The organism is Desulfomicrobium macestii, from assembly GCF_014873765.1.
Lineage (GTDB): Bacteria > Desulfobacterota > Desulfovibrionia > Desulfovibrionales > Desulfomicrobiaceae > Desulfomicrobium > Desulfomicrobium macestii.
The window spans coordinates 1-43,571 of record NZ_JADBGG010000035.1; the positions used below are offsets into that span (position 1 = coordinate 1).

Annotated in this window: 37 protein-coding genes and 2 tRNA genes; 25 read left to right on the forward strand and 14 right to left on the reverse strand. The window is 61.2% G+C overall.

Annotated features, from left to right (window positions below; genetic code table 11):
• The coding region (locus tag H4684_RS20725; protein ID WP_225940520.1) for a hypothetical protein at positions 1–217 on the forward strand (217 nt) is incomplete at its 5' end.
• Positions 218–397: 180 nt separating this feature from the next.
• Here H4684_RS20725 and H4684_RS17240 read toward each other — a convergent pair.
• The 6 genes from H4684_RS17240 to H4684_RS17265 all read right to left on the reverse strand — a co-directional run bounded on the left by H4684_RS17240 (position 398) and on the right by H4684_RS17265 (position 6,187).
• A tRNA-Ala gene (locus tag H4684_RS17240) sits at positions 398–473 on the reverse strand.
• Between the two features lie 72 nt (positions 474–545).
• The gene (locus H4684_RS17245; RefSeq protein WP_192624701.1) at positions 546–1,631 is read right to left on the reverse strand and encodes an aminotransferase class IV; all 1,086 of its coding nucleotides are present in this window, start codon (positions 1,629–1,631) and stop codon (positions 546–548) included.
• An 83-nt stretch (positions 1,632–1,714) separates the two neighbouring features.
• Positions 1,715–3,190: a glucose-6-phosphate dehydrogenase gene (zwf, locus tag H4684_RS17250; protein WP_192624702.1), complete on the reverse strand. Its 1,476-nt coding sequence runs from the start codon at positions 3,188–3,190 to the stop codon at positions 1,715–1,717.
• 107 nt (positions 3,191–3,297) lie between these two features.
• Positions 3,298–4,197 (reverse strand): DMT family transporter, encoded by a 900-nt coding sequence (locus H4684_RS21180; RefSeq protein WP_092193547.1) that lies wholly within the window; start codon positions 4,195–4,197, stop codon positions 3,298–3,300.
• Positions 4,194–4,523, reverse strand: a complete 330-nt coding sequence (locus tag H4684_RS17260; RefSeq protein WP_092193546.1) for a hypothetical protein — start codon at positions 4,521–4,523, stop codon at positions 4,194–4,196. Before H4684_RS17260 ends, H4684_RS21180 begins: the two co-directional genes overlap by 4 nt.
• A 2-nt stretch (positions 4,524–4,525) precedes the next feature.
• Positions 4,526–6,187: a hydantoinase/oxoprolinase family protein gene (locus H4684_RS17265; protein WP_192624703.1), complete on the reverse strand. Its 1,662-nt coding sequence runs from the start codon at positions 6,185–6,187 to the stop codon at positions 4,526–4,528.
• 198 nt (positions 6,188–6,385) lie between these two features.
• On the opposite strand from H4684_RS17265, the gene H4684_RS17270 reads away from it, so the two are divergent.
• The 15 genes from H4684_RS17270 to lon all read left to right on the forward strand — a co-directional run bounded on the left by H4684_RS17270 (position 6,386) and on the right by lon (position 24,247).
• On the forward strand, positions 6,386–8,137 hold the full coding sequence (locus tag H4684_RS17270) for a 2-oxoacid:acceptor oxidoreductase subunit alpha (RefSeq protein ID WP_225940521.1): 1,752 nt from the start codon (positions 6,386–6,388) through the stop codon (positions 8,135–8,137).
• Positions 8,134–8,979, forward strand: a complete 846-nt coding sequence (locus H4684_RS17275; protein WP_192624704.1) for a thiamine pyrophosphate-dependent enzyme — start codon at positions 8,134–8,136, stop codon at positions 8,977–8,979. The genes H4684_RS17270 and H4684_RS17275 overlap by 4 nt, the downstream gene beginning before the upstream one ends.
• 68 nt (positions 8,980–9,047) lie before the next feature.
• Complete coding sequence (locus H4684_RS17280) at positions 9,048–9,329, forward strand: peptidylprolyl isomerase (RefSeq protein ID WP_092193543.1); 282 nt, start codon at positions 9,048–9,050, stop codon at positions 9,327–9,329.
• A 183-nt stretch (positions 9,330–9,512) separates the two neighbouring features.
• Positions 9,513–10,559 (forward strand): S-methyl-5-thioribose-1-phosphate isomerase, encoded by a 1,047-nt coding sequence (gene mtnA / locus H4684_RS17285; protein ID WP_192624705.1) that lies wholly within the window; start codon positions 9,513–9,515, stop codon positions 10,557–10,559.
• The gene (gene der / locus H4684_RS17290) at positions 10,556–11,899 is read left to right on the forward strand and encodes a ribosome biogenesis GTPase Der (RefSeq protein WP_192624706.1); all 1,344 of its coding nucleotides are present in this window, start codon (positions 10,556–10,558) and stop codon (positions 11,897–11,899) included. Before mtnA ends, der begins: the two co-directional genes overlap by 4 nt.
• Before the next feature lie 103 nt (positions 11,900–12,002).
• Positions 12,003–12,926: a branched-chain amino acid transaminase gene (locus H4684_RS17295; protein ID WP_092193540.1), complete on the forward strand. Its 924-nt coding sequence runs from the start codon at positions 12,003–12,005 to the stop codon at positions 12,924–12,926.
• 84 nt (positions 12,927–13,010) lie between these two features.
• Entirely contained in the window at positions 13,011–14,924 is a 1,914-nt protein-coding gene (dnaX, locus tag H4684_RS17300; protein WP_192624707.1) for a DNA polymerase III subunit gamma/tau, read from the forward strand.
• Positions 14,921–15,217 carry a YbaB/EbfC family nucleoid-associated protein gene (locus H4684_RS17305; protein ID WP_092193538.1) on the forward strand — a complete coding sequence of 99 codons (297 nt, stop codon included), beginning with the start codon at positions 14,921–14,923 and terminating at the stop codon, positions 15,215–15,217. Before dnaX ends, H4684_RS17305 begins: the two co-directional genes overlap by 4 nt.
• Positions 15,218–15,226: 9 nt before the next feature.
• On the forward strand, positions 15,227–15,832 hold the full coding sequence (gene recR, locus H4684_RS17310; RefSeq protein ID WP_092193537.1) for a recombination mediator RecR: 606 nt from the start codon (positions 15,227–15,229) through the stop codon (positions 15,830–15,832).
• Between the two features lie 4 nt (positions 15,833–15,836).
• Positions 15,837–18,011: an SF1B family DNA helicase RecD2 gene (recD2, locus tag H4684_RS17315; RefSeq protein ID WP_092193536.1), complete on the forward strand. Its 2,175-nt coding sequence runs from the start codon at positions 15,837–15,839 to the stop codon at positions 18,009–18,011.
• Positions 18,012–18,120: 109 nt separating this feature from the next.
• Positions 18,121–18,203 (forward strand) — tRNA-Leu (locus H4684_RS17320).
• A gap of 182 nt (positions 18,204–18,385) precedes the next feature.
• Entirely contained in the window at positions 18,386–19,693 is a 1,308-nt protein-coding gene (gene tig, locus H4684_RS17325; protein WP_192624708.1) for a trigger factor, read from the forward strand.
• A 191-nt stretch (positions 19,694–19,884) separates the two neighbouring features.
• Positions 19,885–20,481, forward strand: coding sequence for an ATP-dependent Clp endopeptidase proteolytic subunit ClpP (clpP, locus tag H4684_RS17330; RefSeq protein ID WP_092193534.1), 597 nt, complete (start codon positions 19,885–19,887; stop codon positions 20,479–20,481).
• 32 nt (positions 20,482–20,513) lie between these two features.
• Positions 20,514–21,764, forward strand: coding sequence for an ATP-dependent Clp protease ATP-binding subunit ClpX (clpX, locus tag H4684_RS17335; protein WP_092193533.1), 1,251 nt, complete (start codon positions 20,514–20,516; stop codon positions 21,762–21,764).
• A gap of 35 nt (positions 21,765–21,799) precedes the next feature.
• Complete coding sequence (gene lon / locus H4684_RS17340; RefSeq protein WP_092193532.1) at positions 21,800–24,247, forward strand: endopeptidase La; 2,448 nt, start codon at positions 21,800–21,802, stop codon at positions 24,245–24,247.
• Between the two features lie 85 nt (positions 24,248–24,332).
• Here the strand turns inward: lon and H4684_RS17345 are convergent, their stop codons facing one another.
• The gene (locus H4684_RS17345) at positions 24,333–25,121 is read right to left on the reverse strand and encodes a class I SAM-dependent methyltransferase (RefSeq protein ID WP_192624709.1); all 789 of its coding nucleotides are present in this window, start codon (positions 25,119–25,121) and stop codon (positions 24,333–24,335) included.
• A gap of 135 nt (positions 25,122–25,256) precedes the next feature.
• Here H4684_RS17345 and H4684_RS17350 point away from each other — a divergent pair, with 135 nt between their 5' ends.
• A complete protein-coding gene (locus tag H4684_RS17350; protein WP_192624710.1) occupies positions 25,257–25,898 on the forward strand; it encodes a YqaA family protein in 642 nt (213 codons plus the stop codon).
• A 44-nt stretch (positions 25,899–25,942) separates the two neighbouring features.
• Here the strand turns inward: H4684_RS17350 and H4684_RS17355 are convergent, their stop codons facing one another.
• Both H4684_RS17355 and H4684_RS20740 read right to left on the reverse strand, forming a co-directional pair.
• Positions 25,943–26,242: a putative quinol monooxygenase gene (locus tag H4684_RS17355; protein WP_092193529.1), complete on the reverse strand. Its 300-nt coding sequence runs from the start codon at positions 26,240–26,242 to the stop codon at positions 25,943–25,945.
• A 25-nt stretch (positions 26,243–26,267) separates the two neighbouring features.
• A complete protein-coding gene (locus tag H4684_RS20740; RefSeq protein WP_225940522.1) occupies positions 26,268–26,405 on the reverse strand; it encodes a hypothetical protein in 138 nt (45 codons plus the stop codon).
• A gap of 523 nt (positions 26,406–26,928) precedes the next feature.
• On the opposite strand from H4684_RS20740, the gene H4684_RS17365 reads away from it, so the two are divergent.
• The 4 genes from H4684_RS17365 (at position 26,929) to H4684_RS17380 (ending at position 29,182) form a co-directional block, all read left to right on the forward strand.
• Complete coding sequence (locus H4684_RS17365) at positions 26,929–27,132, forward strand: hypothetical protein (protein WP_092193527.1); 204 nt, start codon at positions 26,929–26,931, stop codon at positions 27,130–27,132.
• Positions 27,133–27,161: 29 nt separating this feature from the next.
• Complete coding sequence (locus H4684_RS17370) at positions 27,162–27,389, forward strand: hypothetical protein (protein WP_192624712.1); 228 nt, start codon at positions 27,162–27,164, stop codon at positions 27,387–27,389.
• On the forward strand, positions 27,383–28,423 hold the full coding sequence (locus tag H4684_RS17375; protein WP_192624713.1) for a GGDEF domain-containing protein: 1,041 nt from the start codon (positions 27,383–27,385) through the stop codon (positions 28,421–28,423). The genes H4684_RS17370 and H4684_RS17375 overlap by 7 nt, the downstream gene beginning before the upstream one ends.
• Positions 28,424–28,567: 144 nt before the next feature.
• A complete protein-coding gene (locus H4684_RS17380; protein WP_318779656.1) occupies positions 28,568–29,182 on the forward strand; it encodes an HD-GYP domain-containing protein in 615 nt (204 codons plus the stop codon).
• A 136-nt stretch (positions 29,183–29,318) separates the two neighbouring features.
• Here H4684_RS17380 and H4684_RS17385 read toward each other — a convergent pair whose 3' ends face one another.
• The 5 genes from H4684_RS17385 to ppsA form a co-directional block, all read right to left on the reverse strand.
• Positions 29,319–30,647, reverse strand: coding sequence for an HD-GYP domain-containing protein (locus H4684_RS17385; protein WP_192624715.1), 1,329 nt, complete (start codon positions 30,645–30,647; stop codon positions 29,319–29,321).
• Positions 30,648–30,825: 178 nt separating this feature from the next.
• Positions 30,826–31,713, reverse strand: a complete 888-nt coding sequence (locus H4684_RS17390; protein WP_092193523.1) for a YitT family protein — start codon at positions 31,711–31,713, stop codon at positions 30,826–30,828.
• Positions 31,670–32,527 carry a putative beta-lysine N-acetyltransferase gene (gene ablB / locus H4684_RS17395; RefSeq protein ID WP_192624716.1) on the reverse strand — a complete coding sequence of 286 codons (858 nt, stop codon included), beginning with the start codon at positions 32,525–32,527 and terminating at the stop codon, positions 31,670–31,672. Before ablB ends, H4684_RS17390 begins: the two co-directional genes overlap by 44 nt.
• A complete protein-coding gene (gene kamA / locus H4684_RS17400) occupies positions 32,517–33,830 on the reverse strand; it encodes a lysine 2,3-aminomutase (protein ID WP_192624717.1) in 1,314 nt (437 codons plus the stop codon). The genes ablB and kamA overlap by 11 nt, the downstream gene beginning before the upstream one ends.
• Positions 33,831–34,210: 380 nt before the next feature.
• Complete coding sequence (gene ppsA / locus H4684_RS17405) at positions 34,211–36,622, reverse strand: phosphoenolpyruvate synthase (RefSeq protein WP_192624718.1); 2,412 nt, start codon at positions 36,620–36,622, stop codon at positions 34,211–34,213.
• A gap of 316 nt (positions 36,623–36,938) precedes the next feature.
• On the opposite strand from ppsA, the gene H4684_RS17410 reads away from it, so the two are divergent.
• The 4 genes from H4684_RS17410 (at position 36,939) to H4684_RS17425 (ending at position 43,499) form a co-directional block, all read left to right on the forward strand.
• The gene (locus H4684_RS17410; RefSeq protein ID WP_092193519.1) at positions 36,939–38,612 is read left to right on the forward strand and encodes a Na/Pi cotransporter family protein; all 1,674 of its coding nucleotides are present in this window, start codon (positions 36,939–36,941) and stop codon (positions 38,610–38,612) included.
• Between the two features lie 137 nt (positions 38,613–38,749).
• Positions 38,750–40,723: a sensor histidine kinase gene (locus tag H4684_RS17415; RefSeq protein WP_092193518.1), complete on the forward strand. Its 1,974-nt coding sequence runs from the start codon at positions 38,750–38,752 to the stop codon at positions 40,721–40,723.
• Positions 40,720–42,348: a DUF3369 domain-containing protein gene (locus H4684_RS17420; RefSeq protein WP_192624719.1), complete on the forward strand. Its 1,629-nt coding sequence runs from the start codon at positions 40,720–40,722 to the stop codon at positions 42,346–42,348. Before H4684_RS17415 ends, H4684_RS17420 begins: the two co-directional genes overlap by 4 nt.
• A 428-nt stretch (positions 42,349–42,776) precedes the next feature.
• Positions 42,777–43,499 carry a nuclease-related domain-containing protein gene (locus H4684_RS17425; protein WP_192624720.1) on the forward strand — a complete coding sequence of 241 codons (723 nt, stop codon included), beginning with the start codon at positions 42,777–42,779 and terminating at the stop codon, positions 43,497–43,499.
• The last annotated feature ends 72 nt before the right edge of the window (positions 43,500–43,571 follow it).

The following is a 43,571-nucleotide window of genomic DNA, read 5'->3' on the forward strand; positions in this document are numbered from 1 at the left end:
CCTGACCATGGCAGATTCCTCCGGGAGTTGTGGTTTGGTGGTACAACCCACATATGCCATGGTCTTTCTTTTTGCTGAAGATCCCGCACACTACCAGTATATGGATTTGGTTGGAATGTTGGACGCTGTGGCAGCCCGGGAAACCGGGCTTTTTTGCGCTTGGTGGTCCGACAGGAGTTTCAACAAACCATCCTGGTCCGCCTTTTTTCCTTCATGATTCCGCGCGCTCGCTTACACGAAAGGCGCAGGATTTTTCAGGCCGAGGGGTGCAGAAAAAAAAGAAATTTTCGACCAACAAGTGGTGCAAAGCTGATCCCCGTGCGGGGAATGGTGCCGGGAAGGATATTTTGGAAAAGAAAAAGGGTCTGGATTGTTATATCCAAACCCTTGATTTCTTTGGTGGAGATGAGGAGGATCGAACTCCTGGCCTCTGCATTGCGAACGCAGCGCTCTCCCAGCTGAGCTACATCCCCTGACGTGGGAAGCCTGATATGGGGTCCGGGGCCTGTTGTCAACAGGGCTGGCGGACTTGGTTCTGAAATGTCCTAAATCAGGTAGCTTTGCAGGACCATTCCCTGTGGCACCGGGGCCTTGTCCTGGTAGATATCCCAGTATGTCTGCCGGGCGCGGCCCAAGGCCTGATACAGGGGGTGGTCCGTCTGGGCGCGCATTTGGGCGCAGGGCGCGTTGTTTTCATCGACCATGACCAGCCGCTCGGCGCGGTTCAGGATGCCCGCCGTGCCGATGGAGGCGATGGCCGCGATTTCCCCGGCTTCGGCCCGGGCCATGAGTTCGCCGTAGGTCATGTCACGCTCGTCGACCGTAATCCCGGATTCGCGCAGGATGGCGCAGATGCCCTGGATGGTGACCGAGGGCAGGATGAGCGGGCTTTCGGGAATCTTGACCACGGAACCATTGGTCAGCGCGATGAGGCAGCACGAGGAGTCCCACTCAGTGACGCGGCGGTCGCGCAGGGGCAGGTCCAGCCGGTCGTCCAGAAACAGGGCCGAGGTTGCTTCGGGCAGGATGGTTCGAGCTTCGTCCACGGCCTTGACGCTCAGGAGATAATTGACTCCGAGCTTCAGGTTGCCCGTGCCGTTGGCGCCTACTGCACGCACCAGTCCCGGCACGACCACGCCGCTGAAGGGTTCGCCCATGTAGCGGTCGTAGGTGCAGGTGACCATGCGGATGGAAGGGCTTTCGGGAAAGGTTACGCCGATGGACTGGGACTCGTCCACGGTGAAGGGGCGCAGATAGCCCTGCCCGCCGGATTCGCCCATGTAGTGGATGAACTCGGCCAGTTCCGGGCTGCGCAGGTAGTGCAGGATCATGGCCTCCAGTTCCTCTTCCGAGGGCACCAGGACCTGCTGGGCCGCGCCCAGGTTGAAGGAGATGGAGCGGCGAAAACGCTGCAGGTTCTTATGCAGGTTCAGAAACTGGACATGCAGGCTGCCGTCCTCGGCCGGGCCGATGAAGTAGCGGATGCCCTCGAAGGCCAGGCAGAGCCCGTAATGAATGGAGCGGGACACCGCCGGGACCTTGTCCGCCATGGGGAGCATGGCGAGGGACTTGCCCTGGAGCAGGTAGCGTGACTGGAAATCAGCCCATTTGGTGCCTTCAAAACCGGCCATGGGTCCTCCCGTGGGATGGTGAATGGTTTATTGTTGAGCCCGCGGGGACGTGCGCCCAGGGACTTGTGCCAGACTTGGGCCGGTCATGATCCGACCCTTTGCGCGGCCTTGGGGCCGGGGCCGCCCGCGACGTAGGTGTGCAGGGGAAGTTCGCTGTCCGGGCAGTCGCAGCGGTCCAGGATGGGGGTCAGAAACCCCCAGCACAGCTCCACGGCGTCCTGCCGCCAGAAAAGAGTCTGGTCGCCGGTGATGCAATCCATCAGCACCTTGGCGTAATCGTCCAGACGGCCAAGGCCCGAGCCCGCGCCGTAGGAGAACTCCATGGACTGACCTTGCAGGCAGAGCGTTGATCCCTGACCCTTGGTCTGCACCTCCAGCCGGACCACTTCATCCGGATGGATGCCGATGACCAGACGGTTGGGAGGGATGATTTCATCCTTGGACTTGCGAAACATGGAGACGGGCACGCTCTTGAACTGCACCGTGATCTCGGTGTGTTTGGCCTCGAGCCGTTTGCCCGAGCAGAGGTGGAACGGCACGCCCTGCCAGCGCCAGTTGTCCAGATAGACCTTGAGCCAGGCAAAGGTCGGTGTGGTCGAGTCCGGCCGCACGCCCGGTTCCTGCAAGTATCCCGGCACGGCCTCGCCGCCCGACATGCCCGGCCCGTATTGCCCCAGGATCAGTTGTTCATCCAGACGCTCCAGATCGAGCGGGCGCAGGGCCCGGAAGACCTTGGAGCGCTCGTCGCGGACCAGTTCGGCCTCGAATATGGACGGCGGCTCCATGGCGCACAGCGACAGGAGCATCATCATGTGGTTCTGGAACATGTCCCTGAGCACCCCGGCCTGCTCGTAGAAACCGGCGCGGTGGCCGATGCCGAGGGTTTCGGCGGCGGTGATGCGGATGTGGTCGATGTAGCGGCGGTTCCAGACCGGCTCGAAGAGGGCGTTGGCGAAGCGCAGCAGCAGGACGTTCTGCACGGTCTCCTTGGCCATGTAGTGATCGATGCGGAAGATCTGGCGCTCGCTGAAATAGCGGTGCAGCACCGTGTCCAGCTCCCTGGCCGTGGGCAGGTCGCGGCCGAAGGGTTTTTCCACGACGATGCGCACGCTCGTGTCCTCGCTCTCCCGTCCAAGGTCCGCCTCGCCGAGCATGGTGGCCAGGGGGATGTAGGCGTTCGGGGGAACGGCCAGGTAGAAGAGCCGGTTTTTCGGCGTCTCGCGGTCAAGGTCGCCGAGGGCCATGCTCAGGGTGTAGCCCGATTCGGGCTCGTCGGGGTCCAGGCGCAGGTAGCGGACCCGGGGCACGAGGTCGGCCAGGCAGGACGGGGGAATGGCATGGGCGAGTTTTTCGCCGATCAGGTTCGAGTACTCATCCGCGCTCAAATCCGTGCGTCCCACGGCCAGGATGCGCGTGTCGTGGCTGAGCAGCCCGTTCTGGCAGAGGGAGGCCAGGGCCGGGAAGATCTTGCGCATGGCCAGGTCTCCGGTGGCGCCGAAGATGACCAGATTGACCGGAGCGGCCTGGGACGCGGTGGGACATGAAGATGTGGCGGTCATGAGGCTCCCGGGGCGGTGAGAAGGTTTGCAGCGATCAGAAATATCAGGACGAAGCCAAAAGGCAAGCCCCTGTTCCCTTGCCGCCTGAGCCCGCCCCGGGCTTTTTTTCAGCGGAAAAAGAGGGCAACGCCGGCCAGGGTGACCAGGGCGCCGACGAGGCTGCGCCGGGAGACCTTGTGTCCGGTCACGACCGCAAGCCCAAGAGCGAAAAGGGGGCTGACCGAGATGAGGGTCTGGGCGATGGCCGCGTCGGTCAGCTTGAGGGCGGCCTGTTGCAGCCAGATGCCAAGGAACGTGCCCAGAAAGACGGCCAGGGTGAAGAACGCCCATCCGTTTCGGGCCGTGCCGATGGAGCGCCAGCATTCACGGCGCAGGACTATCTCGGGTTTCAGGATCGGGAGCAGGGTCCACAGCACCAGGCTGGCCGCGGCCAGACGGATCAGGGCGGCCCAGAGGGGGGTGATGTCGGTTGCGACCATGACCTGCCGGGACATGACCATGCCGGTGGCCTGACACAGGGCGGCCAGGGTGGCGAAGCCCAGGCCCGGCAGGTTCAGGCTCTTCTGCTGGGGTTGATGTTCCGTGACCACCCAGAGGATGCCGCTCATGGTCAGGAAGATTCCCGCCCAGGCCCAGAATCCGATGGCCTCGTGCAGGAAGCAGAGGGCCAGGACGCCGGTCAGCGGCGGAGCCAGGGATTCGATCAGGAGGGTCTGGCTGGGGCCGACGCGCTTTATGGCCGAAAAATAGGCGCTGTCGCCGATGCTGATGCCGACGATTCCGCTGCCCGCCAGCCACAGCCACTGCGACGTCGAGAGGGTGGGGGGCGCATCGCCAAGGACGACAATGGTCACGGTCAGCATGGCCACGGCGATGCTGCCCTTGATCAGGTTCAGGAACAGCGCCGGGGCCTTGTTGCCGGTGCGGGCGTAGATGATGGTGGCCACGGCCCAGATGAAAGCGGCCGAAAGGGCCGCGACCTCGCCTGCAAACGGGATGGTCGTCACGCCTGGGGGAGAAACGAGGTCTGGTTGGCGAAGAAGAATTTTGTGTCGAAGGGGCCAAAGCTGCCCGTTTCGGCCATGAGGGTGAAGTACTCGACCCGGCCGTAGCGGCGGGTCAGGTGCGGTCGCACGCCCATGCGCTCATAGTAGTCGGCCTTGGCGATCGGGCGTTCGCTCTCCGTCAGGTCATAGACCGCGTCCTCGACTTCGGCCCAGGCGTGGACCACATATCCCGCATCGCCGGGGATCCAGGCGTGGACAACCTCGGCCAGTTCGCTTTCGCTGCAGATTTCCATGGCCGCCGCAAAAGATTGTTCCTTGAAATGCATGTTCACTCCTTGGTGATAGTGTCCATGAGGGCCGCGCCCAGGGCGTTGCCGACCTCGTAATGTTCTGGAAAGACTGCTTCGGTGCCAAGGCGCGCGGCCACTTCCGGCAAGAGGAACGGTGCTGCCGCGCCGATGCCGATGATCCGGGGGCGAACCCTGATCGTGATGTCCAGGAGCGCGCTTTGCTCGGGCTGTTCAAAAAAATGGGCCAGGGCCGGTCCGACTTCCCGGTTGCCGAGGGCGCACAGGATGGTGGTGGCGATGGTTGCGTGGGCCTTTTCGAGCACCTGATCGCAGAACGCTTCCGGCGAGAGGTTCAGCAGCGCGGCCAGCACGCCTGCCCCTTCCATGGCGGGCCTTGGGTCGCCAAGGTCCAGGCGTCCGAGCACATGCAGGGCGTCCGTGGGCGTGAATCCGCAGGTGATGACCCGCCTTGCGGCCTGGAGTCTGGCGATGGCCTTCTCCAGGCTCGATTCGGCCAGCGCCAGCTCCCGGCGCAGGCGCATGGGCGTGGCCGGGCCATGTTCGGCGAGCCAGCGCAGGATCTGGTCGTCCCCGGGTTCGATGCCCGGAGCTAGCTGCACGCACTGGGCGCAGAGGTCCGCGCCGAGCCAGGCTTCGGGGTGCGTGACGGATGCCAGGGCCGGCCCGTCGAGATGCAGGTGGATCTGGGACAGCGGCACGACCCGGGCCGGGCCAAGGCTCAGGCGGCCATTTTCGACGCGCGTCAGGCTGTCGCCGCCAAGGCCCACGGTGTACATCTCCACGGCCCGCACGTGCGTGCGCCAGGAACCGATGGTCATGCCTTCCTCGCGGACCACGGGGCGGCCTTCCCTGATGAGGGTGATGTCCGTCGTGGTGCCGCCCACGTCCACGATGAGCGCCGTCTCGCCCGCCGCGGCGTGGCCGCCGAACAGGGCGGTGGCCGCCGGACCGCTGGCCACAGTGGCCGAGGAGTTGCGTACGGCATCGGGCAGGTCCATGCTCTGGCAGTCCCCGCGCACGATGCGCACCGGGCAGGACAGCCCGAGGCGCTCCATGGACCGGGCGATGCCGCGCAGGAAGTCCTGCATGACGGGCAGCAGCCTGGCGTTGAGGACGGCCGTGGCCGCGCGTTCCTCCATGCCCGGGCGGGTGCTGGCCTGGTGGGAGCAGAACACGGGCCTTTGGTCCATGAGTTCGATGGCCTTGGCCGCGACCAGTTCGTGGGTCGGGTCCTCGAAGGCGAGCATGGCGCAGACGGCGTAGGCGTCAACGCGGCCCTTCATGGCGGCGATGCCCTGGATCAGAAAATCCATGCCCAAGGGTTCGGCTTCGACCCCCCGGGCCTTGTGGCCGCCGGGGATGAAGCGCATGTCCGCCGCCGGGATGTGCAGTCGTTTGTCGTGCCCGATGACGAAGAGTCCGACCTCCGCGCCCTTGTCTTCCACCAGGGCGTTGGTGGCCAGGGTCGTGGACACGGTCACGAGTTCGATTGTTTCCGGATTTGCGCCCGAGGCCAGGAGCACCTTCTCCAGGCTCCGGCCGATGGCCAGGGCCGGGTCGTGGGGGGTGGTCGGGGTCTTCACGCCGGCCAGAACCCGGCCGGACGAGCGGTCGAGAACTACCGCATCCGTGTAGGTGCCGCCGGTGTCGATGCCGATGACGCAGGCTGGTGGGGACATGGGAATTTCCTTTCTCCGGGGATGATCCTTCAGACGCGATTGCCTTAAGTATTTCCGGCGGTCCCGTCCAGTGGAACGGGGCGGCCGCCGGATGATGCGCGTCATGTCACGGGGGCGCATGTTGCGGGGAGCAGCGGTTTTTTTGTCACGTTCAGCCGCTTATGGTTGTATCCTCCCGCAAAATATGCCAGCAGGAGGATGGTCAAGATTCATGTCGCGGAATCGCCGCGCTCATGGGAAACCAAGGAGATATTCGTGCACGAAGAACTGCATTTGATCATGGGAGGGGAGGCCGGTCAGGGTCTGGATACCGTGTCCGGGCTGCTCGTGAAGGCCGTGGTCCGCTCGGGCAGACATCTGCTCGGGGCCCAGCATGTCATGTCCCGGGTGCGGGGCGGTCACAACAATTTTCGCCTGCGCATCGGTTCGCGTCCCGTACAGGGACCGCCGGACACCTTTCACCTGCTGGCGGCCATGAGCCAGGAAAGCGTGGATCTGCACAAGGACAAGCTCAAGGACCCGGGCATCATCCTGGTCGACGCGGCTTGGGAACTGCCTGCCGGTCCCGGCATGGTGCCCATCCCCTTTGCGGAGCTCGCGTCGCGTCCCGTGTTCCGCAACGTGGCCTTGCTTGGCGTGATCGGTGCCATGCTTGGCCTTGAGGCGTCCCTGTTCGAGGAACAGCTGAAGGAAGAGTTCAGTGCCAAGGGGGACAAGATCGTCTCCAGCAATCTGGACGTGCTGGCGTCTTCCATGAAGTGGGCCGCCGAAAACGCACCGAGCCTGCCCCTGCCCAAGGCCGATGACGCGATCAAGATGCTCAGCATGGATGGCAACCAGGCCATCGTCCTTGGCGCGCTGGCCGCCGGCGTGCGGTTTTGCGGATATTACCCCATGTCCCCGGCGACTTCCATCGCCGAAGGTCTGGTGCATGCCGCCGTCGAGATGGGTGTCGTGGTGGAGCAGGCCGAGGACGAGATCGCGGCCGCGAACATGGCGCTCGGCGCATCCTATGCAGGAGCGCGGAGCATCGTGCCCACCTCGGGCGGCGGGTTCGCCCTCATGACCGAGGCGGTGAGCCTGGCCGGAGTCTCGGAGACACCCGTGGTATTTGCCGTGATCCAGCGCCCCGGCCCGGCCACGGGCCTGGCCACGCGCACGGAGCAGGCTGACCTGGATCTGGTGCTCTACGCCGGTCACGGCGAATTTCCGCGCGCCATCCTGGCTCCGGCCACGCTGGAGGATTGCTTTTATCTGACCCACAAGGCCTTCGATCTGGCCGAAAAGAGCCAGGGGCCGGTGTTCGTACTCTCGGATCAGTATCTGGCCAGTGCCGCGCGCTCGGTCGCCCCCTTCGATCTGGATGGACTTGCGCCTATCGCGACTCCCGACCTCGGTGACACCGACCCCGGGAACTACCGCCGCTACAACTGGGACGGGCCCATCTCCCCCCGGCGCATTCCCGGGCATGGAGAGAGCCTGGTCCTGGCCGACTCCCACGAGCACAACGAGACCGGGAACATCATCGAGGACGGGGGCATCCGCGTGCGCATGCAGGACAAGCGCCAGGCCAAGATGGCCACGCTTCTTGCCGAAGTGCTGCCGCCTGAATTTTCCGGCGACGAGGACCCGGATCTCCTGCTGGTCGGCTGGGGATCCTCCTGCGAGGTGCTGCGCGAAGTGACCGCGAAACTGCGCGACGACGGGACCAGGGCCGCCTGCCTGTGTTTCACCCAGGTCTGGCCGCTGCTCCCGGATACCTTCATGCCGCGCCTTGAGGCGGCAGGAACCGTCGTGGCCGTGGAAGGCAACAGTACCGCCCAGTTCGCGGGCCTGCTGCGCAAGACCACGGGTTTTCACATTCAAGACACCGTTCTGCGCTATGACGGCCGGACCCTGACGGCCGGGTTCGTCATGGAGCGGCTGCGGCCCATCCTGGAGGCTTTATGATCGACACCAAGACCTACGGCGAATTCAAGACCAGCTGGTGCCCCGGCTGCGGCAACCACGACGTGCTCGTGGCCGTCAAGGAAGCCCTGGCCGGTCAGGGCATTCTGCCGCATCAGTTCGTGATGGTCTCCGGCATCGGTCAGGCGGCCAAGATCGTGCACTATCTCAAGTGCAACGGTTTCAACGGGCTGCACGGCCGTGCACTGTCCCCGGCCCAGGCCGTGAAACTGGTCAACCCGGAAATGACCGTGCTGGTGGAGTCGGGCGACGGCTGCACCTACGGCGAGGGCGGCAATCATTTTCTGGCCGCCATCCGGCGCAACGTGAACATCACGCTGATCGTCCATGACAATCAGATCTACGGCCTGACCAAGGGCCAGTCGAGCCCCACGACCATGACCGGGCACGTGACCAAGAACAATCCTCTGGGCGTTTTCGATCAGCCCTTCAACCCCGTGGCCGTGGCCGTGGCCATGCGCGCGGGCTTCGTGGCCAGGACCTTCTCCGGCTTTCACGAGCACGCCGTGCAGACCATCGTGCAGGCCATGCGGCATCCGGGCTTCGCCTTGGTGGACATGCACTCGCCCTGCATATCCTTCAACAAGGTCAACACCTTTGCCTGGTACAAGGCCAGGTGCAAGGAAGTCAGCCACGATCCCGGGGACTGGGCCTCCGCCATGACCGTGGCCGCGACGTTCGGCGAGGAGATCCCCATCGGCGTGCTCTTTCGCGAGGAGCGGCCCTCCAAGGACGCGCAGCTTCCGCAGTGTGCAGACGGGGCCCTGTATCGCAAGACCGTGGACATGGAGGCCGTGAAGCGGCGCATGTTCGCCCACGCCTGACCCGCAGGGGCGTCTTGCCAAGTGACGGGCATACGGGTAGGGCCACAAAAAAAACGAAGGAGAATTCCATGGCCAAAGCACGTGCCCGTCACATTCTGGTGGCAACCGAAGAGGTTTGCCAGGCTCTGAAAACGAAAATCACGGAAGAGGGCGGAGATTTCGCCGAGATCGCCCGCAATTATTCACAGTGCCCGTCCGGCAAGCGCGGCGGCGATCTGGGCTCGTTCGGTCCCGGCCAGATGGTTCCGGAATTCGACCAGGTTTGCTTCAACGAGGCCGTCGGCGTCGTGCACGGACCGGTCAAGACCCAGTTCGGCTTTCACCTGGTGGAAGTGACCGAGCGCTCCTGAAGGGACAGGGCGCCAAGCCTGTCTGTGAAAACCGGGCTGCTTGGTGGTCCGGTTTTTTTTGAGGAAGCGAATGGGAGAATGGGACCTATGGGACCTATGGGACACATGGGACGTATGGGTTCTTTCTTCAAACATAGGTCCCATACGTCCCATACGACCCATTCTTTTTTTAAGAGGAACTCCATGGAAGACCATATCCGCTTTGACGCCGAGGCCTGCACCCTGCTGCTTCTCGACCAGCGCAAGCTGCCTCTGATCGAGGAAACCTTTGCCTGCCGCACTGTCGAGGACGTCGTCTTCGCGCTGCAGACCATGGTCGTGCGCGGGGCGCCCGCCATCGGCGTCAGCGCCGCCTACGGGTGCCGCATTGCGCTCAGGCAGGCCATGGCCGCCGGAGCCTATTGGCGCAATGAGCTTGAGCGACTGCTCTCGATGCTGGCCCAGGCGCGGCCCACGGCGGTCAATCTGGCCTGGGCCGTCGGCGTCATGCGCGAGGCCGGAGCCGGCATCCAGGATCCGCGCGAGCTTGGCGAGGTCTGGTTGGCCCTGGCCATGAAGATCCACGCCGAGGACATCGCCATGAACAAGGCCATGGGCCGATTCGGCGGAGCCCTGCTTGCCGACGGCGACACGGTCATGACCCACTGCAACGCCGGAGCGCTGGCCACGGCGGGTTACGGCACCGCCCTTGGCGTGATTCGCGGCGCGGTGGACATGGGCAAGAAGATTTCCGTCATCGCCAACGAGACCCGGCCCTTCCTGCAGGGCGCCAGGCTGACCGCCTACGAACTGCACAAGGACGGCATCCCGGTCACCGTGGCCTGCGACAACGCCTGCTCGCTGCTCATGAAGCGCGGGCTGGTGGACAAGGTCGTGGTCGGCGCGGACCGCATCGTGGCCAATGGCGACGTGGCCAACAAGATCGGGACCTCCGGCGTGGCCATTCTGGCCCGCCACTACGGTATCCCCTTCTACGTGGCCGCGCCCAGCTCCACCTTCGATCTGGGCACGCCGGACGGCAGCCTCATCCCCATCGAGGACCGCACGCCGCTGGAAGTGACCCACGTCGGCGACACCCGGATCACGCCCGAAGGGGTCCCGGTTTTCAATTACGCTTTTGATGTCACCGATCATTCCCTGATCACGGGCATCATCACTGAACGCGGGGTTCTTTCCCCGCCCTACACATCGAGCATCGCCGAGATCATCGGCCAGGAACGCAGACCATGAACCAGTTTCTTCCCATGGTGGCCCTCATCGGGCGTCCCAACGTGGGCAAATCCACTCTTTTCAACCGTCTCATCAAGAGGCGGGTCTCCATCACCCACGACATGGCCGGAGTGACCCGGGACAGCATTTTCAGCGAGGTGCGCGGAGAAACGCGTTCGTACATGCTGGTCGACACCGGTGGCCTGGTCCCCGATTCCAGCGACGAGATCGAGATCAGCATCTTCGAGCAGGCCCGGGAGGCCATGGCCGGGGCGGACCTCATACTGTTCATTGTCGACGGCCGGACCGGGCTGCATCCCCAGGACGAACAGGTCGGGCAGTATCTGCGCCAGAGCGGCAAGGAAGTGCGCGTCATCGTCAACAAGGTCGATGGTCCCGAGCAGGAAGAGACCATGGCGGCCGATTTCTATGGTCTGGGCTTCCCGCTGGACTGCGTGTCCGCGTCCCATGGTTTCGGCATGGGCGACCTGCGGGAGATGATCGAGGAAGTCCTGCCCAAGGCCGACGCGCAGGAGCTGGAAGGCGGACACGCCCAGGGCGGGCTCAAGGTCGCTCTCTTGGGCCGTCCCAATGCGGGCAAGTCCTCGACCATCAACGCGCTTCTCGGTCAGAAGCGGCTCATGGTCAGCGCCGAGGCCGGCACCACCCGCGACTGCGTGGACGTGACCGTGCAGCGCGGCGGCAAGACGTACACGTTTGTCGACACCGCAGGGGTGCGCCGCAAGTCCAAGGTCACGGATTCCCTGGAATATTTCAGCGTCGTGCATTCCATGCAAGCCGCCAAGCAGGCCGATGTGGTGGTCCTGGTGCTCGACATCATGGACGGCGTGGTCGGTCAGGACAAGCGCCTTCTGTCCTTTCTGGACACGGAGAAGATCCCCTTCGTCATCGTCGTCAACAAGATCGACCTTCTGACCAAGGACCAGCTGGCCAAGACCAAGAAGGACCTGGTGGACGAGTTCGCTTTCTGCGCCCATGTGCCGGTGCTGTATTCCTCGTCCGTCTCCATGGCCGGGCTGGGCGGTCTTTTGCCCCTGATCGAGAAGCTCTGGGAGCAGTGCGGCCAGCGCGTGACCACGGGCGAACTCAACCGGCTGGTCAAGATGGTCACCGAGCGGCATCAGCCACCGGTCATGGGCGGCCGCCGGGGCAAGATCTACTACATGACCCAGGCCGACTCCCGTCCTCCTACCTTCGTGTTTTTCGTCAACGACGCGAAGCTCTTTCACGGCAGCTACGTACGCTACCTGGAAAATCAGCTGCGCAAGGTCTTCCGCATGGACAAGACGCCCATCCGCATGGTTTTCCGCTCCAGCCACGACAACGAAAAAGGCAAGTAGGACAGGGCTCTCTTGACCGGGCTTTGGCCATGTCCTAGTGTCCCCCCACGCCTTGGAGCTCGCGTTCCGGGCCCAAAAAAGACGCCCATATCGAGGAGGATGTATGGTACAGAAAGCTGACAAGATCTGGTTCGACGGAAAGCTCGTGCCCTGGGACGAGGCACAGGTTCACGTCCTGACGCACACTCTGCACTACGGTGTGGGCGTGTTCGAGGGTATCCGCTGCTACGTCTGCTCCGACGGGAGTTCGGCCGTATTTCGTCTGCAGGAACACGTCGAAAGGCTTTTTTTGTCGGCCAAGATCAATGAGATGGTCATCCCCTTCACCCAGGAGCAGATTTTCGATGCCATCATCGAGACCCTGAAGGCCAACCGTCAGCCCGAGGGTTACGTTCGGCCCCTGTGCTTCATCGGTGCTGGCGCCATGGGCGTCTTCCCCGGCGACAATCCGATCCAGACCATCATCGCCACCTGGCCGTGGGGCGCGTATCTTGGGGCCGAAGCCCTGGAGAAGGGCATCCGCATCAAGACCTCGACCTTCACCAGGCATCACGTCAACGTCATGATGACCAAGGCCAAGACCTGCGGCAACTACGTCAATTCCGTGCTGGCCAAGCGCGAGGCTCTGGCCGACGGCTACCACGAGGCCCTCATGCTCGATGCTGAAGGCTACGTGTCCGAGGCCACCGGAGAGAACATCTTCATGGTCAGAAACGGCGTGATCAAGACTCCGCCGCTGGGTTCCATCCTGGCCGGCATCACCCGTGAGACGCTCATGATCCTGGCCGAAGACCTCGGCTATACCGTCGTCGAGGACCGTTTCACCCGTGACGAATTGTACTGCGCCGACGAAGCCTTCTTCACCGGCACGGCGGCCGAGGTCACGCCCATCCGCGAGATCGACCGCCGGACCATCGGCGAGGGCAGTCGCGGCCCGGTTACGGCGGCCTTGCAGGACGCCTATTTCAAGCTGCTGCGCGGCGACAATCCGAAGTACGGAAAGTGGCTGGCCCGTTACACGATCTAGGCTTTTTCCGATCCTTGAGCGCATGCCGGGTTCCGCCCTGCGGGACCCGGCGTTCCATGAACTTTTGCACCCCCACCACGCACCATGAGTCAGGAAAGCCTTACCGCCCGTTACCGCCCTCAGAGTTTTGCAGAAGTGGCCGGCCAGGACGCTGTCAAGCGCATCCTCTCCCGGGCTGCGTCCACCGGACGGGTCGCGCCGGCCTATCTGTTCAGCGGGACGCGCGGGGTGGGCAAGACCACCCTGGCCCGCATTTTCGCCAAGGCCCTGAACTGCCTGAACGGCCCCGCCCTTGAGCCCTGCAACCAGTGCCCGATCTGCCGCCAGATCACCCTGGGTTCGGCCGTGGACGTGGTCGAGATCGACGGTGCTTCCAACACCGGCGTCGACAATGTCCGCCGCCTCAAGGAAGACGTGGGCTACGCGCCGCTCGAGTGCCGCTACAAGGTCATCATCATCGACGAAGCGCACATGCTCTCCAAGCAGGCCTTTAATGCGCTCCTTAAAACCCTTGAAGAGCCTCCGGGCCATGTGACCTTTATCATGGCCACCACGGAGCCGGAAAAATTTCCCCAGACCATCATCAGCCGTTGCCAGCATTTCGTCTTCAAGCGTCTGCCCCAGGCCGAACTGGTGCGGCATCTGGACGGCGTGCTCACCCGTGAATCCATGCCTGCCGAGCCTTCCGCCGTGACCCTCATCGCCCGGCGCGGGGCCGGATCGGTCCGAGACGGCATGTCGCTTTTGGGCCAGGTCATGGCCCTGGGTTCCGATTCTCTGACCCTGGACGACGTGCGCGAGGTGCTGGGCCTGGCCGGTGGCGAGGTTTTCGTGCGCCTGATCGAATGCGTGCAGTCCCGCGATTTGCAGGGCCTGCACGCCCTGCTGACCCAGATCCTGGATCAGGGCGTGGACCTGGGCTTTTTCCTGCGCGAGCTGGCCGGTTGCTGGCGCAATCTTTTCCTGCTGCATCAGATGGGCGACGCCGCGCGGAGCATCATCGACCTTCCGGCCGAGGAAGTGGACATCTGGGCCTCCGTCGCGCCCGGATTTTCCCTCGGGCATTTGCATGCGGCCTGGCAGATGACCATGGACAGCCAGCGCAAGGTGCTGACCAGCATGGAGCCTGCCCTGGCCCTGGAGCTTTTGCTGCTCAATCTGGCGTGCCTGCCGGACCTGTTGGCCATGGGCGCCGGAGAAGCCCGGCCCGGCGGCGATTCCGGTCGCGGAGCGGCCCCCGGCCGTCCCGCCCCGCCCCGGCCCGTGACCCCGACTGCCGCGCCCCGTGCGCCAGGCAACGCCGCGCCCCGGCCGGTTTCGGCATCTGCCGCCCCAACCCAGGCCGCGCCTGCCGCCCAGGCCGCGCCTGCCGCCCAGCCAGCGCCCGTCGCACCGGCCGGACCTGCGCGAACGGGTTCGCAGTCTTTCGAATCGTCCAGGGCTATGTCACGGCCCGCGGCGTCCGGGGCGTTTGCCCCGGCTTCAGGGCCGGACATGTCGTTGCGGGAAGCGCAGGCGGATTTCAAGAGCCGGGCCGATGGCCCGGGCGCGGTTCCGCCCATGTCCTCGACGCAGGCTCCGTCTGTCGCAAAGGCCGCGCCTGCCGCACAGGCCGCGCCTGTCGGGCCCAAGAGCTGGGATGGCTTCGTGGCCTTTTGCTCCAAACGCGCGGAGGGGGCAAAGCCTCTGCCGGGGCTCGACAAGGCGCAAGGGGAGCTTCGGGGATCGGAGCTGGTGATGACGAGCCGGCACATCTTTCTGTGCGACCGTCTCAAGGCCAGCATGCCCTTGCTGACGGAAGCGGCGCGCGCCTACTTCGGTCCGGGAGTGACGCTGCGGGTTGATGCTCCGGCGGAGTCGGTGCGCAAGACCCGCACGGAGCTGCGCGAGATGGCGCTGGTCGATCCCGTTGTGCGGGAGGCTCAGGAAAAATTTCAGGCCCGGATCGTCGAGGTCCGGCCCCTATCAAACGGAAATTCCAAGGAGAGCGAGATATGAACGAACTTATCAGACAGGCGCAGATGATGCAGAAGAAAATGCTGCGCACTCAGGAAGAGATAGGCAAGAAGGAAGTGGAGACCAGCGTGGGCGGCGGCATGGTCACGGTCAAGGCGACCTGTGCCGGCGAGATTCTGTCCGTGGTCATCGACCCGGCCGTGCTCGAGGACGTGGACATGCTTCAGGACATGGTCCTGTCGGCCGTCAACGAAGTCCTGAAGAAGGGCAAGGACCTGATGCAGGGCGAGATGGCCCAGATCACCGGCGGGATGAAGATTCCCGGTCTTTTCTAGGGAGCCCGGGTGCAGCGTCTTCCTTCCCCTTTGCAAAAGATCGTCGATCAGTTTTCGGCCCTGCCCGGTGTGGGGCCCAAAAGTGCCTTGCGCATGGCCCTGACTCTGCTCAAATGGCCCGAGGAGTCCGTGCGCTCCTTCGGCCGTGACATCGAGGGCCTGCGCAGCGCCCTGCACATCTGCTCTCGCTGTCATGGGCTGGCCGACAGCGACCCCTGCCATCTCTGCACGGACCCCGCGAGGACGCCGGAGCAGCTCTGCCTGGTTTCGGAGTGGGACAGCCTCATGGTCATGGAGGAATCGGGCATATTCAAGGGCCGCTATCTGATCCTGGGCGGCCTGTTGTCCCCGCTGGACGGGATCGATGCCAGGGCCCTCGAACTGGACAGCCTTGAATCCATCCTGCGTGAAGGGCAGGTGCGCGAAGTCATTCTGGCCCTGGGTTCGACCATGGAGGCCGAAGCCACGGGCTCCTACGTGCACAACCTGCTGACGCGCGGCTTTCCGAACGTGTCCGTGACCCGTCTGGCCCAGGGCATCCCGCTGGGTTCGGAACTCAAGTACGTGGACCGCGAAACCCTGAAACAGTCCCTCAAGCACAGGCAGTCCCTGTAGCCCCATGAGCACCATTTCGGGCGAAGTCGTCACCGTCGTCTACCACAATCCTGAAAACGGCTACGTCATCGCGCGCGTGGATTCTCCGTCCGAACCCGGCCAGATCAACGTGGTCGGGCTTCTGGGCGACGTGGCTCCGGGCGAATCCCTGCGCATGTCGGGCGAGTGGGTCGAGCACCCCAAGTTCGGGCGGCAGTTCAAGGCCGATACCTGCGAACATCTTCTGCCCGCGTCCATAAACGGCATTCGCCGCTTTCTGGGCTCCGGGGCGATCAAGGGCATCGGCGAGAAGACCGCCGACCGCATGATCAGCCGTTTCGGCAGCCAGATTCTCGACATCATGGATTCGGATCCCGAGCAGCTTCTTGAAGTGGAGGGCATCGGCCCGGCCAAGCTCAGGACCATCATTTCATCCTGGCAGGAGAAGCGCGAGGTGCGCGGGCTCATGCTTTTCCTGCAGACTCACGGAGTGGCCACGACCTTCGCCCACCGGATTTTCCGCCATTACGGGGTGAACGCCGTGCAGCGTCTGCGCGCCAATCCATACGATCTGGCCTATGACATCCATGGCATCGGTTTTCGCACCGCCGACGAGGTGGCGCTCAAACTCGGCTTTGCCGAGGACGCGCCGCAGCGTCTGGAGGCCGGGGTGGAGTATTGCCTGCGTCAGGTGGCCGACGGGGCCGGGCACATGTTCCTGCCGCGTCCGGTCCTGGCGGAGGAGGCGGCCAAGCTGCTGGGCTGTCATGATCTGGAGCTCATCGAGGAACAGATCGACGCTCTGGCCGAACGCAAGCGCCTGGTCATCGAGCCCCTGCCGGAGAAGGGCGTGGCCGAGGCCGTTTTCCTGACCTATTTCTACCGGACCGAGCGCGAGATTTCGTCGCGCCTGCAGGGGCTGCTCGATCACGTCAGCCGCATCGCCCCGGAGAAGATTTCAAGGGCCGTGGAGCACGAGGAGCAGCGTCAGTCCCTGACCCTGTCGGAAGAGCAGCGGGCCGCGGTGGAGTCGGCCTGCGGGCACAAGGTTTCGATCATCACGGGCGGGCCGGGCACGGGCAAAACGACGATCACGCGTGTCGTGGTGCGGGCCTTGAAGGCCCTGGGGCTGAAGATTTCCCTGGCCGCACCCACGGGCCGGGCCGCCAAGCGCCTGGCCGAGGCCACCGGATTCACGGCCACGACCCTGCACCGGTTGCTGCGCTATCAGCCGGCCACGGGGTTTGAATTCAACGAGGAGAAGAAGCTTTCCGCCGACGTCATGGTCGTGGACGAGGTCTCCATGCTCGACTGCGGTCTGTGCCTGTCGCTTCTGCGGGCGCTGCCCCTGACCTGCCGCCTGGTTTTCGTCGGCGACGAGAATCAGCTGCCTTCGGTGGGCGCGGGCAATGTGCTCGGAGACATGATCGAGAGCGGCGTGATTCCGGCCGTGCGGCTGACGCACATCTACCGCCAGGCGCGGGAGAGCATGATCGTGGTCAACGCGCACCGCATCAATGAAGGCGAATTTCCCCTGGGCAGCCCGCATGCTCCGCCCAAGGCCGATTTTTTCTGGGTCGAAAAGGAGAACCTGCTCGAATTGCAGGCCCTGGTCCTGCGTATGGTCTGCGAGCGCATCCCCGAAGCGTACGGGCTTGATCCCATGACCGACGTGCAGGTGCTGACGCCCATGCACAAGGGCGAGGTGGGGACCATCGCCTTGAACCGCCTCCTGCAGGAGCGCCTCAATCCGCAGGGGCGGGAACTTTTGCGCGGGCAGCGGGCCTACCGGGTCGGGGATCGCATCCTGCAGCTCAGGAACAACTACGACAAGGAAGTCTTCAACGGCGACCTGGGGCGCATACTCGGCTTCGATCCGGAGGATGAGACCCTGGTCGCGGAATTTGACGGCCGGGAGGTGGAGTATGGTTTCGATGAGCTTGACGAGATAGGTCTCGCCTACGCCATCAGCGTGCACAAGAGCCAGGGCAGCGAATATCCGGCCGTGGTCATGCCGGTGGTTTCGCAGCATTACATGCTCCTGCAGCGCAACCTGATCTATACCGGATTGACCCGGGCCAGGAAGCTGGCCGTGCTCATGGGCTCGCGTCGGGCCATGCACATGGGACTGGGCAACGAGCGCGGTCGGCAGCGTCACACGTCCCTGGCCGTGCGTCTGGCAAAAGAGCATCAAATCTGATCCAAGGGGCTGAAAGAACGGGTGAATGGGGCCGAAATCCCGGATTTGGGTGCGTGAGATGCGTTGACAGGCCCGTGAAAGCTTGTCTATGGAGTCTCTTTTGTGGATTGCGGGTGTGGCGGAACGGTAAACGCATCAGCCTTAGGAGCTGACGCCAAAAGCTTGTAGGTTCGAATCCTATCGCCCGCACCAAAAAAATGACAGGTCCCGGACCAGAGGCTTCAATGCCCGCGATGCCAGGGACAAGACAATTCGGACGTACTGAGGAAATGACGGGAACGGGCACGCCGAGGGACAAAGCCCAGGCCCGCCTCTCGCGAAATATCGATTATCCGGGCCCCCGAGGGAGCGCCCATCACCTAAGGAGTGGAGTCATGGAATACAAAGTCGAAGAACTTTCCCCGGTCAAGCGCAAGGTGGCGGTGGAAGTGAGCGTCGAGGAAGTGCATGCCGCGTTGGCCGCTACCGTGGCCCTGTACCGCAAGGGTGCGGAAATCAAGGGTTTCCGCAAGGGCAAGGTCCCGTCCTCCGTGGTCGAGGCCAAGTACCGTAAGCAGATTTACGGCGAAGCCACGACCGACCTGATCAACTATCATATCAATGATATCCTGGGCGAACTCAAGCTCTCCCCCCTGTCCCGCATCGATGTCGATGCCAAGGAAATGGAGCGGGACGAGAATTTTTCCTATTCCTTTTCCTTTGAAATCGCGCCTTCCTTCGACCTGCCCGAGTACAAAGGCCTGGCCGTCGAGGAGGAGGACGTCGTCGTCGATCCGCAGCAGGTCGAGGACGTCATCGAGCGCATCCGTCAGAACATGGCCAAGACCGTGATCATCAAGGAAGAGCGTCCCGCAGTCACCGGCGACATCGCGGTCATCGACTTCCAGGCCTTCCAGGACGGGGCCGCCATGGAAGGAATCGCCGCCAACAAGTTTGAGCTTCCCCTGGGCGAAGGCAATTCCCTGCCCGAATTCGAGGACATCGTCATCGGCATGACTCCCGGCGAAAGCAAGGAAAGCGAACTGACTTTCCCCGCGGATTTCATCAACGACAAGTTGGCCGGCCAGACCGTGTCCATGCAGGTCACCCTGCATGCCATCAAGGTTCGCGACCTGCCCGAGGTCAACGATGACTTCGCCGAGCTTGCCGGCGGCTACACCTCCGTGCAGGATTTGAAGGACGCCATCGAGAAGTCCTACGTTTCGACCCGCAAGCAGCTGGTCAAGGGCGACGCTCAGAAGAAGCTCCTGGACGGCATCAAGGCCGAAGTCAGCTTCGAGCTGCCGCAGAGCATCGTCGAAGAGCAGATCGACAAGCAGATCGTCGAGCTGCAGGGCAAGCTTGAGCGTCAGGGCAAGAGCCTTGATTCCCTGGGCCGCACTCCCGCCGAGCTCCGCGAAGAGAACCGCGCCCAGGCCGAGGACGTGGTCAAGTCGTCCCTGGTGCTCCTGGCCATCGCCAACGCCGAAAATCTGACGGTCGATCCCCAGGAAGTGGATATGGTCCTGCAGAAGATGGCCGCGTCCACCGGTCAGGACTTCCACTCCATCAAGGATTACTACGAGCAGCACAATCTGATGATCCCGCTCAAGGATCGGGTTCTGGCCGACAAGGCCATGGAACTTATTTACGAAAACGCCACGGTGACCACGGTTCCCCCGGCAGCAGCCCCGAACGCATAGTTTCGTGGGGGGCCGGGCTTGACCCGGCCCCTTTTCTTTTCCGGGAAGTCCGCGTTCAATCTGGCAGGCAATGTGCAGGTCAAGGCGGGTGACCCGCGACTCCCCCGCACACAGCCCTTGACACCCTGCCCCGGATCGTTATTTTTCAAATCTTTGGTGTCAGTCCCCATTTTTGTTTTTTAGGAGCTTTCATGGTCAGTAATTCCGTATTCGTCATTGAAAACACCGGCCGCGGCGAGCGGATGTACGATATCTATTCCCGCCTGCTCAAGGACCGCATCGTGCTTCTGGGCACTCCCATCGACGATCACGTCGCCAACTCCATCTGCGCCCAGCTGCTTTTTCTGGAGTCGGAGAATCCGGAGAAGCAGATCTACATGTACATCAACTCTCCTGGCGGGGCAGTGACGGCCGGCATGGCCATCTATGACACCATGCAGTACATCTCCGCGCCCGTGGCTACCCTGTGCATCGGCCAGGCCGCGAGCATGGCGGCGGTGCTCCTGGCGGCCGGCGAGAAGGGCATGCGCTACACGCTGCCTCATTCGCGCATCATGATCCATCAGCCCATGGGCGGATTTCAGGGCCAGGCGACGGACATCGCCATCCAGGCCAAGGAGATCATCCGGCTGCGCGGTGAATTGAACGGGATTTTGGCCAGTCACACCGGCCAGACGCTGGAGAAGGTCGAGCAGGACACGGAACGGGACTATTTCATGAGCGGGGAAGAAGCCTGCACTTACGGTCTCATCGATCAGGTTCTGGCCTCCCGCAAGGAACTTGAATAGATTCAGGAATTTTTTAGAATTTTGAGGTAACCATGGCGGAAAGAAAAAAAAGAACCGGCAAGGATCTGACCTGCTCTTTTTGTGGCAAGGGACAGGACGAAGTGCTGAGGCTCATTGCCGGTCCGGATGTATACATCTGCAATGAATGCATTGCCCTGTGCGATGACATCTTGAAAAATGACAATCGCAAGGAAGATCTTGATTCCTCGGACATACCGTTGCCCCAGGAGATCAAGGCCGCCCTGGATGATTACGTGGTCGGACAGGACGACGCCAAGAAGATCCTGTCCGTGGCCGTGTACAACCACTACAAGCGCATCAAGTATCACTCCCTGGTCAAGGATGACGTGGAGCTCGACAAGAGCAACATCCTCCTGATCGGCCCCACGGGTTCCGGCAAGACCCTGCTGGCCCAGACCCTGGCGCGCATCCTGAAGGTGCCCTTCGCCATCGCCGACGCCACGACGCTGACCGAGGCCGGGTATGTGGGCGAGGACGTGGAGAACATCCTGGTCCAGCTGGTACAGAACGCCGACTACAATCTGGAGTCGGCGGCCAAGGGCATCATCTACGTGGACGAGATCGACAAGATTTCGCGCAAGTCCGACAGTCCGTCCATCACCCGCGACGTGTCCGGCGAAGGCGTGCAGCAGGCGCTTTTGAAGATCATCGAAGGGACCGTGGCCAACATCCCCCCCAAGGGCGGCCGCAAGCATCCGCAGCAGGAATTCATCCGCCTCGACACCTCGAACATTCTTTTCATTGTCGGCGGTGCCTTCATCGGACTGGACGACATGGTCAAGCAGCGCGTTCAGGGTTCGAGCATGGGTTTTGGCGCCAAGATGCGCCGCAAGCAGGATGACAACACCGACAGCCTGCTCAAGCAGGTTCACCCCATGGACTTGATCCGTTTCGGACTTATTCCTGAATTTACAGGGCGCATTTCGGTCATCACTTCCCTCACCGAACTCAACGAGGAAGATCTGATGCGCATCCTGCAGGAACCCAAAAACGCTCTGGTAAAACAGTATCAGAAGATGTTCGAGCTTGAGAACGTGGAACTCAAATTCACGCACAATGCCCTGAAGGCCCTGGCCTCCAAGGCGATCAAGCTGGAAACCGGGGCGCGAGGCCTCAGGTCCGTGATGGAATCCATCATGCTTGACATCATGTACACTCTCCCGTCCACCAAGGACGTCACCGAGTGCGTAATCAACAAGGCCGTGGTGGAAGAGGGCAAGGAACCTTTGCTCCTGTTCAAACCCGAGGCCAAGAGCGCCTGACCATCCGTGGTCGGCCAAGACCCGCGAGATCAACCATGACCGATGCCATAGTTTTTGAAAAATCCACTCACGGGAGCATGATCCTTCCGGTCATGTCCCTGCGCGAAGTGGTCATGTTCCCCAAGTCCATAGTGCCTCTTTTCGTGGGCCGGGATTCCTCCATCAAGGCCATCGAGATGGCCCTGGACAGATACGAGAAGAGGATTTTTCTGGTTGCCCAGAAAGATCCCGGACAGGAACGACCCGACGTGGAAGGCCTCTATGAAGTGGGCACGGTCAGCAAGGTCTTGCAGATGCTGCGTCTGCCCGACGGGACCATCAAGGTGCTCTTCGAGGGGTTGTACCGTGCGTCCTTCGACCATGAGCGCGGGCTCATGATCGAGGACGACATCCAGATGGTGCGGACCTCCGCGCTGCCGGATCTGGAAGGCAATCCCATGGAGGGCGAGGCTCTGGTCCGGGCCACCCATGAGGCGGTGGAGGAATACTCCCAGGTCAACCGCAAGCTGGCCAAGGAGACCATCCTGGCCATCACCAGCGTGTCCCAGCCCGGCCGCCTGGCCGACAGCATCGCCCCGCATCTCAAGGCTACCTACGATCGCAAGCAGGGCGTTCTCGAACTGCGCAATCCCGTCCGCCGTCTGGAGCGGGTCTATGAACTCATCCAGGAAGAGGTCGAGGTCTTTTCCCTGGAGAAGAAGATCAAGGGCCGGGTCAAGAAGCAGATGGAGGAGAATCAGAAGGATTACTACCTCGGCGAGCAGCTCAAAGCCATCCACAAGGAGATGGGCCGGGATTTCGATCCCAAGGCGGACATGGAGGAGCTCGAAGTCCAGCTCAAGGAAAAGGACATGCCCGAGGAGGCTCGCGCCAAGGCCATGGCCGAGATGAAGAAGCTGCGCCAGACCCCGCCGTCCTCGGCCGAGTACGCGGTGCTGCGCAATTACGTGGACTGGATTCTGGCCCTGCCCTGGAACGTGGTCCGCGACGTGGACATCGACATAAAGCAGGCGCAGAAAATTTTGGATGACGACCATTACGGCCTTGAAAAGCCCAAGGAGCGCATTCTCGAATACCTGGCCGTGCAGGCCCTGGTCAAAAAATTGCGCGGTCCCATTCTTTGCCTGGTCGGCCCTCCCGGCGTTGGAAAGACCTCCCTGGCCAAGTCCATCGCCCGGGCCACGGGGCGCGAATTCGTGCGCCTGTCGCTGGGCGGTGTGCGTGACGAGGCCGAGATCCGCGGTCATCGCCGGACCTATGTCGGGGCTCTGCCGGGCAAGATCATCCAGTCGCTCAAGCGTGTCTCGACCAACAATCCGGTCTTCTGCCTGGACGAGGTCGACAAGATGAGCATGGACTTCAGGGGAGACCCTTCGGCCGCGCTTCTTGAAGTTCTCGATCCGGAACAGAACAGCGCCTTCAACGACCATTATCTGGACATGGACTACGACTTGTCCCAGGTCTTTTTCATCACCACGGCCAATTCGCTCCAGACCATTCCGCTGCCCTTGCAGGACCGCATGGAGATCATCACCATCCCCGGCTATCTTGAGACGGAGAAGGAACGCATCGCCTCGGATTTCCTGCTGCCCAAGCAGCTTGAGCAGCATGGCCTCAAGTCTGAAAATCTGAGCATGTCCAAGGGCGCGATCCTTGAGATCATCCGCCGCTACACCCGCGAATCCGGCGTGCGCAACATGGAGCGCGAGCTGGCCTCGGTCTGCCGCAAGGTGGCCAGGGCCCTGGTGGAAGAGGGGGACATGGACAAGACCGTGGCGGTGACCAAGTCCATGCTTGGCTCCTATCTTGGCGTACCCAAGGTTCGCCATGGCCAGCGCGAGGAGGAGGCCCAGGTCGGTGTGGCCACGGGTCTGGCCTGGACCCAGGTCGGCGGGGAGCTGCTTTTTGTGGAAGTGGCGCTCATGCCCGGCACGGGCAAGATCGAGATCACCGGCAAGCTTGGCGACGTCATGCAGGAGTCGGCCAAGGCGGCCATCAGCTACATCCGCTCCCGCTCGGAGTTCTTCGGGCTGCGCAAGGATTTCTACAAGGAAATCGACACCCACATCCACGTGCCCGAAGGAGCCACCCCCAAGGACGGGCCCTCGGCCGGGATTACGCTGGCCACCTGTCTGGCCTCGGCCTTGCTTGACATTCCCGTCAGGAACGACGTGGCCATGACCGGGGAAATCACCCTGCGCGGCCGGGTTCTGCCCATCGGCGGGGTGCGCGACAAGCTTCTGGCCGCGCATCGCGGTCTCATCACGCGGGTTCTGCTGCCCAAGGAAAACGAGCGGGATCTGAAGGAAGTGCCCAAGGTCATCCTGAAGGACCTTGAGATAGTGTTCGTCGAGAACATGGATCAGGTGTTGTGCGAGGCCTTGAAGGATGTCACCATGGAGACGCTTTTCTGTCCTTCCGCCGACATCATCCCGGTCTCCAAGGCACTGCACAAGGGACATGAGTTCTCAAGTCCGCAATAACGCGACGTTTCCGAAACAATTTCGAAAACCCCCACCGCTTCCGCGCTGGGGGTTTTCGTTTGTATTGGGCCGGGCGGGTGCGTGTTCAAGGCATGCGGTAGACCCAGACTGGTTTGTCTTCGCGGTTGCGCAGCACGACAAGAGGTTCAAGGGCCGACGCCTCGAATTCCAGGCTGACCAGCCAGGAACCGGGCGAAAGTTCACGCAGGGCTTTTTCTGTCGCGGGGCCCATGCTTTCGGGGCGCTGGAACATGTAGACCATGGAGTAGCCCGACCAGTCGGCTTTCCAGATGTCTCCGTGGCGCACTCGGGCGAAGGGGCAGCGCCAGGCGCACACGATGCGCAGGGGCCAGCTTTTTTCCAGTCCGTCGATCTGCGCCATGGGGTAGACACGGTACAGTTCGAAAAGCCCGTTGCCCACTCCGCAGCCTGCGTCCAGAATGCGATCCGTGCACTTGAGCGGCGCGATCTTGTCCAGGCCGTCCAGAATGCCCTTGGGAGTGGGGAACAGCGGAGCATCCCGCCACGCGCTCATGGGATAGAGGAGCAGCAGAAGGCCGAGCGGGATGAGCCAGATCCAGGGCGGAAGCCCGGTCCCGAGGTTTGATGCGGCCAGGGACAGGGGGAAGCCGGCGGCGATGAAAAATTTGCGCCAGACGGAGACGGCCATGGAACTGGCCGCGAGTCCAAGGCTCGTGGCCAGGGTCAGGCTCCACGGAATTGGAGTTTGCAGGGCGTGCAGGCCCAGGAACAGCGCCCAGCAGGCACCCCAGGTCACAAGCGCGGGCAGCGGCCAGGGCAGCCCCACGAGGCGTCCTTGAGAACTCTTTGCGTCGCCTTTTTCGGGCGTGGGCCGGGTTTTGGGTCTGGTCATGATATTTCCGGGAAAATGGTGAACTTTCGGACCGGACTTTGCGGGAAACGAGGGCAAAAGAAAAGCGGCGCGGGAGCATGAGGCGCGAGTTTTTTTGTTGTGGTCCCGGCTCTTTTATGCTGGTCTGCCAGCGCAATGAAACACGAAGCTTCCACCACCGCCCCGGACGATCTGGCCCAGGCCCGCGCCACGCGCAACCCCTTGCGCAAGCTCTACCACTGGACCCTGCACTGGGCCGCCACGCCTTACGCCCTGCCGGCTCTGGTGCTCCTGTCCTTTGCCGAGAGCTCCTTTTTCCCGGTGCCGCCCGATGTACTGCTCATCGCCCTGTGCTTTTCGACGCCCGGACGCTGGTTCAAACTGGCCGCGTGGTGCACCGCGGCCTCGGTCGTGGGTGGATTGCTCGGGTATTTCATCGGCTGGGGGCTTTGGGAGACGGTAGGCCTGCCCATCGTGCGCATGTATCATGGGGAGGCCGTGGTCGAGATGGTCCGCGTCTGGTACGAAAATTACGGTTTTTTCGGCGTGCTGGTCGCCGCGGTGACGCCCATCCCGTACAAGGTCTTCACCATAGCTTCGGGCATGATGAGTTTTGATCTGGGCCAATTCGTGCTGGCTTCGGTACTGGGCAGGGCAACGCGCTTTTTCCTGGTGGCCGGGCTCATCCGTCTGTTCGGGGCGCGCATCAAGCCTTTCATGGAAAGGCATTTCGAGCTGGCCGCCTCGGCCCTGGTCGTCCTGGCCATTCTGGGCTTTGCGGCCATCAAATATCTTTAGCCGAGTCAGGCCGCAATGGACGTGTCCGGTCGGCCCGGATTGCGTCAGGCAGCAGGCCAGATTTTGGTCAGAACGCGCATGCTCTTGCTTTCCACCCAGGGGGCGGTTGAGAGCGCATAGTCCTTGAAATGGGGCGTTGAGCGGTGCACATCGTAAAACGTGGCCGCATCGGTGTAGGTTTCGTAGAGGGTGAAGTTGGCCGGATTTTCGGGATCCTGCAGAATTTCAAACCCGAGACAACCTTCTTCCCTGGTGACTGAATTATTCCCCTGCCGCATCACCGCCTCTCGAAAATCATCGGCGAATTCCTTCCTGGTCACGACATCCACAATGACGACGAACATGAACTGCTTCCTCCGGCGCCGATGATCAGCGAATGATTTGTTTTGCCTTGTCCACCTGGCTTGGGGTCAGGTCGGCCGGCACCTTGTCCCTGCCCAGGGCCTTGCACACGATGTAGCGGGCGCACTGCTCGAAATCCCCTTGGCAGTACTTGCGTTTCATCATGTTTGCCGTGCTTGGCATGTTTGCCATTTTATCATTGAAAAATAGACACTTGGTAGTCAACTCGCAATCGGGCATGTGTCCTCCTGATTTTTTTATCGGTATCAGGCCCGGCCGGGTCTGCCAATAGGAATTGCCAGCCGGGTGATTCGCATTTGGCTTGCCTGGTGTATTTTGGAATAGAGTGTGGCCTGGAATCAGCCTTGGCGATCTTGAACCAGGATGAGGAGGCAGGGGATGTGTTGCGAAATTTTTCGTTGACAGCCGGCTGTGCGGGGACTATTTCGTCGCTTAAATAGTTAGCCATGTCTAATATGTTTGTACCGTTTAAAGTGTGGCTGATGAGCCGGTGCTTCTCTAGCTTAGGTGTTTAGGAGCGAGCATGGCCGGATGAAGATTGGGCCCAGGAATTTTGTGAGGTCTGTATAATTAGCCATGACTAATTATACGTCAGGCACACAAGAGGCGGACGCGGAACAGTTGTCCGCCGCAGCCGGGAGAACAAGAAAAGTGACAGGGAGGAAGCATGTGTTTCAAGTTGGATAACGGTTCGGAGTTGTTTTCGGTTCAGGACATGCATCGTTTGCGCAAGAAATCGAGCGGAGCGATGGGGGCGCGGTCATGGGTGCTGGGCGCTTGCGGCGCTCATGACCGGGAGGTTTCGGCGGGTGGCGGCCTTCAGGGCTCAGACGAAGCTGACGCGCCTGACGTGCGGGCCAGGAAAGGTTGACAATACGAACAGTTGATCGGGGTTTGCTTATGCATTGCAAGGGAATCGAATCGTTGCGCATTGAAATGTCCGAGGCCACGCTGACCCGGCTTTTGGCCGAGGGGCATCTGGGGGCCGCCGATTTGCGTTGCCTGGACCGGGCTTCCGGGCAGCGGCTGCGGCGTCTGTGTCTGAAGAGTTGCGTCTGGCGCAAGGCGGGGGGCGGATGCGCCGCGCCGGGAACTTGCCCGTATGGGAGAGAGGGATCGAAGTGCTGAAGTTTCGGCAGGACGGCCCGACCGTGCCGCTTCGAACTCCGGGACGCGAATCGCACCGGGGCGCTGCCTGGACCGAAGCGCGGTTCGGGGGAGGGCGTCAGGCATCCTGGCTGTCGCGCATCGGAATCGTCAGGCGGATGGCCCTGCTGCTGCTTGTCCTCGTGCTGCTGCCCATGGCCGCTATCCTGGCCCTGATCGAGTCCGGCATTGCCGTCGATCCTGTCAGCATGCTGGTTCTCGGCCTGGCCTTGGGGCTTGGCCTTTTGGCTCCGGTGAGCCGTGCCGGGGCCTTTTTTCTGGTCCTTCGCGATCTGCGCGCCCTGAACGACTTCTGCTCGCAGATTCAAAAAGGCCGCTACGGAGCGCGCTTCGCGGTGGGCGCCGAAGGTGATGACGAGCATGAAATGCTGCGCCTGAGGCGCAACATGAACTGGATGGCCCATCACATCGAGTCCCAGACCAAGGCGCTGCGGGTACGGCTTGACGAAAGTGATCTGCGCAAACGCTTTTTCGAGGAGATGTCCTACCGCGATCCGCTGACCGGGCTTTACAACCGTCGCTATTTCGACCGCTTTCTGCCCGATGCCTTGCGCGATCCGTCACGAGGCGCTGGCGTTTTTCTGGCGCTCATCGATTGTGACGGATTCAAGCGGGTCAACGATACGCGGGGGCACCAGGCCGGTGACGAGGTGCTGGCGGCGCTGGGTCGGATCATCGCCCAGTCGGTGCGGGAAGGCGTTGATGTCGGGTTCAGATTTGGAGGGGATGAGTTTGGCGTCATTTTCCGTGCTTTCGAATTTTCCGCCTGCCTGAAAGCGTGTGAGCGAATCCGCGTCCGCTTCGAGGCGGCCAATGACGCTGACTGCACGGTCTCCATCGGTCTTTGCGCATGGACTCCCGCGCGTGGATCGAGCGTGTCGGAGCTGGTGCATCATTGCGACAGCTGCCTCTACAGGGCCAAGGACCTGGGCGGAAACCAGGTTGTCACCGAACGAACTGAAGGGGCCGCCACGGCTCCGTGCAGCCGCTTCTAGGGCGCCGCCGGTTCAAACGTACACGGCCCGCGGGCCATCAATTCATCATTTCTTGATGTAAGGAAATATATGTTCAATATTCTTGGGAGGTTGCCGAAGACGTCCGGGACGTTTCCGGGAACTGCCGGGCCTTGTGCTCCGTTGGTGCTGACCTTGCACCAGTTTGCCGAATCCCTGGGGCGGGCCGTGGACGCCAAAGACGCGTGGACCTGCGCCCATTCCGAGGAAGTGGCCGTTGTCAGTCAGATATTGGCCCTGAACATGGGCTTTACCCCCGCCCAGGCAGAGCTGGTCCATCTGGCCGGACATCTGCACGACATCGGCAAGATCGGCATCCCCGACGCCATTCTGCAAAAGGCCGGACCGCTGACGCGGGAGGAATTCGAGGTCATAAAACGCCATCCGCTCATCGGCGAGGCCATCGTGCAGCCGGTCAAGGCCCTGAACGGGCACAGCGGAGTGGCGCGCATGATCCGCCATCATCACGAGCGTTATGACGGTCTCGGCTATCCGGACGGATTGAGTGGATACGACATCCCCATGGGAGCGCGAATCCTGGCCGTGGCCGACAGCCTTTCGGCCATGATGCAGGAACGCCCCTACAAGGGGGCCATGAGCTTTGAACATGCCGAGGCCGAGATCATGGGCCAGGCTGGAAAAATGTATGATCCAAGGGTGGTCCGTGCGTTCCAGCAGGGACGCGACCAGGTCCTGTCCTGGATCGAGGGGATGCGCGGGGAGGTTCGTATCGCCGGTTGAGAGGTGAGGCGGACCATTTGCGGGATGAACGATATGCGGGGGCCAGACGCCCGCACCAGATGCCCGGGAGGCGCATTCATCGCCGGAGCGTGAAAAGTGGGCGGCTGCCTGTGGAGCATCCGTGATTTTGGGGTGATCAGATCAAGGTGTCGGCATCGTGCTGGAAATATCTCCAGGACATGTCGATGAGTTCGGCCTTGAGGTCGCTTCCGGTCTTGTGTGCGTAATGCTCGTACAGGGATTTGGCCATGCCCGCAAAGAGGTCCACGACCTCCGGGTCGAAATGCGTCCCGCGGCCCTGTTCCAGGATGTCAAGCGCTTCCCCGCAGCTGAGCGGTGCCTTGTATGGCCGGCGCGAGGTCAGGGCGTCGAAGACGTCGGCCACGGCGAAGATGCGTGCGGTCAGGGGGATCTCCTTTCCTTCCAGGCCGCCGGGGTAGCCTTCGCCGCCGAATTTTTCGTGGTGTCCGCCGACCACTTCGCGCGCCTCGCGCAGCCAGGTCGAGCGTGCGATGACGTCCAGACCGTGCCGGACATGGGTTTTCAAGATTTCAAATTCTTCCGGTGTGAGCCTGCCAGGCTTGAGCAGGATGTCGTCCCTGATGGCGATCTTGCCCACGTCGTGCAGGAAGGCGCCCATGGTCAGGGCGCGCATCTGGGGCGTGCGCAGGTTAAGGGCCTCACCCATGCGCAGGGCGTACATGGTCACCCTGTAGTTGTGTTCGTCCGTGTCGCTGTCACGCTTGGCGACGATGCACCCGAGCAGCGACAGGGTCTCGAAGTTCGCGGCCTGCATGTTGCGGGAGAAGGCCACCAGCCGGTTGGTCAGGCGCAGCACGACCGGGTAGAGGATTCCGGTCGTGGCCAGGGTGATGAGCACCACGATGCCGGCGGTAAAGACGGATTTCCTTTTCATGGAGGTCACAACGGCCGGGGCCGGGATGAAAACGATCTCGGCCGTTCCCGCCTCGCCTCGCGCGGGATCCCCCAGGAGCAGCACGGCGTGGACCGCGAGAAGATCCGCGATGCGCTTTGTCTCGACCCAGGGGAGTTCCGTGGATGCGGATGCTCCGTCCGCGTGGATTTGTTCCCAGACCGCCTGATGCTCGGCGAAAGTCGTGTCCAGGTATTCCCGTACTTCCGCTTTGTCCCGTCCGCTGAATTTGGCGTAAACGATCTTGCCGCGCGTGGTGAGCCGCCTCGTGGCGCCGAATTCGCCCAGGGCCCGGTCAAAGGCTGCCGCCGGTTTGGCGTCCGTCTGGGCTACGATCTCCCGGGTCCTTGCGACCAGTTCCCCGATGTCCGCCCGGGCCTCGGTCACGATTTCCTCTTTGAGCATGCGCTCTTCGGCCACGTAGGCGAAGACGGCCATGGCCACCGCGATGACCGTGGCCATGATGGCCAGTCTGGCGACAAGGGTGCGGCGTACGTAGGTGACAAGGGGAACGTTGCGCGAGGAAAACATGCCTTCCTCCGAAGGTCGGTTCATGAGGGCGCGGGGGCGCGATGATGCAAGGGCGTATGTACCCGCTCTGCTGGTCGATGTCATGCCCTGTTATGCGCAAAAAAGCCCCCGATTGCACGCATCGCGGCAACGGGGGGCTGTAGGGATGTATAAGTCTGTTTGTGGGCGTTTTTCGTGGTCAGTAGATCTTGCGCTTGGAGAAACTCGAACCCAGCACCGTGAAGGTGTTCTCGACGATGAAGAGGGCCTGCGGGTCGTGGGTGAAGGTGATCTCTTCGAGTTTCTTGAGTTGGATGTTGTTGACCACGGTCATGAGCACGTTCTTTTCGCGTTTGCTGAACGCGCCCATGCCTTTCAGGAAGGTGGCGCTTTGCTTCAGGGAGTCGAGGATACTCTGGCTGATGGCTTCGGAATGATCGGAGATGATGAAGACGACCTTGCGCTGCGAAAAGAGCGAGAGGGTCTGTTCGACCATGACCGAGGAGATGAAGACCAGGATCAGGGATACGATGACCAGATCGACGGGCATGATCGTCAGGCACAGGAGGAACAGCCCGAGATTGAAGCCGAAATAGACCTTGCCCACGCCGATGTTGTAATTCTGGAAGAGATAGACCGCCAGGATATCCAGCCCCCCTCCCGACCCCAGTGAACGCAGGATGAGACCGCCGCCGAGGCCGTTCAGCACGCCGCAGGCAACGGCCGCGTAGAATTGGTCATGGATCTCGACGGTGACGTTCATGAGCTCGAAAGCCACGGTCATGACCACCAGACCATAGAGGCTGTAGAGCACGAAACGGGGACTGAGCTTGTACCAGCCCAGGATGAAGGCGGGCAGGTTGATCAGAAAGAAGAGGATGCCCGGGGTCAGCCATCCCGTCGAATAATAGATGAGCGCGCCCACGCCGAAAAAACCGCCCGGTATGAACTGCTGGGGAATGGCGATGCCTTTCATGGCGAAGGCGCACAGGAGCGCTCCGCTGGTGATCAGAAAGAGGTTCCAGCGGATGGAGTAAGCCAGATCAAAGCGTTTTATCACGGGCCTCAAGGGGTTTGTACCAGACATTCATGCTCTCAAGATCGCCTTTGATCTGGGTGTTGTTGGGCAAAGTTCCGGCGAAGGAGTATCCCTGCCGGGCGAAAACGATGTTCATGCCGGTGGCATGAGCCCGGGCGATGGTATAGGCGGTGTCGATTCCGGCTTTTGCCATCTCCTTTTCCATGTGCGCCAGGAGAATGCAGGCCAGCCCCTTGCCGCGGTTTTCAGCCAGCGTGGCGAAGTCGGTCATTTCCACGTTCCCGGAGGAGCAATCCATTTCAGCCGAGGCCAGGGCTGTCAAGTTTCCCTCGGCGTCGCGCACGCCGAAGTAACGCACATGTGATTCCATTGTTGAGAGAAGGTAGTCTTCATCATCAATGGGGAAGGGATAGGTTTCGAAGACACGGTGGTAGAGGCCTGCCATGGCCTTTGCGTCTTCGGGCTTCATGGCTCCGATGGTCCAGCCCTCGGGCAGGGTGCGTCCATTTTGCACGCTCTGCTCCCTGGCGGTGCTGAGCACCTCCTGCACCAGCTTCGGGCTGCGGATGACGGAGCGTTCGCGCTTGGGGTATTTGGCCATGAAGCAGCCGTCCTGGCTGCCGTTGAACATGTTCGGGACCCTGGCTTCGACCTTGAAGCCCTGAGCCCTGAACCAGCCCTCGGCCGGTCCGGGCACCTTGGCGAAGAGCTTGGTGTAGCCGTTGGTCGAGGCCAACTGTTCCATGAAGCGGATGATGCGCGGCACATCCGGGGACGCCAGTTTCATCAGATAGACACGGTCGCTGGCCGGTCCGTGCTGGAGCAGGGCTCCTGTCATGCGGATCATGCTGTCAGGCTGCATCAGTGCGCCTCCCTATGCGTTCGTTCTCCTCGGGGGTGAGGCTCTGGGTGTCGTCCCAGTCGGCCAGCAGGCTCTCGATGCCGATGGCCTTCTCCTCGGCGTCGGCCTCCCGCAACTGCAGGTTGCAGGATTTGCATTCCCGGTCGCAGTAGGTCGGCTCGTAGTGGGCCGGCTCGTGGTAGGTGGTGATGACGCCCTCGTAGTTGCGCAGCACGACCTTGTTCGCGGTCCAGGAGATGATGTAGTTGGGCATGAGCGGGATCTTGCCGCCGCCCCCCGGAGCATCGACCACGTAGGTCGGAATGGAGAAGCCGCTGGTGTGGCCGCGCAGGCTCTCAAGGATCTCGATGCCCTTGCCGATGGGCGTGCGAAAATGGGTCAGGCCCTCGGACAGATCGCACTGATACAGATAGTAGGGACGCACCCTGTTGCGCACCAGCTTGTGGTTCAGGACCTTGATCAGGCGCGGGCAGTCGTTCACTCCGGCCAGGAGCACGCTCTGGTTGCCAAGGGGAATGCCTGCATTGGCCAGCTTGGCCAGGGCCTGCTTGGATGAGGCCGTGATCTCCGCCGGATGATTGAAATGCGTGTTGATCCAGAGCGGATGATGCTTCTTGAGCATCTCGACCAGATCATCGGTGATGCGGTACGGCAGAACCACCGGGGTGCGGGTGCCGATACGCACGACTTCGACGTGTTCGATGCCGCCGATCTCGGTCAGAAGCCAGTCGAGCATGTCGTCGGAGAGCAGAAAGGGGTCGCCTCCGGACAGGAGCACGTCACGCACCTGCGGAGTGTTCCTGATGTATTCGATGCCCTGGCGCAGATCGTCGCGGCTCGGGATGGAGTCACGGTCGCCGACCTTGCGCTTGCGGGTGCAGTGGCGGCAATACATGGCGCAGGTGTTGCTGACATGCAGCAGTACCCGGTCCGGGTAGCGGTGGGTCAGGCCGGGCACGGGGGAATCCTCGTCCTCGTGCAGGGGGTCGCTCATGTCGTGGCTTTCGATGCGCAGCTCGTCGGTGGAGGGAAACGCCTGCATGAACACGGGATCGTTGCGATAGTCCTTGGGATCGATCAGGGACAGATAGTATGGAGTAATGGCCATGGGAAACTTTTCAGTGGTGTTTTTGAGCGCAGCCCGCTCCTTCTCGGTAAATCGGATGCCGAGCAGGCGCTCGACCCCTTCGATGCTTTTGATGCTGTTGCGCACGTGCCACTTCCAATCCGTCCAGTTGGAACGGGTGGCGTCTTCCGCAATGATCTTTGCCAGGCGACGCTGGTTTTCAGAATATATTTGCATTGGATCTCCTTCTCCGCGACATTTTCTTTCTGAATGATATCCAGAAAAAAATATTTGAGAATTACAGTGTGTGATTGACGGGTCGGAAAAAAGTCAAAGACAAAGCAGCTCTTTTAAAAAAGAACCAAGTTCTGCTATCTGCAGAAATTTGTAATGATTTAAATGAAGCTTTTTTTGGTCGCGGGATTGGCAATTTAGATCATGTAAAATATTTCTGATCAAGGGGATGCGAGGGTTGTGTTTCGGGTACGCGGGTGTACCCGACAGGAGGGCGTGTATTTTTCGGTGAGCAATGGATTTGCTTGCGAGGTCGCAAGCGCGTTTCAGAGTGCGGGAACCCGGAGCCGGCCGTGTCCGAAGCGGCCGGCCCCGGGAAGAAGTCAGCCGTGGCCCAGCTTCTTTTCAAGCTCGGCCACGATCAGGGTGGTCTTTATGACCGTGTCGGGATTGAGGGACATGGACTCGATGCCGCACTCGACCACGAACTGGGCGAACTCGGGGTAGTCGCTCGGGGCCTGTCCGCAGATGCCGATGTACTTGCCCTTTTTGACCGCGACCTCGATGACCTGCTTGACGAAGCGTTTCACGGCAGGATTGCGTTCGTCATAGACGTGGGCCACCAGCGACGAATCGCGGTCCACGCCCAGAATGAGCTGGGTCAGGTCGTTGGTGCCGATGGAGAAGCCGTCGAAGACCTCAAGGAACTCCTCGGCCATGATCACGTTGGATGGAATCTCGCACATGCCGATGACTTTAAGTCCGTTCTCGCCTTGTCTCAGGCCGAACTCGGCCATGGTCTCGATGACTTTTTTCGCCTCCTCCACGGTGCGTGGGAAGGGGATCATGATCTCGACATTGGTCAGCCCCATTTCCTCGCGGATCTTTTTCATGGCCCGGCATTCAAGTCCGAAAGCCTGCTTGTAGTCCGGGGAATAGTAGCGCGACGCCCCGCGCCAGCCGATCATGGGGTTTTCCTCTTGCGGCTCGAAGAGCTTGCCGCCGATGAGGTTGGCGTATTCGTTGGACTTGAAATCCGAGAGGCGCACGATGACCTGCTTGGGATAGAAGGCGGCCGCGATCATCCCGACCCCTTCGGCCAGCTTGTCGACAAAAAACTCCGCCTTGTCCGCATATCCCGAAGTCATGTCGGCGATGGCGCGTTTGAGAATGTCGTCAGGCAGGTCTTCATAGTTCAGGAGCGCCAGGGGATGGATCTTGATGTAGGAATTGATGATGAACTCCTCCCGCGCAAGGCCCACGCCTTCGTTGGGGATGAAGCTCTTCTCGAAGGCCTGCTCGGGGCTTGCGAGGTTCATCATGATCTTGGTCTTCGGCTTGGGCAGGGTGCCAAGATCCGTCTCCTGGACCTCAAAGGGCACAAGGCCCCGGTAGACACTGCCGATGGAGCCCTCGGAGCAGTCCACGGTCACGTCCTCGCCCTGGGCGAGCCTTGTGGTCGCGTTGCCCGTGCCGACGATGCAGGGGATGCCCAGTTCGCGGCTGACGATGGCCGCGTGGCATGTCCTGCCGCCACGGTTGGTGACGATGGCCGAGGCGATCTTCATGATCGGCTCCCAGTCCGGGTCGGTCATGTCCGTGACCAGTACTTCGCCTTTGCGGAAGGTGTGGATCATCTGGGCCGACTTGATGACCTGGACCGGCCCCTGTCCGATGAGTTCACCCACGGATTGGCCCTGGACCAAGGTCTCTCCTTTTTCCAGCAGCACGTATTTCTTGAGGACGGCCATGTCTTTCAGGGAATGCACGGTCTCCGGCCGCGCCTGGACGATGAACAGCTCGCCGGTCTGGCCGTCCTTGGCCCATTCGATGTCCATGGGCGTGAACTGGCCGCGATGCGTGCTGTAATGCTCCTCGATGGTGCAGGCCATGCGCGCCAGGGCCACGACCTCCTCGTCATTTATGACCAGCCTGCGCCGGTCCTCTTCGGGCACGGCCACGTTCTTGGTCGGGGCCTTGGCGTCGGTGGTGTAGATCATCTTGATGGCCTTGCCGCCGACCCGCTTCATGATGATGGGTTTGAACCCTTTCTTGAGCGTGGGCTTGAAGACGTACCATTCATCGGGATTCACCGCGCCCTGGACCACGTTCTCGCCCAGGCCCCAGGCGCCGGTCAGAAAGACCGCGTCCTTGAAGCCGGTCTCGGTGTCGATGGAAAACATGACCCCGCTGGCTGAAAGGTCCGAGCGCACCATTTTCTGCACGCCGATGGACAGCGAGATCGAGAAATGGTCGAAGCCCTTGTCCTGACGGTAGGAGATGGCCCGGTTGGTGAAAAGGGATGCAAAGCAGCGCTGGCAGGCGTCCAGCAGGTCCTCGGCGCCACGGATGTTCAGATAGGTCTCCTGCTGACCGGCGAAGCTGGCGTCGGGCAGGTCCTCGGCCGTGGCCGAGGAGCGCACGGCCACGTCGACGTTCGGGCCGTAGGTCTGTTCCAGCTTGCGGTAGGCGCTGATGATGGCGCTTTGCAGGTCCGCCGGTATCTCCAGATTGCGGATCAGGGCGCGGATGCGGCTGCCGCGTTCCATGAGGTTGTCCATGTCGTGGGTGTCGAGCCCTTCCATCATGGTCTTGATTTTGTCCATGGCCCCGGAAGCTTTGAGCAGATGGCGATATCCATGGGCTGTGACCGCGAAACCGTTTGGTATGGGGACGCCCTTGGGCACGAGATTGCGGTACATTTCGCCAAGGCTTGCGTTTTTTCCGCCGACCAGCGGAACGTCTTCTATTCCGAGTTCGTCAAACCAGAGCACAAAGGCTTTTTGTTTCTCCACGGCAGTCCTCCTTGGGGCGCAAAAGGGGTATGATCACGTCTCTTTATCCATCTCACGGCAATGTGAATTGTGCAACTCAGGATGTGCTTTAAGGCAGGCTGGATGGATGAAACGGATGCCTGCGTGCAGGTTTTCATCGGGATTTTTCTGGTTCCAACAATCTGGAATGAAAGAAAATAATTCGATTGTTACCGTTCTGTGACAGTTTTGTTTCCGAATCGTAAAAAAACTTTTCTTAACGCCCAAGATGCTCTACAGAGGTGCGGGTTTCGCGTCTTTGTCATACAACCGTCACAAAAACTCCCATGGATAATCTATGCTCAATATTTTGGTTCAGACTCTTGGAGGACTCGGCATTTTCATCCTCGGGATGAAGCTCATGACCGAGGGCCTGCAGATGGCAGCAGGCAACAGGATACGCAACGTCTTAAAAGCCGTGTCCGACAACAGGGTGGTGGGTTTTGCCACGGGCGCGGCCGTGACCGCCCTGGTGCAGTCATCCTCGGCCACCACGGTCATGCTCATCAGCTTCGTCTCGGCGGGGCTCATGTCGTTGACCCAGGCCGTGGGCGTGATGCTCGGCTGCAACGTGGGCACGACCATGACCGCCCAGCTCATCGCCTTCAAACTCTCCAACCTCGCCCTGCCGGCCATCGCGCTCGGGGTTCCGCTCAAATATTTTTCCACGCGCAAGAAATACCGCTATCTGGGCGAAGTCATTCTGGGCTTCGGCCTGCTCTTTTTCGGCATGACGGTCATGGGCGATGGGCTTAAGCCGCTGCGGGTGGAGCCAGAGTTCATAGCCTTTTTCACCAAATTCAACGCCGCATCCTTTGGCGGGATACTTCTTTGCGTGGCCACCGGCTGCGGGCTGACCATGATCCTCCAGTCCTCCTCGGCCACGGTGGGTCTGACCATGGCACTGGCCACCCAGGGCCTGCTCGACTTTCCTTCGGCCATGGCCCTGGTTCTTGGCGAGAATATCGGAACCACCATCACGGCCGAACTGGCCACCATCGGGGCGTCAAACATCGACTCCCATCGGGCGGCGCGTTCCAACACCATGTTCAACGTGCTCGGGGTGATGATCATGCTGCTCATTTTCCCCTGGTTTTTGCAGGGGGTGGAATGGATCACCCAAAACGTCATGGGTGCAGAGCCCTGGGACCTCCATGTGGGTGAGGAATATCCCCATATGGCCCGCTATCTGGCCAACGGCCACACGCTTTTCAATCTTACCAACGCTCTCGTTTTTCTGGTTTTCCTTCCTCTGCTGGTTCGGGTGGGAACCTGGCTCTCCCCCAAGGACAAGACCACGGGCGACTCCCTCTTTCGGCAACCGGTCTTTGACCAGCACGTCGAAGATAATCCCGTGGCCGCCCTGGCCCAGGTGCGGGGTGAAATTCACCGCATGTCGCTGACCGTGCGCGCGGCGTACAACAACGCCCTGGAATGCTTGGAGACGCGGGACCATCGCACCATCCGGCAGCGGCAGCGCTTCGAGGACCAGGTCAACGCCATGCACAGGGCCATCTCGACCTTCCTGGCCAAGACCATGCAAAGCGAGATCAACGAGGCCATCTCCAATGACATCGCCGAGCAGATGCGGGTCGTCAACAACCTCGAACGCATCGGTGATGCCGTGGAGGCGTTCGGGCTGCTTTGCGAGGACATCGTCGACAAGGAGCTCAAGTTCAACGAAGTCGCCATGCGCGATCTGTTCATTATTGCCGCCAAGGTCGATGAATTCCTGAGGATGATCAGCGACGCCCTGATCAGGGAGCCCGAGGGTTTGATGGAGAAGGCCGAGGAGGCCGAACGGACCATCGACTCCATGCGTGAATCCATGCGCGAATCCCACATCGAGCGGCTCAAGATCGGCAAGTGCGGGATCGAAGGCGGCCTGACCTTCATCAACCTTCTGGCCCGGCTCGAGAAAATCGGCGATTACTGCTACTCCATCGCCCGCTCCGTGACCTCCGAGAACTAGACTCCCAGCTTTTTTCCCTGAGATTCCCGCAAGACGCAATGTCTTGCGGGAATTCCTTGCCTCCATCGCCCTGCGCCGGTATTCCTCTCGTAAAAGCCTGCAAGCTTTTCAGGCCTTTTCGGCTTGCCGGAGGACGCATGAGATTTCCATTTTTTCATTCCATCCGCGCCACGCTGGTCTTCCTGGTGTTCCTGGCCGTGCTGCCTGCATTGGGCATCATGCTTTTCTCGGGCTACACGCTGCGGGTGAACATGATAGAAAGCGCCGAGGAGGCGGCCCTGCGCCAGATCCAGGTCATGGCCTCAAGTCATGAACAGGTTGTGGACAACGCGCGGTTGCTGTTGGCCACCCTGGCCAAGGCTCGCGAAATACAGATGCTCGACCCGCAGGGGACCAGACTTCTGCTGCAGGAAATGCTCTCCCGCAATGGCGTCTACGCAGCCTTGGCCCTGTACGATCCGCAAGGGGGCATGGTGTCGGCTTCTCCGGCGGATTCCTTTTCCTCCGGGGAGGAGTGGGCCTGCCTGCAGGAAGCCAGGGAACACATGCATTTCAGCATGGGCAGCTATCATCTGGTCCCAGGCACCCAGAACGTTGTCGTCGAATTCGCCCAGCCCGTCGTTGACCGGGAAGGGTCGCTGCGCGGCGTGCTCGCGGCCTCCTTTGATCTGAGCTATTTCGGGCGCATTTTTGCCGAGGCCCATCTGCCCGCGGGGTCCATCTTCACCCTGACCGATGCCGACGGCATGCGTCTGACCCGGTTTCCTGAAACCGAAAAATATACATGGGTGCCAGATCTTCCCCGGATGATAACGAGGATGTCCGGGGACCGTGCCGAGGGAACTTTTTTGGAAAAGGGCGTGGATGGGGTGCGCCGTCTTTACAGCTTCAAGCGGCTGCAGTTCGGGGAAGATCCGTCAAGGTCGCTCATGATCCGCCTTGGCCAGCCCGAAGACCTGGCGCTGGCCGAGGTCAGACGGGCGCTTTTTCGCAATACGTTCCTTCTGCTGCTGGCGACGGTTCTGGCCGTGGCGGTGGCCCGGTTCGTCGGAGAGTTGACCATCATGCGCCGACTGAAACGGCTGCTGGCGGCGGCGGATCGTCTTGGGACAGGCGATCTGAGCACGCGCACGGATCTTGACCACGCAGAAGGCGAGCTCGGGGTGCTCGCGGCCGCCTTTGACCGCATGGCCGGAAGTCTGCAGATCCAGGATTCCGAGCGCAGGCGGGCCGAGGAGGAGTGCTGCCTGCTGAACACGGATCTGGAGGAGCGGGTCGTGACCCGTACCGCCGAATTGGCCGAGGCCAACAGGGAGCTGCAAACCGCCCTTGAAAATCTCCGTCAGACCCAGGGGCAGCTGGTCATGTCCGAGAAGCTCGCCGCCCTGGGCGGGCTGGTGGCCGGGGTGGCGCACGAAATCAACACGCCTGTGGGCGTGGCTCTGTCCGCCACATCGACCCTGGCCGAAAAGAACCGGGTCATCAGCGATCTTTTTTCTACGGGCGAGATGAAGCGGAGCGACCTGTCGGAATATCTGGAGTCCACTCGCGAGGGTGTGGAGATGAGCCTGATCAATCTGAACCGCGCCTCGGATCTGATCCGCAGCTTCAAGATGGTCGCGGCGGATCAGGTTTCCGAATCCCGCCGGAGCTTCAACGTGCGCGAGTACATCGGGCAGGTGCTCCTCAGCCTGAGGCCCAAGCTGAAAAGAACCACGCATCGGATCGAGGTCGAGTGCGACGAGGATCTGGTCATCGACAGCTATCCTGGTGCGTTTTCCCAGATACTGACCAACTTCATCGTCAACTCGCTGACCCATGCCTTTGGCGAAAAGGAGACGGGCCTGATTCGCATCGAAATCGCAAAAAACGACGACATGCTGAGCCTGACCTATTCAGACGACGGGTGTGGCATCCCCCCTGAATATCAGGACAGGATCTTCGAGCCCTTTTTCACCACTGCCCGGGCCAAGGGCTCCACCGGGCTTGGCCTGCATATCGTCTTCAACATCGTGACCAGCACCTTGGGTGGCACCATCACCTGCTGCAGTGCCCCGGGCCAGGGCACCACGTTTCAGGTACGCATGCCCCTGAAAAGAGAGAGCACATGACCGGTAACGACGAAATCCTGTTCAAGGACGAGACCCTGCCCCTGGCTCCCGCCCAGGCGGCGGGGGATGACGGCTGGAAGATCCTGATCGTGGACGACGAGGCCGACGTGCACAGCGTCACCACCTACATGCTCGCCGGTCAGGAGTATCGCGGCCGGAAATTCAATTTCCTGCATGCCTACAGCGCGGAAGAGGCCAAGATAGTGCTGGCGGAACACCCCGACGTCGCCGTGATTCTGCTCGATGTGGTCATGGAGACCGATGACAGCGGGCTGCTGCTTGTCAAATACATCCGTGAGGTGCTGAACGACTACACCGTGCGCATCATCCTGCGCACCGGACAGCCGGGCAAGGCTCCGGCGGCGAAAGTCATCCTTGAGTACGATATCGACGACTACAAGGAAAAAACGGAGCTGACCCTGGAGAAGATGCTGGTGACGCTCATCTCGGCCCTGCGCAGCTACAACTTCATCACCACCATCGAGAACAACCGCAATGGCCTGCGGCGCATCATCGAGGCCTCTTCGGACATCTTCGAACGCCAGTCCCTGCAGAAACTCGGCTGCGGAGTCTTGAGCCAGCTCACCTCCATCCTGCAACTCAAGAATGACGCAGTGTTCACGCAGGCCTCCGGGCTGACCGCTTCGGGGATAAAGGGCGAGTCCGTGGTTCTGGCCGCCACCGGGGAGTTCAGTAAATATCTGGAAAAACCCATCGACCAGATTCAGAGCGAAACCGTGCATAGGGCCCTCGACCGGGCCAGGACCCAGCCCCATGGTTTCTATTGCGAAGAGGACAAGTGCGCCTGGTACTTCAAGAGCAAGACGGGCTCGGACAACTTTCTGTATTTTGAAATTTCAAAGGATCTGGACGAGAACGACCATGATCTGCTCGAACTCTTTTTTACCAATGTTTCCCTGGCTTTCGACAACCTGTATCTGAACAAAGGCATCGAGGACACGCAAAAGGAAGTCATCTTCCACATGGCCGAGACCATGGAGTGCCGCTCGGCCGAGACTGGCAGCCATGTCCGGCGCGTTTCGGAGTATGTGCGCCTGATGGCCCTGAAATACGGGCTTGGCGAAGAGCAGGCGGAAATGCTCAAGCTGGCATCGACAGCCCATGATCTGGGCAAGATAGGCATCCCCGATTCCATCCTGAACAAGCCCGGGCCGCTCACCCCGGAGGAATACGACGTCATCAAGAGCCATGTGCAGCGCGGGTACGACCTGCTCGTGAACTCGACAAGCCCCATCATCCAGACAGCGGCGCGGATCATCCTGCTGCATCACGAGCGCTGGGACGGGAAGGGCTATCCGCAGGGGCTCGTGGGCGAGGAGACGCACATTCACGGTCGTATCGTGGCCGTGGCCGACGTGTTCGACGCCCTGTCCAACAGGCGCGTCTACCACCAGGCCTGGGACTGGGACAAGGTTTTCGCATATTTTCTGGAAGAGAGCGGCAAGCATTTTGACCCGTGCCTGGTCGATATCCTCCTGGAGAACAAGGAGGAGTTCATGGCCATCTGGGAAGAATACCACGACGAGTGCGGGGTCTGCCTGGGAAGCCGGGAAGCGCTCCCGGCGGATTCCGACCGCTCCGACCGCTCCGCCCGCTCCGAATGAAGCGAGAACTTCTTGAATTGCCTGCCGTTTCATCGTCTCCGAACCGCCTGCCCCTGCGGCTTCCCGGTTTGACGACTCGCTGGCGGCCGAGCGCGTGAAACGACGAGACGCCGGTAGTTAAACAGGTTGGTTTGCACCGCGTATGACAAAATTCAACGTGCGGGTCGCATCGGAAATAGTCGAACGAGTTGCCGTGCATATTGCGCAGATGTAACTTGATGCAAAGGCATGTCTTTATCCAGGCTGTTGAACGATACAACACTAGCCCGTCGGCGAATATCCTCGCTCTTTCATATCAATACTAAATGATCTTGGTACCGCAGTCAGATAAAATAATGATTGCTACCCATGTCTTACAATCATTCCCTCCTTGCTCAAATCAATATTTGTTGCTAACCGACGCATTTGCTGCAATCCGGAGGCCGGGAATGATCATCAAGAGTCGAGATCCAAAGGACAGGGATATTGCCGAACTCGATGCGTTGCTGAAGCAGGCCGACGCTCAAGGCAAGCGCTTTCTCATCGAACGCGAGCTCAGGGCCATGAAGGCCGGAATAGCGGGGGAGGAGGACTGCGCCTATTACATCAATTTTTATTTCGGCAAATCCGATAACTGGTGCGTGATCCACGACCTGCGCATCGAGCACCAGGGCAGCGTGGCCCAGATCGACCACCTGCTGATCAACCGCCTCTTCGAAATCTACGTCATCGAATCGAAGAATTTCTCCTACGAAGTGGCCATCAACGATAGCGGAGAATTCACCCTCAAAAGCGGCTCCCATTCCTTCGGCATCCCCTCGCCCATCGAACAGAACAAGCGCCACATCTTCCTGCTGGAAAAGTTCATCGCAGATCGCGGGCTCACTCCCAGCAGGCTCGGCATCCCAATAGTCCCCCGCTACAGAAGCCTGATCCTCATGTCCCCGAAGTCCGTCATTTCCAGGCCGGACAGAAAGACGTTCGACACCGACATGGTGATCAAGGCCGACACGTTGCGGACAAAAATCGACCACAATGTCGACAAGATAAACCCATTGCAGGGCCTGGCCATCATGGGAAACATGTCGAAGATCAAGACCGTGACCGAATTCGCGGAAGCCCTCCGGTCGTACCATTCCAGCACTGCCATTATTAATCCGAGCATAAAATAGTTAACATTCGTGGAAGAATTGTGTACATTCGGATCCATGCAAACCACCGATGCACGCAAGCTTCCGCCCAAG

Bases quoted from the DNA above. Each gene is read 5' to 3' on its own strand.
- der (WP_192624706.1), top strand. From the start codon at position 10,556: ATGAACCAGTTTCTTCCCATGGTGGCCCTCATCGGGCGTCCCAACGTG.
- H4684_RS17385 (WP_192624715.1), bottom strand. From the start codon at position 30,647: ATGTTTTCCTCGCGCAACGTTCCCCTTGTCACCTACGTACGCCGCACC.
- H4684_RS17410 (WP_092193519.1), top strand. From the start codon at position 36,939: ATGCTCAATATTTTGGTTCAGACTCTTGGAGGACTCGGCATTTTCATC.
- tig (WP_192624708.1), top strand. From the start codon at position 18,386: ATGGAATACAAAGTCGAAGAACTTTCCCCGGTCAAGCGCAAGGTGGCG.
- H4684_RS20740 (WP_225940522.1), bottom strand. From the start codon at position 26,405: ATGATGAAACGCAAGTACTGCCAAGGGGATTTCGAGCAGTGCGCCCGC.
- H4684_RS17415 (WP_092193518.1), top strand. From the start codon at position 38,750: ATGAGATTTCCATTTTTTCATTCCATCCGCGCCACGCTGGTCTTCCTG.
- clpP (WP_092193534.1), top strand. From the start codon at position 19,885: ATGGTCAGTAATTCCGTATTCGTCATTGAAAACACCGGCCGCGGCGAG.
- H4684_RS17370 (WP_192624712.1), top strand. From the start codon at position 27,162: ATGCATTGCAAGGGAATCGAATCGTTGCGCATTGAAATGTCCGAGGCC.
- H4684_RS17365 (WP_092193527.1), top strand. From the start codon at position 26,929: ATGTGTTTCAAGTTGGATAACGGTTCGGAGTTGTTTTCGGTTCAGGAC.
- clpX (WP_092193533.1), top strand. From the start codon at position 20,514: ATGGCGGAAAGAAAAAAAAGAACCGGCAAGGATCTGACCTGCTCTTTT.
- lon (WP_092193532.1), top strand. From the start codon at position 21,800: ATGACCGATGCCATAGTTTTTGAAAAATCCACTCACGGGAGCATGATC.
- H4684_RS17420 (WP_192624719.1), top strand. From the start codon at position 40,720: ATGACCGGTAACGACGAAATCCTGTTCAAGGACGAGACCCTGCCCCTG.
- mtnA (WP_192624705.1), top strand. From the start codon at position 9,513: ATGGAAGACCATATCCGCTTTGACGCCGAGGCCTGCACCCTGCTGCTT.
- ablB (WP_192624716.1), bottom strand. From the start codon at position 32,527: ATGCAGCCTGACAGCATGATCCGCATGACAGGAGCCCTGCTCCAGCAC.
- kamA (WP_192624717.1), bottom strand. From the start codon at position 33,830: ATGCAAATATATTCTGAAAACCAGCGTCGCCTGGCAAAGATCATTGCG.
- H4684_RS17350 (WP_192624710.1), top strand. From the start codon at position 25,257: ATGAAACACGAAGCTTCCACCACCGCCCCGGACGATCTGGCCCAGGCC.
- zwf (WP_192624702.1), bottom strand. From the start codon at position 3,190: ATGACCGCCACATCTTCATGTCCCACCGCGTCCCAGGCCGCTCCGGTC.
- H4684_RS17275 (WP_192624704.1), top strand. From the start codon at position 8,134: ATGATCGACACCAAGACCTACGGCGAATTCAAGACCAGCTGGTGCCCC.
- H4684_RS17245 (WP_192624701.1), bottom strand. From the start codon at position 1,631: ATGGCCGGTTTTGAAGGCACCAAATGGGCTGATTTCCAGTCACGCTAC.
- H4684_RS17305 (WP_092193538.1), top strand. From the start codon at position 14,921: ATGAACGAACTTATCAGACAGGCGCAGATGATGCAGAAGAAAATGCTG.
- H4684_RS17295 (WP_092193540.1), top strand. From the start codon at position 12,003: ATGGTACAGAAAGCTGACAAGATCTGGTTCGACGGAAAGCTCGTGCCC.
- dnaX (WP_192624707.1), top strand. From the start codon at position 13,011: ATGAGTCAGGAAAGCCTTACCGCCCGTTACCGCCCTCAGAGTTTTGCA.
- H4684_RS17260 (WP_092193546.1), bottom strand. From the start codon at position 4,523: ATGCATTTCAAGGAACAATCTTTTGCGGCGGCCATGGAAATCTGCAGC.
- H4684_RS17280 (WP_092193543.1), top strand. From the start codon at position 9,048: ATGGCCAAAGCACGTGCCCGTCACATTCTGGTGGCAACCGAAGAGGTT.
- H4684_RS17425 (WP_192624720.1), top strand. From the start codon at position 42,777: ATGATCATCAAGAGTCGAGATCCAAAGGACAGGGATATTGCCGAACTC.
- H4684_RS17390 (WP_092193523.1), bottom strand. From the start codon at position 31,713: ATGTCTGGTACAAACCCCTTGAGGCCCGTGATAAAACGCTTTGATCTG.
- H4684_RS17270 (WP_225940521.1), top strand. From the start codon at position 6,386: ATGGTCAAGATTCATGTCGCGGAATCGCCGCGCTCATGGGAAACCAAG.
- H4684_RS17355 (WP_092193529.1), bottom strand. From the start codon at position 26,242: ATGTTCGTCGTCATTGTGGATGTCGTGACCAGGAAGGAATTCGCCGAT.
- H4684_RS17265 (WP_192624703.1), bottom strand. From the start codon at position 6,187: ATGTCCCCACCAGCCTGCGTCATCGGCATCGACACCGGCGGCACCTAC.
- recD2 (WP_092193536.1), top strand. From the start codon at position 15,837: ATGAGCACCATTTCGGGCGAAGTCGTCACCGTCGTCTACCACAATCCT.
- H4684_RS17345 (WP_192624709.1), bottom strand. From the start codon at position 25,121: ATGACCAGACCCAAAACCCGGCCCACGCCCGAAAAAGGCGACGCAAAG.